This is a genomic window from Streptomyces sp. NPDC059455 (assembly GCF_042750115.1).
GTDB classification, from domain to species: domain Bacteria; phylum Actinomycetota; class Actinomycetes; order Streptomycetales; family Streptomycetaceae; genus Streptomyces; species Streptomyces endocoffeicus.
Window position 1 is genome coordinate 1 of the sequence record NZ_JBHYVB010000075.1, and the last position, 48,590, is coordinate 48,590.

Annotated in this window: 33 protein-coding genes; 12 read left to right on the forward strand and 21 right to left on the reverse strand. The window is 71.5% G+C overall.

Annotated features, from left to right (window positions below; all coding sequences use genetic code 11):
- Positions 1–108: 108 nt before the first annotated feature.
- Positions 109–2,373, reverse strand: coding sequence for a hypothetical protein (locus tag ACFXB5_RS25195; RefSeq protein ID WP_385211717.1), 2,265 nt, complete (start codon positions 2,371–2,373; stop codon positions 109–111).
- 405 nt (positions 2,374–2,778) lie between these two features.
- On the opposite strand from ACFXB5_RS25195, the gene ACFXB5_RS25200 reads away from it, so the two are divergent.
- Genes ACFXB5_RS25200 through ACFXB5_RS25210 form a run of 3 tightly spaced genes read left to right on the forward strand, consistent with a single transcriptional unit; the run spans position 2,779 to position 6,312 of the window.
- Positions 2,779–3,930 (forward strand): hypothetical protein, encoded by a 1,152-nt coding sequence (locus ACFXB5_RS25200; protein WP_385211719.1) that lies wholly within the window; start codon positions 2,779–2,781, stop codon positions 3,928–3,930.
- Positions 3,927–5,534 (forward strand): substrate-binding domain-containing protein, encoded by a 1,608-nt coding sequence (locus tag ACFXB5_RS25205; protein ID WP_385211721.1) that lies wholly within the window; start codon positions 3,927–3,929, stop codon positions 5,532–5,534. Before ACFXB5_RS25200 ends, ACFXB5_RS25205 begins: the two co-directional genes overlap by 4 nt.
- On the forward strand, positions 5,524–6,312 hold the full coding sequence (locus ACFXB5_RS25210; RefSeq protein ID WP_385211723.1) for a hypothetical protein: 789 nt from the start codon (positions 5,524–5,526) through the stop codon (positions 6,310–6,312). Before ACFXB5_RS25205 ends, ACFXB5_RS25210 begins: the two co-directional genes overlap by 11 nt.
- 30 nt (positions 6,313–6,342) lie before the next feature.
- On the opposite strand, the gene ACFXB5_RS25215 is transcribed toward ACFXB5_RS25210, so the two are convergent.
- The gene (locus ACFXB5_RS25215; RefSeq protein ID WP_385211724.1) at positions 6,343–7,203 is read right to left on the reverse strand and encodes a helix-turn-helix transcriptional regulator; all 861 of its coding nucleotides are present in this window, start codon (positions 7,201–7,203) and stop codon (positions 6,343–6,345) included.
- A 146-nt stretch (positions 7,204–7,349) separates the two neighbouring features.
- On the opposite strand from ACFXB5_RS25215, the gene ACFXB5_RS25220 reads away from it, so the two are divergent.
- From ACFXB5_RS25220 to ACFXB5_RS25230, 3 genes are all read left to right on the forward strand, one after another.
- Positions 7,350–8,225, forward strand: coding sequence for an SDR family NAD(P)-dependent oxidoreductase (locus ACFXB5_RS25220; RefSeq protein ID WP_385211726.1), 876 nt, complete (start codon positions 7,350–7,352; stop codon positions 8,223–8,225).
- A 320-nt stretch (positions 8,226–8,545) separates the two neighbouring features.
- Positions 8,546–9,334 (forward strand): VC0807 family protein, encoded by a 789-nt coding sequence (locus tag ACFXB5_RS25225; RefSeq protein WP_385211728.1) that lies wholly within the window; start codon positions 8,546–8,548, stop codon positions 9,332–9,334.
- Between the two features lie 127 nt (positions 9,335–9,461).
- On the forward strand, positions 9,462–10,259 hold the full coding sequence (locus ACFXB5_RS25230; protein WP_385211730.1) for an SAM-dependent methyltransferase: 798 nt from the start codon (positions 9,462–9,464) through the stop codon (positions 10,257–10,259).
- 55 nt (positions 10,260–10,314) lie between these two features.
- Here the strand turns inward: ACFXB5_RS25230 and ACFXB5_RS25235 are convergent, their stop codons facing one another.
- The 3 genes from ACFXB5_RS25235 to ACFXB5_RS25245 all read right to left on the reverse strand — a co-directional run bounded on the left by ACFXB5_RS25235 (position 10,315) and on the right by ACFXB5_RS25245 (position 17,372).
- Positions 10,315–11,904 (reverse strand): ABC transporter substrate-binding protein, encoded by a 1,590-nt coding sequence (locus tag ACFXB5_RS25235; protein WP_385211732.1) that lies wholly within the window; start codon positions 11,902–11,904, stop codon positions 10,315–10,317.
- 6 nt (positions 11,905–11,910) lie between these two features.
- Positions 11,911–13,971 (reverse strand): ATP-binding protein, encoded by a 2,061-nt coding sequence (locus tag ACFXB5_RS25240; protein ID WP_385211734.1) that lies wholly within the window; start codon positions 13,969–13,971, stop codon positions 11,911–11,913.
- Positions 13,972–14,153: 182 nt separating this feature from the next.
- Positions 14,154–17,372, reverse strand: a complete 3,219-nt coding sequence (locus ACFXB5_RS25245; RefSeq protein ID WP_385211735.1) for an NACHT domain-containing protein — start codon at positions 17,370–17,372, stop codon at positions 14,154–14,156.
- 158 nt (positions 17,373–17,530) lie between these two features.
- On the opposite strand from ACFXB5_RS25245, the gene ACFXB5_RS25250 reads away from it, so the two are divergent.
- From ACFXB5_RS25250 to ACFXB5_RS25265, 4 genes are all read left to right on the forward strand, one after another.
- Positions 17,531–18,259 (forward strand): WHG domain-containing protein, encoded by a 729-nt coding sequence (locus ACFXB5_RS25250; protein WP_385211737.1) that lies wholly within the window; start codon positions 17,531–17,533, stop codon positions 18,257–18,259.
- A 40-nt stretch (positions 18,260–18,299) separates the two neighbouring features.
- The gene (locus ACFXB5_RS25255) at positions 18,300–19,454 is read left to right on the forward strand and encodes an MAB_1171c family putative transporter (protein WP_385211739.1); all 1,155 of its coding nucleotides are present in this window, start codon (positions 18,300–18,302) and stop codon (positions 19,452–19,454) included.
- A gap of 379 nt (positions 19,455–19,833) precedes the next feature.
- Positions 19,834–20,274 carry a helix-turn-helix domain-containing protein gene (locus ACFXB5_RS25260; protein ID WP_385211741.1) on the forward strand — a complete coding sequence of 147 codons (441 nt, stop codon included), beginning with the start codon at positions 19,834–19,836 and terminating at the stop codon, positions 20,272–20,274.
- A 13-nt stretch (positions 20,275–20,287) separates the two neighbouring features.
- Positions 20,288–20,857 (forward strand): toxin, encoded by a 570-nt coding sequence (locus ACFXB5_RS25265; RefSeq protein WP_385211743.1) that lies wholly within the window; start codon positions 20,288–20,290, stop codon positions 20,855–20,857.
- A gap of 22 nt (positions 20,858–20,879) precedes the next feature.
- Here the strand turns inward: ACFXB5_RS25265 and ACFXB5_RS25270 are convergent, their stop codons facing one another.
- The 16 genes from ACFXB5_RS25270 to ACFXB5_RS25345 form a co-directional block, all read right to left on the reverse strand.
- Entirely contained in the window at positions 20,880–24,272 is a 3,393-nt protein-coding gene (locus ACFXB5_RS25270) for an aminotransferase class I/II-fold pyridoxal phosphate-dependent enzyme (RefSeq protein ID WP_385211774.1), read from the reverse strand.
- Between the two features lie 71 nt (positions 24,273–24,343).
- A complete protein-coding gene (locus ACFXB5_RS25275; protein ID WP_385211744.1) occupies positions 24,344–25,285 on the reverse strand; it encodes an NAD-dependent epimerase/dehydratase family protein in 942 nt (313 codons plus the stop codon).
- Positions 25,286–25,342: 57 nt separating this feature from the next.
- Positions 25,343–26,938: an amidase family protein gene (locus ACFXB5_RS25280; RefSeq protein WP_385211746.1), complete on the reverse strand. Its 1,596-nt coding sequence runs from the start codon at positions 26,936–26,938 to the stop codon at positions 25,343–25,345.
- Positions 26,939–27,729: 791 nt separating this feature from the next.
- The gene (locus tag ACFXB5_RS25285; protein ID WP_385211748.1) at positions 27,730–29,115 is read right to left on the reverse strand and encodes a cytochrome P450; all 1,386 of its coding nucleotides are present in this window, start codon (positions 29,113–29,115) and stop codon (positions 27,730–27,732) included.
- A gap of 188 nt (positions 29,116–29,303) precedes the next feature.
- On the reverse strand, positions 29,304–30,458 hold the full coding sequence (locus tag ACFXB5_RS25290; RefSeq protein ID WP_385211750.1) for an ABC transporter substrate-binding protein: 1,155 nt from the start codon (positions 30,456–30,458) through the stop codon (positions 29,304–29,306).
- A gap of 44 nt (positions 30,459–30,502) precedes the next feature.
- Positions 30,503–31,429, reverse strand: coding sequence for an ABC transporter permease (locus ACFXB5_RS25295; RefSeq protein WP_385211752.1), 927 nt, complete (start codon positions 31,427–31,429; stop codon positions 30,503–30,505).
- Entirely contained in the window at positions 31,426–32,253 is an 828-nt protein-coding gene (locus tag ACFXB5_RS25300; protein WP_385211776.1) for an ABC transporter ATP-binding protein, read from the reverse strand. Before ACFXB5_RS25300 ends, ACFXB5_RS25295 begins: the two co-directional genes overlap by 4 nt.
- Positions 32,254–32,434: 181 nt before the next feature.
- Positions 32,435–34,372, reverse strand: coding sequence for a glycoside hydrolase family 5 protein (locus ACFXB5_RS25305; protein WP_385211753.1), 1,938 nt, complete (start codon positions 34,370–34,372; stop codon positions 32,435–32,437).
- A 109-nt stretch (positions 34,373–34,481) separates the two neighbouring features.
- Positions 34,482–36,980: a glycoside hydrolase family 3 N-terminal domain-containing protein gene (locus ACFXB5_RS25310; RefSeq protein ID WP_385211755.1), complete on the reverse strand. Its 2,499-nt coding sequence runs from the start codon at positions 36,978–36,980 to the stop codon at positions 34,482–34,484.
- On the reverse strand, positions 36,977–38,911 hold the full coding sequence (locus ACFXB5_RS25315) for a cellulase family glycosylhydrolase (RefSeq protein WP_385211757.1): 1,935 nt from the start codon (positions 38,909–38,911) through the stop codon (positions 36,977–36,979). Before ACFXB5_RS25315 ends, ACFXB5_RS25310 begins: the two co-directional genes overlap by 4 nt.
- Before the next feature lie 80 nt (positions 38,912–38,991).
- Entirely contained in the window at positions 38,992–40,035 is a 1,044-nt protein-coding gene (locus tag ACFXB5_RS25320; protein ID WP_385211759.1) for a LacI family DNA-binding transcriptional regulator, read from the reverse strand.
- Positions 40,032–40,859, reverse strand: a complete 828-nt coding sequence (locus ACFXB5_RS25325; protein ID WP_385211760.1) for a carbohydrate ABC transporter permease — start codon at positions 40,857–40,859, stop codon at positions 40,032–40,034. Before ACFXB5_RS25325 ends, ACFXB5_RS25320 begins: the two co-directional genes overlap by 4 nt.
- A 17-nt stretch (positions 40,860–40,876) precedes the next feature.
- Positions 40,877–41,815, reverse strand: coding sequence for a carbohydrate ABC transporter permease (locus ACFXB5_RS25330; protein WP_385211762.1), 939 nt, complete (start codon positions 41,813–41,815; stop codon positions 40,877–40,879).
- Between the two features lie 52 nt (positions 41,816–41,867).
- The gene (locus ACFXB5_RS25335) at positions 41,868–43,157 is read right to left on the reverse strand and encodes an ABC transporter substrate-binding protein (RefSeq protein ID WP_385211764.1); all 1,290 of its coding nucleotides are present in this window, start codon (positions 43,155–43,157) and stop codon (positions 41,868–41,870) included.
- A 276-nt stretch (positions 43,158–43,433) separates the two neighbouring features.
- Positions 43,434–44,930, reverse strand: a complete 1,497-nt coding sequence (locus tag ACFXB5_RS25340; protein ID WP_385211766.1) for a carboxylesterase/lipase family protein — start codon at positions 44,928–44,930, stop codon at positions 43,434–43,436.
- A gap of 40 nt (positions 44,931–44,970) precedes the next feature.
- Positions 44,971–45,873, reverse strand: coding sequence for an MBL fold metallo-hydrolase (locus ACFXB5_RS25345; protein ID WP_385211768.1), 903 nt, complete (start codon positions 45,871–45,873; stop codon positions 44,971–44,973).
- Between the two features lie 365 nt (positions 45,874–46,238).
- Between ACFXB5_RS25345 and ACFXB5_RS25350 the strand changes: the two genes are divergently transcribed.
- Both ACFXB5_RS25350 and ACFXB5_RS25355 read left to right on the forward strand, forming a co-directional pair.
- Entirely contained in the window at positions 46,239–47,633 is a 1,395-nt protein-coding gene (locus tag ACFXB5_RS25350) for an endo-1,4-beta-xylanase (RefSeq protein ID WP_385211770.1), read from the forward strand.
- 40 nt (positions 47,634–47,673) lie between these two features.
- On the forward strand, positions 47,674–48,435 hold the full coding sequence (locus ACFXB5_RS25355; protein ID WP_385211772.1) for a polysaccharide deacetylase family protein: 762 nt from the start codon (positions 47,674–47,676) through the stop codon (positions 48,433–48,435).
- The last annotated feature ends 155 nt before the right edge of the window (positions 48,436–48,590 follow it).

Consider the following 48,590-nt stretch of genomic DNA (forward strand, 5'->3'; position numbering starts at 1 on the left):
GCCCCCACCCCCCGTCCGGGACCCCCACTCACCCCCCCCTGGGGGGTGGTGGGGGGTTCCCCCTGTTTTGGGACGGGGCGGGGAGGGGAACGGCCCGCCGCAGGCGTCCTAACCGCGGGCCGCGGCCACCGTGAACGCGCTCTTCACCGTCTGCGTCACGCTGTTGCCGTCCGCGTCGGCCCCGGTGACGCGCAGCGACGCGTCCCGGCCCACCGCCGCGTCCGGTGTGGTCCAGTCCGCGCGGAACCGGCCCTTGCCGAGCGCCGTGACGGCCGCCGCCGTCCACCGCTCGCCGCCGTCGAAGGACACCTCGACCCTCGCCTCGGTGACCGCGGGCGCGGGCGCGGCCGCCCCGCCCGGTACGTGCCCGAAGCCGACGACGAGATGGTCGTCACCGGCCGGGCTGGTGCCGTCCGGCGCGGCGTCCAGCCGGTAGTGCGGGACGACGACCGGCAGCGCCGAGCACTCGGCGGGCCCGTCGTACTCGCCCGCCTCCGACACGCACGTCCAGTTGTCCGGCACGGTCTGGGCGCCCGAGTGGCCCGAGGCGAAGGTCCACTCGGTGTGCGTGGTCAGCGACTGGTGGAACTCGCCGTTCGTCCTGGTCTGGTCGTACACCACCGTGTACGGGGCCGTGCGCGGCGGCACGGCCAGGACGCCACCGGAGACGCCGTCGCCCTCGTACAGGGTCGTGTTGCCCGAGACCACCGCGAAGTGCGAGGAGGTGATGTCGGACGGGACCGCGAGGGCGTGGTGACCGGCGGAGTCCATGACCGTGCTCAGGGAGAAGGTGAGGGCGTCGCCCTTGCGGCACGCCGCGCAGTACCACGTCTCGTCCGCGGCGGCGCCCGGCGCGGGCTCGGTGAAGCCCGGGGCCAGCGGGCCGCGCAGCCAGTCGACCGTGGTGGTCCGGCCGGGCCGGAGGGTCTGCTTCTCGGACACGAAGCGCCGCTCCCCCGCCTTGAGCCAGCCTTGGTAGGAGGCGCCGGGTGAGCCGCCCACGTACTCGATCCGCCGCGCCGGTGTCTTGAACGGCTCGGACAGCGCCTCGCCGCTCGATTCGTACGGCAGATACATCAGGCGTGCGACCTCTTGGGCACGGCCCGGCGTATCGCTGTGGTAGTTGGTCCGCACGGTGGTCAGTTGGCGCCCGGTGACCTTGTAGTGCTGGTTCTTCGCGATCACACCGGCGGGGTTGGCCAGCTTGAGGTCGTAGGAGTAGGGCGTGGCCGCGTCCGCGGGCGCCTTGCGGTGGGTGTAGACGTTGAAGCGCAGATCGCCGGTGGTGACGGGGCGGTTGGAGGGCTGTACGTAGACGGGCGCGCCGCTGGACACGCCGACGCCGCCGTTGACCGCCACCTCTCCCTTGGTGTCATCGCGCAGGTAGTGGAGGATCAGCTGGTGTTCCTCGGCCGGCCGCGGGGTCGAGAAGGTGACCCGCTCGGTGGCCTTGCGCAGGTCGAGCACGACATCGGTCCCGGTGGCGACGTCGGGGACGGTGAACTCGGCGGTGGCCATGCGGATGCCGGTCGACTCGCCCGCGCTGTCGAAGGCCGGGGCGGAGACCATGGCGCTGTAGCGGCCCGCGGGCACCTCGGCCTTCGCCTCGCCGTCGACGGCCTGGAGGGACGGCTCCCGGTAGAGGGCGGCGTCGTCGACGTTGGCCAGGGCGAACGGGGTGGTGCCCGGGAGGGGCTTGCCGTCCGTACCGAGCACGGTGACCTTCACCGGGTGGTCCGCCCGCGTGTGGCCCGCCCGCGCGGGCGGGCGCGAGGGGGCCTGCCCACCGGCCGTGGCGACCGCCGGTACGACGGAGGTGACGCCGCCGAACAGCGGGCCGTCGCCGACGGAGCCCTCCGCCGCCTCGGCGCCGGCCTGCTTCGCCAGCGCCGCGCCGAAGGCGGGACCCGAACGCGGCGCCGTGGCGCCTCCCTTGGCCTCGACCCGTACCGGGGTGGTGGTCACCCCGGCCTCGGCGAGGGCGGAGACATTGAACAGCGCGGGGTCCAGGGTGCGCCCCAGATACGGCAGCGCGGTCAGCGGAATGACGAAGACATCGTTGTCCAAGCGGCGGGTGACATAGTCCGCCTCGGCTCCCGGCCGCGGCGCCACGACGACGCTCCCGTCCGCGCCGAGCGTCACGCGCTCACCGGTGACCAAGGTGACGGTGTGGGCCGTGGCGTCAGGAGCCGGGGAGGCCACGGCCGTTGGGGTGCGCTCCGTGGGGGCGGCCAGGGCGCCGGGAGCGGGGCCCGCCGTCAGCCCGAGGGCGGCGAGGACGCATCCGGCCGCGAGGGCGCGGGCGCCGCGCGCTCCGACTCCGTGCGCTCCGGCTCCGTGCGCTCCGGTCCGTCTGATCCGTCGGTACCACATGAGGCAGATCCTTCCGTGACGGGGGATCAAGGACGTTGACGCCCACAGGTTCGTCTCCGGAAGAGATCACTTACAGGTACGGACCAAAGCTGGCCGAGAAGTGCCGCTCTGCGGCGTTAACCGAGCGCCCGTCACCGCCCGGCGCCCATCACCGCCCGCCACCTCCGCCCCTCGCGCCACCTCCGGCCACCTCGCGCCACCACCTCCCTGGAGCGGCCACGGTGAATTCGGCCCTCATCCCTATGGAATTCACGCATCCGCCAAGGCCAAAGGAAAGGATCTTTCCCCTTTCCCAGGCAGGAGGAGCCGGTGACCGCCGAAAGATCCAACGCGGAGGAGCCACGTTTAAGCATCCGTGGCCCTTCGCGACGCCTCCCCCTGCGGGGCCGCGCCCTCCGTTCGCTGGTGACCGCGCTCGCCTTCCCCGTGGCCGGGCTGCTGGCGCTCACCGCGGGAGGGCATCTGCTGCTCCCCTTCGACGGGGTCATCACCCTCGAAGGCAAGATCGCCTCCAAGTCGGAGTTCTTCGAGGACGAGAAGGTCCAGCGCATCCTGATGAAACACGGCATGCGGGTGCACATCACCCGTATGGGTTCCCGGGACATCGCCACCACCGGCTTCGACGGCTACGACTTCGCCTTTCCGTCCGGCCAGCCCGCGGCGGACATGATCAAGAATGACCGCAAGCGCGAGAACGCCTACGCCAAGGGGCACTCGGCCTTCGTCAGCCCCATCGTCCTCGCCACCTACCGCGAATACGCGGAAACCCTGCGGGACAACGGTCTCGCCAGACCACGGCAGGGCATGGCCGCGGACGAGAAGAGCCCGCTCTACTACACCCTCAATATGAAGAGGTTCATCGGGCTGAGCGCGGGCGGGAAGAAATGGAGCGATATCGGCATCGAGAAGCACCGGACCACGAACGGCAACCGGATCCTGGCCCAGACCTCGAACATCTGCGAGGCCAACCACGCCGGGACGTATCTGGGTCTGGTCGCCTTCGTCGAGAACGGGAACTCCGTTCCGACGGACAACGCGGCGGCGGACCGTGTGGCCCGGATGATCAAGCCGACCCTGGTGTCCCAGGGGCTTCCCTCGGAGCAGATGTTCAAGACGTACGAGGTGCCCGAGGGAAAGGGCCTCGCCCCGATCGTGGTGGTGTACGAGCACCAGTACTTCGCCTATCAGATACGGCAGCGGCAGCAGACCGGAAAGCCCGACTCGCAGCGGGTGCTGCTCTATCCCTCGACCCAGTTCCTGACCGAGCCCGAGTACATCGCGCTCACCCCCAAGGGCGACCGGCTCGGGGAACTGCTCGCCAGTGATGAGCAACTCCAGCGCCGGGCGATGGAGTTGGGCTTCCGGGTCCTGGACTCCAGCGGCAAGGCGACCAGCACCGAGCTGTACCGGTTCCTGGAGGACCAGGGCATTCCGGCGCCCGCCTCGGCGGCCGACGACACCAAGGCGACACTGCCGAGCCTGCCGCTGCTGGAACGGATGATCACGTCCGTCGGCGACTGCCCGCCGCCGAACCAGACCCCGGAGACGGCCTCATGAGGCGGCGTCCGCACCGCCGGGGTCCTCGCCGCCGGGCTCCTCGCCGCCGGGTGGTCCTCGCGCTCTGTCTGGCCCTGCTCGGCACGGCCACCGCCTGTGGTTCCGGTGACGAGGAGTCCACCACCCTGCATGTGCTGGCGAGTTCGGAGCTGCGGGACATGGAGCCGCTGCTGGACGACCTGCGCCGGGACACGGGGGTGGACCTGGACATGGAGTACAAGGCCACCGTGGACGCCGGGGACGGGCTGAGGCCGGGTGCGTACCACCACGACCTGGCCTGGCTCTCCTCCGACCGGTACTTCCAGCTCAGGCTCAAGGAGTCCAGGAGCACCGCGAAACCGCTCTCCACCACGACCATGCTCTCCCCCGTGGTCGTCGGCGTGAAGCCGGAGACGGCGAGGGCCCTGCGGGCGAGGGCGAAGGGCGGACAGGTGTCCTGGGCGGACATCGCCGACGCCGCCGCCGCGGGCTCGGTGCGCTTCGGCATGGCCGACCCCAAACGCACCAACAGCGGCCTCTCCGCGCTCGTCGGCGTCGCCACCGCCGCGGCCGGGACCGGCAGCGCGCTCCGCGCCGAGGACATCTCCTGCGACCGGCTGCGCGGCTTCCGCACCGGCCAGAAGCTCACCGCGGACAGCAGCGCCGACCTGCGCGAGCAGTACATCGCCCACCAGGACCGGCTGGACGCCCTGATCACCTACGAATCGGAGCTGCTCTCGCTCAACGCCGGCGGCAAGCTCCACGAGAAGCTGGAGATCATCTATCCGAAGGACGGCATGGTGCTGTCCGACTATCCGCTGCTCCTCCTCGACCCGGCCAAGCACGAGGCGTACGACAAGGTGGTGAACTGGCTCAAGAGCGCCTCGACACAGAAGAAGATCATGGAGCGCACACTGCGCCGGCCGCTCGGCGCGGACGTGCGCAGGGACCCGAGGCTGCGGGCGGATATCGGCAACGCGCTGTACTTCCCGGACCAGCGGGCGGTGGTGGACCAACTGGTCGAGGACTACGGCGATCCCCGGCTGCCCACCGCCCGCCACGTGATCTTCCTCCTCGACTTCTCCACCTCGATGCGGGGCGCGCGAGTGGCCTCGCTGCGCGCGGCGTTCGCCGGACTCAGCGGTGCCGACACCTCCGCCACGGGGAAGTTCGTGCGGTTCTACCAGGGTGAGCGGGTCACCGTGATGCGCTTCGGGGGCCGTGTGCTCGCCGAGCGCGATATCACCGTCGACGGGCGGCGGGACCTGGACTCCGTGAAGTCCTTCGTCGCGGCGGACGACTTCGACAACTCCACCGCCATCTGGTCCGCGCTGGACCATGCCTACGGAAAGGCGTCCGGCATCGCCCGCGACCACCCCGGACAGCCCATCTCCATCGTCCTCATGACGGATGGGGAGAACACCTCCGGCATCACCCGCCAGGAGTTCGAGCGCCGGTACGCGGCACGGGCGGAGACGGTCCGCGGCGTCCCCACCTTCCCGCTGCGGTTCGGCGAGGCGGACACCGCGGAGCTGACCCGGGCGGCGCGTACGACGGGCGGGCGCATGGTGGACGCGGGCGCCCGCTCCCTTCCCGAGGCCTTCAAGGAGATCCGTGGCTGTTGACAGCGGAATGTGGTGGAGCGTCTGGTGGCCCTGGATGCTCGTGTGGCTGGTGACCGCGGTGAGCCTGATCGCCGTCGTGGCCTGGCTGGCGGTCCGGGTGCACCGGTACCGCAAACGGCTCAGATCGAGCCCGGAGAAGCCCACGGAGGGCATCTGTCTCTACCTCCACGACCGGGCCATCATGAACCTCTACGAGATGGGCCGTTACGAGAAGGCGCTGGAGCGGGAGGTCCAGCACCGGATCACCCGCACCGCGGACGGCTCGCTGCGGGCCCGGCTCTTCGGCGTGGGCGTCAGCGGCGGCCGGAACGTCAGCCGCGAGGAAATCAGCATGTACATCGAGAGCGCCAAGCCCATCACGGCGATCGGCCTCATCGTGGACACCCTCGAACGGACCGACGCCATCGTCCACGGCGACCTCAGGACCGGCACCATCACCCGGAACCACGCCCTGGAACGAGCCCTGGACACGATCGACCGCCCGGGCCCGGGGACCGCGGAGAGCGTCCGGCTGCGCGACATCGAGGACTTCGTCTCCATCAGGGGCCGGTTCCGCAAGGCCGGCCAGACCTCCTCGCGCACCGTCTTCCTCGCCCCGTACGGCGACCCGGAGGACCCGGCCGAGGGGCCCCAGGTGCGCGTGGTCTGCGCCACGGACGGGCTGCGCAACGACGACAGCCATGAGGGCACGTTCCCGGCGCGCTGCCTGGGCAAGGTGCGGGACTGGAACCCGGGGACCGGTGAGCTGACCATCGAGGCCATCGCGATCTTCAGCTAGAGCTGCCGGTGGCCGGCCCCGCGGGCGGCCTCACTCGGTGTGGGCGGTGAATTGGTCGGTGCCCAGCACGGTGAGCAGGTCGAGCTTCTCGTGGCTTTCCGTACCCGGCGTGGCGGTGAAGATGAGAAGCGACTGGCCCTGGTCCGGCTCGAGCAGGAGTTGGCAGTAGAGGTCCAGCCGCCCCACCTGGGGATGGACGAATCGTTTGGTTTCGCTCCACCGCAGGCCCACCTCGTGGCGCTGCCACAGCTGGGCGAACTCGTCGCTGGTGCTCAGCAGGATGTCCACCAGCTCGGCCGCGGGGGAGCCGGGCCCGTCGCGGCTGGCGGCCGCGCGCAACAGCGCGGCGTTGGTCCGGCTGTTGTGGTCGTGCTCCTCGGGGTGGTACCGCTCACGGGCGGCCGGATCGGTGAACCATCGGTAGGTCGCGCTGCGGGCGTTGCCGGTGTACTGGGTCTGGTCACCGAGCAGTGCCACCGCGGACGGCGTCTGCAGCAATGTCTCGCCCAACGGGCCCATGACCTGGGCAGTGGTGCCGGCCAAGCCGTCCATGACCCGCATCAACCCGGGGCTCACATGCTGAAGCCGCAGGTCACGGCGGGCGGTGCGATAGCCGGCGAGCAGGAAGAGATGATCGCGTTCATCCGGGGTCAACCGCAGGCCGCGGGCGATGGCCGCGATCATCTGCTCCGAAGGTTGCGGCCCGTCGCCGCGTTCCAGCCGGGCGAAGTAGTCGGCGGACATGGTGCACAGCTCCGCCACCTCCTCGCGGCGCAGGCCCGGGGCGCGCCGGCGTTGCCCACGGAGCAGTCCGACGTCCTCCGGCTGCAGCGCCGCACGCCGGGTACGCAGGAAGGCGCCCAGGGACGAGCGGTCAAACGTATGGTCCATGGCCCCATCGTTGACCATTCGGCGCGGCTCAGCCACGACCTGCCATTCAGTGGTTCCGCATGTCCTTCCGGCGCCTGCCGTGCCGCGAGTTCACTGTCGTTGCGATCACCGGTCGCCCCGAACCGCGAACCACGGAGCCAGGACCCATGACCAGTTGCACGACGACCAGTTGGACGGCGAACGACCTCCCGGAGATGACCGGCCGTACGGTGGTGATCACCGGCGCCGGCCGTGGCCTCGGCCTGATCACGGCACGTGAGCTCGCCCGTGCCGGTGCCCGCGTCGTGCTGGGGGTGCGCGACCCCGACAAGGCCCGCCGGGCCGTCGCCGACCTGCCCGGCACCTTCGACATCCGGCCGCTCGACGTATCGGATCTGACCTCGGTGCGCGCCTTCGCCGACTCCTGGTCCGGCGACCTCGACATCCTGATCAACAACGCCGGTGTGATGGACATCCCCGCCGCGCGCACCGCCGACGGCCTCGATCTGCAGACCACCACCAACCACACCGGTCCCTTCCTGCTGACCACCCTGCTGCTCGAGCACATCACCGACCGCGTGGTGCACGTCACCAGCGAGCTGCACAAGCAGGGCCGGATCGACCTGGCCGACCTCGACTGGCGGACGCGCAAGCACAACGGGATGCAGGCCTACCAGGCGTCGAAGCTCGCCGTCGTCCTGTTCTCGCTGGAGCTCCAGCGCCGGCTGACCGCCTCCGGAAGCCCGGTCCGCTCGGTGCTCGCCAGCCCGGGGATCGCCCGCACCACGCTGGCGTCCCACTCCCGGTCGAACGTCATCAACCGGCTCACCTTCCTCACCAACGCCCCGGAGCGCGGAGCGCTGTCGCTGCTCTACGCCGCCACCCAGGACGTCCCCGGCAACTCCTACATCGGGCCGGACGGTCCGGGCGGTTTCCGGGGCTCCCCGACCGTCCGCCGGCCGGGCAAGGCCGGCCTCGACCCGGCCATGGCCGGCCGGCTGTGGGACGCGACCGCCGAGCTCGTCGGGCCGCTCCCGCAATGACCCGCTATCAGGGGGCGCGGCCGGATTTTCCGGCGTACCGTACACACCAGAAACTCCCGTTAACCGGACGGTGTTCACAAAAAGCTTTTCTCAGGGCCACTCAGCGCAATGGACTGTGACTTCTCAAAACACCCGAGAGGGCGACGGAATGCCGTTCCGAGCGACCACTTGACCGCTACACCCGACTTGAAACGGCCTTCCGTCGAGATTTTGGCGACATTTGGCGTCCCGGCACTGTCCTCTTACGACATGACTGCTTTAGGTTTCTCTTTTCTCGCACGACCACGCACAGCACCACCAGGCACACTTACAGGGGAACCGTGCTCACTCAGGACTCGACCAGTCAAGGCGCCTCGAGCGCATCGGAATCGGATACGCAGGCGCCACAGACCGGCGAGCGGCCCAAGGCGCCCGCCCGGTCCAAGAGGGCCGCCATTCTCGGCTGGGCCGTCACGCTCAGCCTCAATGTCGTCGCACCGATCATCACGTACAAGGCACTGCGCGACCACGGCTTCAGCGAATTCGCCGCGCTGCTGATCAGCAGCGCCTGGCCGGTGGTCGACGGCGCCGTCCACCTCGCCTGGCGTCGCCGCCTCGATGAACTCGCCATCGTCACCCTGGTGTTCATCGTGATCACGGCCGTAGTGTCGACCGTCGGCGCGCACTCGGCCCGCGCGCTGCTGATCAAGGACTCGTGCGTCACGGGGCTGTTCGGGGTGCTGTGTCTGGCGACGCTGCTGGCGCCGCGCCCCCTGATGTTCTACTTGGGGCGCAAATTCGCCACCGACGGCACCGAGGCGAGCACCGCCTGGTGGAACGGCCTGTGGCACGTCGATGGCTTCCGCAAGGCCATGATGACGATGACGACCGTCTGGGGCGTGGCCTACTGCATCGAGTCCGCGGTCCGGGTCGTGCTGTCGTACACCCTCAGAACCGACACCATGGTGGTGCTGAGCCCGGTCCTGATCTACGCCGTGCTGGGCTCCCTCGGCACCTGGACGGCCCTTTACGGCAAGCGGTCGCGCCGCAAGGGCCAGGCCCGCGCTGCCGCCGCGGCTGCGGCAGCGGCGGAAGCGAAGGCGGAGCCGACAGCGGCGGCCGAGGCCTGATCTGCCGCCTGACAACGGGAGGCCGGGCGTGGAGAACTCCGGCGTCCGGCACCGGGGTTGGTGTGGGAAGCTGTTCGCCAGTCGAACGCGGGCGGGGGCCGTGACGGTCGTCGAGAGGAACACTGCGTTGACGGAGAACGGCTTCCGCGCCGAGGAGATCGATACCTGCAGGCCGCATCCTGCCCGGATCTACGACTACCTCCTGGGCGGCAAGAACAACTACGAGGTGGACCGCGAGGCCGGTGACCGGCTCGCCGCCGCGGCACCCGAGGTGTGGAGCGGCGTACGGGCCAACCGCGACTTCCTGCGGCGCGCCGTGCGCCATGTGGTCGACAGCGGCATCCGGCAGATCCTCGACATCGGCACCGGGCTGCCCAGCTCCCCCAATGTGCACGAGATCGCCCGCGAGTTGGCGCCGGATGTGCGCGTCGCGTACGTCGACAACGACCCGATCGTCAACACCTACGCCAATGTGCTTCTGCGCGGCTCGGCCGCGACCAGCATCGCGCTCGCCGATCTGCGCGACCCGCGGGCCGTCCTGGACCACCCCGAGGTCCACCAGGTCATCGACTTCGACCGGCCGGTCGCGGTGCTCCTCGTGGCCATCGTCCACTTCCTCACCGACGCGGAGCGGCCCGAGCGGGTCGTCGCCACCCTGCGCGACGCGCTGCCGGCCGGGAGCTTCCTGGTGCTCTCCCACGCCACGGACGACTTCGCCGACCGCAGCGCGGCCTCGGCCGTCTACGACGAGGCCACCGCCACCTTGAGCCTGCGGTCCCGCGACCGGATCGAGCGGTTCTTCGACGGCTTCACCCTGGTCGAGCCCGGTCTGGCCGAGGTCCCGTTCTGGCGCCCGGACGCCCCGCCGCCGACCGGGCCCGGGGAGGTCGGCTACTACGGCGGGGTGGCGCGCAAGTCCGGCTGAACCACCGCGCGCGGTCCGCGGTTGGCGTCAGGTCGTCAGCGAACGTCAGGGCACGTCAGGAGGGGCAGGCGTTCTTGGTGCCGTTCCGGTAGGTGCGGTAGAGGCCGGGCGCGCCCGGATCGCCGGAGCGGACGCTCGACGGGAACTCGACCACGGGCACGGGTTTGCACACGGCCCACTGGTCGTTCTTGCCCGGCCCCTCGAACCCGTAGGTCCCTCCGGCGCCGACCAGGCAGGAGCTGCACCCGTCACCGGCGATGCTCGGGATGATGAGGGTGTTGTACACATCGTCCTTCGTCGGGATGCTCAACGCCTCCGGCGCCTTCTTGCCGCCCTCGTTGATCTCGGCGAAGGTGCGGTCCACGGCGCCCGCGAGCAGCGTGAAGGCGTCGTGGTACATCACGGCGTAGCCGTCGTCGAGCGGCTTGTCCCCCAGCTTGTGCTGCTTTTGGATCTCCTCGAAGCGGTCCAGGAAGCGGCCGAGCGCCTTCTTGGGCTTGGACTTCCCCGCCCACCAGGCGGGGTCGACGGCGGAGGCGTCGACGATCGTGGCGCGTGCCTCGTCCAGCCAGCGGGCGGGCGCGTCCCCGGTGAGCGTGGGCTCCAGGCCGATGCCGACCTTCAGGATGCGCAGCGTCGTGGTGCGCCCGCAGCTGCCCTCCTGCGCCATGCGCTCCATGAAGGCGGGGAGGTCCTGGTCGCGGCCCGCGAAGAAGACGGTGTCGGACTTCTCGTTGCAGATCTTCTGGACGGCGTCGGTGAACCGCTGGGGGATGCCCTTGTCGGTTCCGGAGGTGCCGGTGAAGTTCGAGTTGTGGTTGGTCAGGTCGTACGCGTCGCCGAAGTGCCGTTCGAAGACGCTGCGCAGGTTCTGGGAGTAGACGTCCTCGCTGCGGTTGTCCCAGACCAGGAAGCCTCTGTGCCGGGCCGGCTTTCTGTCCAGGTAGAGCTTGAGGGCGCGGGCGAACTGGTCGTTGTTGGGCGACGTCTTGAAGAAGTACGGGGAGTTCATGTTGGCCGCGGTGATGACCGGGCCGACGGTGGGGATGCTGTGCTTGCTGAGCGCGGCGATCGCCTTACGGGTCTCCGGGGTACTGCTGGGGATGCCGGTCACGCCGACCAGTGGCGCCCGGGTGTCCTTGGTCAGCTCGGCGAGACGGTCGACGACGGGCTCCCATTGGTCGAGGTTGCGGCCGTCGGGGGCGAGCAGCAGCTGGTAGTGCGGTCCGCCGAAGCGGTTGGCCTGCCGCTGGGCGGCCAGGGCACCCGCGATGCCACGGCGGATCATGTCCGCCGTCATGGCGCTGTGGTCGTCCGCGGTGAAGGGCATCATCAGCGCGATCCGCACATACGGGATCCTGGGCCCGCTCGGCGGGTCCTGCCAGTCCCGCTTCACCCGGGCGTTCTCGTCCGCCACCGCACCGATGAGGCTCTCGATGCCCGGGTCCGCCTCGAAGGCCTCCTCGGTGACGCCCACGCAGTCCCCGTCGATGTCCCGCAGGTCGTCACCGCACCTGCCGGGGCCCTGCGCCACATTGACGGCGACGGTGATCGCGGCGGCTATCAGGGCGCCGATTCCGACGACGGCCAGCCATTCGAGCGGCCCCCACTCGCGAGGATGACGGCGGAACAGACGGAGCAGCATGCTTCCTCACTGACCGGAGATAGGGAAGGGGCGCTTCTTCCGTGCCGCCGCGGGCCAGTTGCGGGCCGCCTGGCCCAGGACGGCGTGCCAGGACGGATGGCGCGGTGAGAGATAGGCCAGCTCCTCGCCGACCGCCTTGCACATATCGGGGTCCGGCTCGGCGTGCGGCTCGGAGACATGCCACAGAGCGTGCAGCAGCCGGTTGACGCAGCGCTCGATCTCGTGCAGTTCGGCGTACCGGCCGTCGTGCGCGCCGAGGGCGATCTGCATCCGTTCGTCGGTCCACTCCTCGGCCGGTGGGGTGGGCGCGGTGGCGGCGTACTGGAGGCACAGCAGCCAGTGGGCGGCGGCGTTGGCGTCCTTCTCCGACTGGAACTCCTCCGTCAGCATGGCCACCACCGTCTCCGCGTTCCCGGCCGCGAGGGTGTGCCGCAGGGCGTCGGCCTCGCCGCTCTCACCGCGCTGGGCGTGGTGCATCCGCAGGAAGCGGTGGATGTCCTGCCAGCTGCGGCCGTCCTCGGCCCGCGAGGAGGTGCGGCGCGCCTCGTGCACCAGCAGGGTGCGCAGCAGCGCGTCGGTGACCAACGGCTGGTCGGGCGGGGTGAGTTGCTGCCACTGCTGCTCTTCGAGGTAGTCGGTGGCGGAGTTGGCGGGCAGCTGGTCCGGGCCCTGCAGCCGCAGATGCTCGGCCAGCGCCTCGGCCGCGGTGCTGTCGCGGGCGAGCGAGAGCAGGGTCAGCCGGTCGCGCTGGCGCCGGTCCGGGAGCAGTTGCTCCAGGAGCGCCTCGGTGACCGGGCGGCCGTCCTTCGCGTTCAGTTCGAGGAGGTCCCGCGGGTCCACGGGGCGGCCCCGCTTGGTGGCGTCCAGGACCGCGGCGCACAGCACGGTGGTCACCGCGGGGTGCCCGCCGGTCAGGGAGTGCACGGCGGAGGCCAGATAGGGGTGGAGCGGCCGGGCGGGCCAGCCGGGCACCAGGAGGGGCAGGATGTCGTCCCGGCTCAGCGGGGTGAGCGGGACGGCGAGCAGCCCGGCGGACGGGGCCAGGCCTCTGCGCTGCCAGCCGGAGGACTTCACCAGGTCGGGCAGGTCGCGGCGGACCGCGTCGGACGCTTCCTCTGGTAAACCGCCGAGGCGGGTGGCCACGACGACGAGTTCCTCGTGGTCGGGGCGCTCGGGCAGGGCGCGGTGTTCGAGGAGCAGGTCGAGGAAGTCCTGGCCGGGCGGGCAGTGGGCGTCGTCGAGCAGGATGAGCGGCCACGGTTCGCGGTTCCACCGCTGGAGCCTGCCGTAGGAGGAGGCGACATCGTGGAGGAAGGCGGCCATCAGGCTCTGCTCGGCCGCGTGCCGGTAGTCGCCGCCCCGCTGGAACCACTCCCCCAGCAGCACCAGCGGATCCTGGCCGTCCGCGCCCCGCGGAAAGCGCCCCCGGTACCACTCCTGTGCCGCGGCCGGCTGGTGCCGTTCGGTGTACTCGGCCACCACGGCGGCGGTGACCGCGTCCCGGCCCCACTCCGCGTCGGCCTCCGCGTCGATGGTCTCCAGACGGCCCTCGACGGCGGTGGCCCAGGCGTGTCTCAGCGCGTTCTCGTCGCCGCTGGTGAGGCGGCAGGCGAGCAGCAGCCGGGCGAACCACAGACACGCGGCGTCCCGCTGCTCGCCGTTGCCGTGGTACCAGCCGGAGACGGCGAACAGGCCGGGCAGCAGGACGGGGAAGCGACGGCGCAGCGCGGGGGCGAGCCCGCACACCAGCTCCGCGAGGATCTCCACCAGGGTGGCGGCGGTGGGGGCGCCGCCGTCGGCCGGGGCGGGCGGGAAGGGGGCGGATTCGGTGGCCACGGCCCGGACGTGGGCCAGCGGCAGCCGGTCCCGATAGCGCGCCGCCAGCTCCTCGAGGACGGCGCTGCGCCCCATGCCGTGGTACCCCGTCAGCAGCACCACGGGCAGATCTCCCTGGTGCTCCCGGCCGGTCCGGGACCGCTCGTCGTAGGCCAGGCCGGTCAGCCGGGGAACGAGCGAGCGCAGCACCGGGTCCCGGCCATAGAGCGGTGACCCTTCCGATACGCCCATCCCGTTGCGACCCGCCTCAGTCGTCCTCTGCTGCCCGGCAGCCCTGACCTCGGAGACGGGCGGCACCGCTCCCCCGAGACATCAGCCGCTGACATCCGTACCCACTACGCCTACAATCCTGAATTTACCCCTTGGGTAAACATCCCACCAGGTGAACGATGCACCGTCGGAGATAGTGCCGGTCAGGGGTGCGGATAAATGTCGAGGTCGACGCTTTCGGGGAGCGAGTCCGCGCCGCGGATCTCGCCCGGGTAGACCAGCCGCACCCGGCGCAGCCGCCGCAGCCCGGCCAGGGAGGCAAGGTCGAGCTCCGCCACCTGCGACAGATGGATCTCCTCAAGTCCCGGAAGCCGTCGGGCGATCCGCCGCAGCGGAACCGCGACACCGGCCCTGGCCCACACATCCAGATGGGTGACCTGGGGTATCTCGGTGCGGGGCGCGAACAGCAGCATGCTCAGCTGCTGCGGGGAGAGCGTCAGCTTGCGCAGCTGGGGCAACTCGGCGATGAGGGAGCCCCATTCGTCCGGCGTCAGCCGCTCGCTGGCGTCCTGGAGTCGCAGCTCCTCCAGCTCCCGGCACTCCACGATCCCCGCGAGCTGCGCCGCCGACGACGGCAGTGAGAGCAGCCGCAGCTCGGCGGGGCGGGGCAGGTCGGACAGGCCGCGCCAGGGCACCTCCGGCCCGATGAGGAGCCCTTCGAGACGGGGACAGTCGGCCAGCTTCAGCAGCGGCTCGAACTGGGGCAGGTCCCGCAGCTCCAGCCGCCGCAGCCGGGGCAGCCGGGCCAGCGGCGCGGGGTCCTTCACGTTCCGGCAGCCCTGGAGGGCGAGGGTCTCCAGCTCGGGGTAGGCGGAGAGCAGATCGAGGTCCTCCAGCTGGAGGGTGTTGCGCAGCCGCAGCTCGCGCAGCTGCCGCGGGTCGAGCGCGGCGCGGATCGCCTCGGGGGCGAAGTCACCGTGCAGGCCGACGCGTTGATAGCCGGACATGGTGCGCAGGGCCTCCAGCTCGGCGTGCGAGCGCACCGTGACGATCTCCTCGGGCGCGGTGTCGAGGAGCGGCCGTACGATCTCCTCCGCGTACACCTTGGTCTCGAACCGGTCCCAGTGGGCGAGCAGTTGAGCGCGCACCGCGGGCTGGCCGGTGCCCAGGAACTCCCGGAGCCTGGGGATGGCGGCGTCCCCGCCGATCTGGCAGATCGCGTGGACCGTGGCCAGTTCCTCGTCGCCCTCCAGGTCCTTGGCGTCGGGCAGCAGGCCCAGCAGCAGCGGGCCGGTCTGCGCCAGTGACCTGGCCTCCCGGAGACTGCGCGGCGGAAGCAGCCGCGCGGCCCGGTCCTCGATGGCCTCGCGGACCGTGGGCTCCAGGCGGGTGGCCTGTTCGAGGGAGGCGAGCGCGAGGAGCCGTAACCGCGCCTGGATCGTCGCGTCCTGCTCCCGGTCGCCCCGCTCGCGCAGCCGGGTCAGCAGGTCGGCACGCTCTTGGTGTCGAGCCTGTGCGACGGCCATCTGCACCACGTCCTCCCACTGGTCCAGGTGTGCGTTGTTCACCAGCATGCCCATATCGCGCTCTTCCAGCACGGCCCTGGCGCCCAGGAAGTCCTGGAAGGTGCGGTGGATGAAGTTGACCGCGCCCGGGGCGGGTTCGCGCAGCAGACCGGAGCGCTCCAGCAGGTGCTGCAGGGTCTCCTCCGCCGTTCCGACTTCGGCGAGGCGGGGCACGGAGGGCTGCAGCCGCCGCACCACGTTCACCGCGTCCGGGCGGTCCAGCTGGGTCCGCTCGTTGCGGATCAGCCAGTACGCGAGCCTCTGGAGCGGCTCCGTGGCCGACTTCTGGTCCAGGACGGGCTTACGGCTGCGCCCGTAGACCTCGCGCTCCAGATCGCGCCGCTCCAGGAGCATGGACAGGGCCGCCTCGTACAGGGAGGCGCGGCCCTGGGGCAGAAAGCCGCGCCGCTCCCGGTGCAGGGCGCAGATCAGGCCGCACATCAGCGGATTGGTCGCCAGGCGGCTCAGCTCGGGGCTGCTGCGCAGCGACTGGGTGAGCGAGTCGCCGAGCTCCTGCGAGGCCCCGGCCGCCGTGTGCCAGCGCCGGATGAACTGCTTCATGTCGGCGGGCCGCATCGCGGCGAGCGCGAACTCCTGGAAGCCCTCGCGGGCCAGCCAGCCCCGCTCGAGGGCGGCGGGGCGGGAGGTGAGCAGCCACAGATTGCCGGGGAAGACGGCGAGCAGCTTCTTCAGCCAGGCCCGCACCCGGGTGCGGTCGTCCTTCGGGATCTCATCGGCCCCGTCGATCAGGAGCACTCCGCGCCCGTGCCGCAGCACCCGCGCGGCCCAGCCGTCGGGCTCGGTGCCCACCAGCGGGCAGCCGATCCAGCGCAGGAAGTCGTCGGGCATCGGCAGCTCGGAGTCCTTGCGCGCCAGGGTGCGCAGCGGCAGCACGAAGGGGACCCGCCCGAACAGCTGGGACAGCCCGCCCGGCACCCGCTCCTGCTGCGCCGTGGAGAGGGCCAGCCACTGGACGAGGGTGGTCTTGCCGGTGCCGGCGACCCCGCGCAGCAGTACGCGCTCTTGGGTGGCGAAGACCGCCTCGGCCGGGCCCGGCGCCCGGTCGGTCTCGGTGTCCCGGTCGGCGCCGGGCTCGCCGTTCACCACCGGCACCCGGTCGGTGCCATCCCGGTACGGCCTGGCCTGGAGGCTCAGATACGCGGTCTCCAGCGGCCAGTCCTGGCCGTCCGGTTCGCGCAGGTCCACGCCGTAGATGGTGAGCCGGCCGTGACACTCGACGACGTAGCGCGCGTACTCCTCCTCGAACTGTTCGTCCTGGCGGCTGATGTCGGGCAGCCGCCGCAGGATGGCGTCCAATTTCTCGCTCTGCTCCCGGATCTCGCGGCTCTGCTCGATCTGGGCTCGGGCCGCGAACCCGGGCCGCTGGCTGAAGAAGCGCATGAGGTGGACGCAGGCCGTCTCCAGGAGCCGGTCGTGGAAGCGGGCGGCGTCGTCGCTGAGGAGCCTGCGGGTGTCGGGGCCCGCGCGCCGGGACAGCTCGGCGGCCAGCCGCTCCGGGCCGAGCGCGAAGGCGTGCACATCGTCCATGTCGAGATCGCCGAGCGCGTGCAGGGTGCGGGTCAGCGCCTGCCCCACGGAGTCGTGCTCATCGGCGCCGATCGGCGGATCGTGCGGCCCGGCGGCCCGCACGGCGCGGCGGACCAGCTCGCGGGCGAGCTTGTGCAGATCGTCCTCGGTGAGGGTGCGGTGCTCCTTGGCGAAGGAGACGAGCCGGCGGATCGGCACGGGCCGTTCGCCGTACTCCGCGCCGGGCGCGCTCGCGGGCGGCAGCAGCAGTCGTTTGATCACCGGCACGACCACTGCCGACGCGATCCGCAGCCCCACCCCGCCGTCCACAGCAGCCCCTCCCTCGCGGCGTCGGCGCGCGTCCCCCGCCGAGCCCGTGCAACCGCCTCACATCCCGCTCACCATAACCGCGAAGACCCCTCCGGGGTCAGGGTTCAAGTCAGGGTCCGCGGGGCGCGAAGTGCCGTGGCACCGGTACGGTTTGGCCCATGGATGTTTCCGGGACACGTTCCGCCGATGACAACTCCGGGGCTCGGGCGGCCATCACGACCACCGCGCGCCAACTGCTGGTGAAACTGGGCGCCGGAGGGCTGTCCCCGGCCGCCGTCGCCCAGGAGAGCGGTCTTTCCGTCAGCGAGGTGGAAGCCGTCTTCCCGCACCGGGACGATCTGCTGACCGCGCTGCTCATCGACGCCTACAACGGCTCCGGCGCCGCGATGGAGGAGGCCGACCGGGACGCCCGGGACGCGGGCGCGTCGGCGGGCGCGCGAATGCTCGCGGTCACGCGGGCGCTGCGCCGGTGGTCCTTCGCCAACCCCGGCGAGTTCACGCTGGTCTACGGCTCGCCCGTGCCGGACTACCACGCCCCGCAGGAGACCGTCCCGCCCGCCTCGCGCACCCCCGCGGTGCTGGCCGGCATCGTGCGGTCGGCGTTGGAGGCCGGTGAACTCACCGCGCCCCGGCGGCAGGTGCCGGGGCCGCCGCTGCTGCTGCCGGAGGCGGTGCACCTCTTCGGCGGCACGCCCGAGGCCCCGTTCTCGGACGTCATCGAGCGCGGCATCGTGCTGTGGAGCAGTCTGATCGGGCTCCTGGTGTTCCAGGTCTTCAGCCGCACCCATGACAGCGTCCGGGACGAGGCCGCGTTCTTCGACTATGCCGTCGCCGTCGCGGCCGAAGGGATCGGACTCGTGGTTCCCTTGGGCGAGAACACCGACTGAACCGTTCGCCGCGTGCGCGGCACCTGTGGGGGAAAGGGCCGTGAACACCATCAAGACTCTCTGCTTCGTCATCGCGGCGCTGTCGTCGTACGCGGCGCTCGTCTACCGGCTGTTCCAGGTCAGACGCGGCTGGCGGGACAGCGCCTACCGCACGCTGTTAGTCACCCTGCTGCTGCAGTGCCTCACCTTCACGATGGGTGCCGTCGCCATGGGGAGCGAGCGCTTCCTGGGCGTCGGCAACCTCGCGATCCTGGTGATGCACCTGTCGGCGGTCGCCTTCTGCGTCAGCGCCCAGATCATCCTGCTGCGCTGGGCGACCGGCGCCGAGGAGTCGGGGCGCAAGGCCCGCTACTGGCTGATCACCGGAATCGCCCTCAACGCGCTTCTTACGGCGCTCTTCTTCATCGCCGACGGCCCGGGCCGACCGGCCGAGGACTTCAACACCGGCAGCGGCCAGCCGCTGGTCCTCACCTACCTCCTGGTCTTCATGGTCTCCCAGGCGGTTCCGTGCGTCACGATCCTGCGCCAGTGCGGTCCCTACGCCCGTATGACGAGCAAGACCTCGCTGCGGCAGGCCCTGCGGCTGCTCTCCGTCGCCGCGGTGATCCTCTTCCTGTACTGCCTGGCCCGGGTGGTCAACGTCGTCACGGCCGCGTGCGGGCTCGACATCGGCGCCTGGACCCTGGCCGCCTCCGTCTTCAGCGCGCTGGGCATCCTCACCCTCTCGCTCGCCCTGACGATCTCCTCCTGGGGGTCGTCGGCCACCAAGCTGCTGGAGTGGGCGCGCGGCTACCGGTCCTACCGGGCCCTGTATCCGCTGTGGCGGGATCTGTACGAGTCCTCGCCGGACATCGTCCTGGAGCCGCCCGGGGCCGCGGTCTCCGACCTCAACTACCGGCTGCACCGGAGGGTGATCGAAATACGGGACGGATGGCGGGAGTTGCGCCCCTACATCGACCGCACCACGAACGGCGACGCCGGGGCGGGCCCCAGGGGGAGCGAGGAGGCCCGGCAGGCGTTCGCCGAGGCGGCTCAGATCAGGCGGGCCCTGCACGCCAAGCGCACCGGCACCATTCCCGACGACAACGCGGACACCGGCGACTTCGGGGACCGCGACACGGACAACTTCACCGCCGAGGTCGTCTGGCTCACCAAGGTGGCCTCCGCCTACCGGCGGCTCGGCAAGGCGCGCTGAACGGCCGCGCAGCGCGCTGAGGGACCGTAGGCGCGCTCGCGCTGAGGGCGCTGAGGACTGAGAGAGGATCCCGCCCGGTCTGCCCCCGTCAGGCCGAGCGGGACTTCCCCCGTGATTCCCCCGTGTGCCCCCGTTTCCTTCTTCCGAGCCGAGTGGGTGGCCCCACTCGGTCCGGCCCGGACCCGGCCCCGGAAGGCCGGGCCGGACCAGGCCGATGGAGCTGGTAACCAACTCGGCCACCCCCGTGAGCGGAGTTAGCTATCAGCTATCGGCGAGGTCCACGGTGGCGGAGTTGCGCCCGATTGTCAACTGACCGCTAATCTGCGAAACTGACGATTAGCCGGGGGCAAAGCCGAGGAGGTGAGGGAGGGAGATTCGCATGTCCGAGACTGACGACCGGCCCATGCTGGCAGTGCGTCTGGACAACCTCTTCAAGACGGTTCGTCCCAAGGGCAAGCACTGGACCAACGCCGAGGTGGCGGAGGAGCTCAAGCGGGCCAACCCCGAATTGAAGGTCGGGGGTGTGTATCTGTCGCAGTTGCGGACGGGCAAGCGCTCCAATCCCTCACCGGACCTGCTGGCCGCCCTGGCACGCTTCTTCGGCGTGTCGGTGGCCTACTTCTTCGACGACCAGGTCGCCGAGTCGGTGCTCAGCGAGATCGCCGCCATCGAGGCGCTGCGCCAGGCCGGGGTCCGCGCCGTGGCGATGCGCGCGGCGGGGATGAAGAAGGAGAACCTCGCGGCCATCACGACCATCATGGATCAGTACCGGCAGCTCCAGGGTCTTCCGCCGGTCACCGACGCCTCGGATGCGGAATGAGGGGTGCGGCTGGGTGAGGGGCGCCAACAGGGGACGGTCGGCCGATCACGACCGCCGCAGTCAGCTCAAGAAGCTCCGGAAGGCCGGTGCGCGGCGGATCGCCGACCTCGGCCTGCCGGAGGTGGCCGATGTGGACGAGCTCTGCCGCCATCTCGGCGAGGTCCGCGGCCGCCCGATCACGCTGGTCCCGATGCCGATGCCGGCGACGCACCCCTGCGGCATGTGGGTCGCCGCCCGCGACGAGGACCTCATTTTCTATGACGCCAACACGACCAGCGCGCATCAGGAGCACATCATCTTGCACGAGCTGGGCCACATCATCTGCTGCCATCGCGGGGCGGGTTGGCTGGACGAGGCGAGCGCCCGCCTCCTCTTCCCCAACCTCGACCCCGACCTCGTGCGTGACATGCTCCTGCGCGCGACCTACGACGACGTCCAGGAGCAGGAAGCGGAGATCATCGCCTATCTGCTCTCCCAACGGGTGGGCGGCACCGCGGAGCGGCATGGCGCCTCCACGGCAGGGGACGCCGGGGCGACCGGGAGGGACGCCATGCTCAGCCGGATCGAACGCACCCTGATCTGAGGTTGATCCGACGGTGCCTCACTCATCCCCCGGTGGCCGCCACCTCCTCGGCCAGGATCGCCACGGTGCGCCGGATGTCGTCCTCGCGGTGCTCGCTGGTGACGAAGAACCGCAGCCTGGCGAGCCCCTCCTCCACGGCGGGGTGGAAGATCGGATCGGCGATCACACCGCGGTCGAACAGCCGGTCCGCGATGTGCAGGGTTCTCGCCGAGTCGCCGAGGAGACACGGCACGATCGGGGTGTGGGCGCTGGTGCCCGTCGCCAGACCGGCCGCGCCGGCCAGGCCGAGGAAGAGCTCCGCGTTGCGCCGCAGCGCGCGCACCCGGTGGGGCTCGGCGACGATCAGCTCGGTGGCGGCCAGCGCCGCGGCCGCGTTGGCCGGGGTCAGGCCGACGCTGTAGACGAAGCCCGGCAGCGTGTGCCGCAGCCACCGCACCATCCGGGCCGAGCCGCCGAGATAGCCCCCGCAGCTGGCGAACGTCTTGGACAGGGTGCCCATCCACAGGTCCACATCGGTCCGGTCGACACCGAAGAACTCGCCGACGCCACCGCCGCGTTGGCCCACGGTGCCGATGCTGTGCGCCTCGTCGACCATCAGCAGGGCGCCGTAGCGCCGCTTCAGCTCGATCACGGCGGGCAGGTCCACCAGGTCGCCGTCCATGCTGTAGGCGCCCTCGACGACGATCAGCACTCGTCGGAACCGGGACCGGTTGCGCCGCAGCGTGTCCTCCAGCGCGCCGATGTCGTTGTGGGCGAACGGGCGCCGTGCCGCCCCGGACAGCGCGCAGCCCTGGAGGATGCTGTCGTGGGCGAGCGCGTCGTGCACCACCAGGTCCCGCGCCCCGACGAGGTGCCCGATCGCGGTGACGTTGGTGGCATGGCCGCTCACCAGCGCCAGGCAGTCCGCGGTGCCGAGGAAGTCGGCCAGCGCTCGCTCCAGCCGTACGGTCAGGTCCCGTTCGCCGGAGAGCACCCGGCTCGCCGAGACCGAGGTCCCGTACCGGTCCACCGCCTGGTGCACGGCCTCGTTGACCGCCGGATGGCCGGAGAGCCCCAGGTAGTTGTAGCTGCCGAAGGACAGATACGGCCGTTCGTCGATCATGGTCGTATCGCGGATGGTGCCCTGGTGGACGCGGAAGTACGGGAAGTCCGCGCCGCTGCCCGTGATCGTGCTCAGGCGCTCCTCGAACTGCCGCACCTCGGGGAAGTCATCGGCGCACGCGGTCGCCGCGTCCCAGTCCCCCCGTGTCTCCCGGGGCGGTGGCTCACCGAGGACGGGCTCCCCGGTGAGATGCGGATCGACCAGCCCGACCAGCCGTTCCACGGTGAGGTCGGGCGAGAAGATCTCCTCGGTGCGGAATCCCGGTATCCGTTTGCCGATGTTGACCTCGAGCTCCTGGAGCATCAGGGAGTCGAAGCCGAGGTCGGTCACCAGCTCCATCCGCTCGGCCAGATCGGCGAGCGGGAAGACACCGGTCCGCGACAGCTCTTCGAGCACGATGGTCGCGGCGGACCCTCCCCCGGCCCGCGCGTCCACCGGCCCGGTCCGGCCCTCCCCCACTGCCGCGAGGGTGGGCGGGGCCTCCTCGGGGGCGCGCGCCGACTCGTCCACCGCCCAGTGGTGGCGCGGGGCGAGCGGGCTCGGTGGCAGGGTGCAGGGCGGTATGTGCTCCATCACGGGGCGGAGCCCCGCGCCGGTGACCGCCCGCTCGGCGAGCCGGGCCAGCGCGGCCGAGCGTTCCTCGGCGGGCAGCGAGCCCGGCGTGGGCACGGCGACCTCCGGCTGCTCACCGGGTGGCACCGTGCCGGCCATCTGCCCCGGCCCGAGCTGCCCGGCGCGGCCGGCCGCCACGGCCTCGGCGGCGGTGGTCAGCTTGGTGATGGCGTCGGCGGTGTCCTCGGCCACCAGAGCGAGGCGTTCGGCGAGCGGAGCCCGTCGGGCCAGGGTGTCCGCCACCCCGGCCAGCGGCGGCCGGTCCTCGGCGAGGGTGTCGGCCAGCTCCCGGGCGTAACGGACCAGCCCGGCCCGGTCGCGGGCGCTGAGCACCAGCAGCCTCGGCCCCTCGTCCGGCGCCGGACGGGCCGGGGCGGTGGCGCACTCCTCGACCACCAGATGGACACCGGTGCCGCCGAAGCCGAAGGCGCTCACCCCGGCCCGGCGCGGCTGCCCGGACTCCGGCCATACGGTCGGCTTCGTCGGAATGGTCAGCCGCGCGGCGTCGAGCCCGGAGCGGTCGGCGAGGTCGAACTCCGGCTGTGGCGGTATCACTCCCCGGTGCACGGCCAGCACGGTCTTGACGAGCCCGGCCATCCCGGCGGCGTTGAGCGCGTGTCCGACCACCGCCTTCACCGCGCCGAGGAAGGCGGGCGCACCCCGCTCGCCCCGCAGTTCGCCCAGGACGCCAACCTCGACCGGATCGCCGACGGTGGTCCCGGTGCCGTGCGCCTCGAGGTAGCCCACCGCGTCCGGGGTCAGATCGGCGTCGCGGTAGGCCCGGCGCAGGGCCCTGAGCTGACCGGCCGCCTGGGGGTGCATTCCGCCCTGTACGGTCCCGTCGTTGGCCGTGCCCACGCCCCGTATCACCGCGTAGACCCGGTCGCCCGCGGCCAGCGCGTCGGCCAGGGGGCGCAGCGCCAGGACCCCGGCGCCCTCCCCCAGGACGAAGCCATCGGCCTCCGCGCCGAACGGCAGGCATCTGCCGCTGCGCGAGATGGCGCCGATCCGGCACAGCCCCACCAGCAGATCGGGGGCGAGGATCAGCTGGGCGCCGCCCGCGAGGGCGATGCGGCAGCGGCCCGCGCGCAGTGCGAACACGGCGTTGGCCACGGCCATGAGGCCACCGGAGCACGCCGAGTCCAGCGCATAGCTCTCGCCGTGCAGATCGAAGACCGAACTGACGGTGTTCGGCCCCATGTTGAGCAGGAGCCCGGCCACGGACGAGCCGTGCAGCCCGTCCACCGCGCGGACCGTCTCCGGCCACTGGGGATCGGTGGCCCGCGCCCCGAACTCACCGCCGGTCAGCTGGCGCATCCGGATGCGCATGGTGGTGATCTCGCGATAGCCGCTCTCGGTGAGCGCCGTGATCACCGAGGTCTCCTCGCGGTCGAAGTCCTCGGCCTCCCATCCGGCGTCCTGGATGGCCTCACGGGTCAGGTCGATCAGCAGCCGCCCTTGCGGGTCCATCGATCTGGCCCGGCGTGGCGGGATGCCGTAGTGCGCCGCGTCGAAGTGGCCCACGTCCGGCAGCAGCGCCATAGTGTCCGTATAGGTCGAGGATGTGTCGCGTAAGTTGTCGCTGAGGAAGGTGGCGGTGCGCCATCTCGAGTCCGGGACGGTGGCGAACTGCGCCCTCGGTTCGTTGAGCAGCCGCCAGTACTGGTTGACGTTCCGCGCCCCCGGGAACCGGCAGGCCATTCCCACGATCGCGACGTCATCGCGCCGCGTTCCGCTTGCGCCCACTGTGGATTCCTTCGCTCTCACGGCCGTCACCCGGCGGTGGCCAGTCGCTCGCGCCACCACTCCACCGTCGCCTTGACCTGCTCGTCGACCGGGGTGGCGCGCACCGCGAACTCGGCTTCGTAGGCGCTCGCGTCCATGATGAAGGGCCGGTCGAACTGGTACCGGACCTCCTTCAGCTCGCGGAGCAGCGGGGAGACCAGCGACGCGAGTGCCAGCACGGCCGACGGCAGCCTGCGCACCGCGACCGGCCCGGCCTCCGCCTGCGTGGCGAGGCGGCCCACCATCTCCCGGGTGGACAGCGCGGGCGCCGTCGGCACGTGCCAGGCCCTCCCCCAGGCCCGCTCCTCGCCCGCCACCTCGGCCAGGGCGGCGGCCACGTCGGGGATATAGCTCCAGCTGTGCGGGGTGTCCGGGTCCCCGAGCGAGGAGACCGGCTTGCCGCGCAGCACACGTGGCATGACCCGCGCGGCCAGGTGCCCACCGTCGGTCACCCCGGGCCCGAAGAAGTCCGACGCCCGCATCTCGACCGCCTTGATACGGCCCCGCTCATGGAGGTCTCGCGCCTGCTCCCACGCGGCCGCGCGCACCCGTCCCTTGGTGCCGGTGGCGGCGAGCGGCAGCTCCTCGGTCATGGGGCCGTCCACCGGGCCGTACCCGTAGAGGTTGCCCAGCATGACCAGGACCGCCCCGGTGGCCTCGGCGGTCGCGCAGAGCGACGAGACCAGGGGCGGCCATTCACTCGCCCAGCGGTGGTAGGGCGGTGCGCCGCAGCCGTAGAGGGCGGCCGCGCCCCGCACGGCCTCGGTCAGTCGCTCGCTGTCCGTCGCGTCCAGCGCGACGTGCTCGATACCCGGTTCCGGGCTCCGGCCCGACCTGGTGATGACACGTACCGTATGGCCCCTTTCGGCGAGCAGCCGAGCAGTGGCCGCCCCCGCGGGCCCGAATCCTATGACGACATGAAGGTTCACTCGCGCACACTAGCGCGAGTATCCGTGGCTTTTGCGGCAGACGTTCCGATGGGCCGCTCACCGGGAGGCGCCGGCTCCCGCTGACGGCAGGTAGCGCGGCGCTCGCCAGGCGTGCAGCCGGCGCTCCACCGCGGCGCCCAGCGACAACAGCTCGGTGTCCTCGTGGTCACCGGCCATCAGGAGCACGCCCACGGGAAGCTCGTCCACGAACCCGGCGGGCACCGACAGGGACGGGTATCCGGCCACGGCCGCGGGGGTCGAGGACGGGATCACATCGTTGTCGCCGCGCGCGCAGTCGGTGGTCCAGGCGGGCGGGTTCGTCGGCGAGGCGATGGCGTCCAGGTGATGGGTGGCCATGGTCTCGTCGAGGGAACGCCGCGAGAGATCCTTCAACTCGGCGCGCACCGCCCGGTATTCGGGATCGGTGGTGGGAGGTGCGGCAAGCGCCCGCTCGAACAGCTCCTGGCCTGCGAAGCAGGTCTGCTCCGCAGGGTGTGCGCGGTTGAATTCGATCAGCTCGGCGAGGTCGCGCGGCCCCTTGCGGGTGGCGAGGTAGGCATCGACGTCCCGGTGGAACTCGCTCAGCAGCGCCGGGAATTCCAGCTCGGCCAGCCGGTCCTGGTACGGCGGTGTCACCTCGACGACCTCGGCTCCCGCCGTGCGCAGTCGCTGCGCGGTACGGGTCATCACGGCGTCCACCTCGGGCCCGAGCGAGGGCAGCCGCCACAGGCCGATGCGCTTGCCGCGCAGACCGGGCGTCTTCGGGAGGGCGGCGGGATCGCCGGGAAGTGCGGTGCCGCTGAGCACCGAGAAGGTGAGCGCGGTGTCGATCACATTGCGCGCCATCGGCCCCGCGGTGTCCTGCTCGGCGGAGATCGGGACCACGCCGGACTGGCTGACGAAACCGAGGCTGGGCTTGTGGCCGACCACCCCGTTCATCCCGGCCGGGCACACGATGGAGCCGTCGGTCTCGGTGCCGATCGCCACCTGCGCCAGCGACGCGGCGAGCGCGGCGCCCGAACCGGCGGACGAGCCGCAGGGATTGCGGTCCAGCACGTAGGGGTTGTTGGTCTGCCCGCCGACGGCGGACCACCCCGAAGTCGGCTTCGCGGCACGGAAGTTGGCCCACTCGGACAGGTTGGTCTTGCCGAGGATCACCGCCCCCGCGTGGCGCAGCCGTGTCACCAGGGCGGCGTCCGTGTCCGGCGGGCTTCCGGCCAGCGCCAGCGACCCGGCGGTCGTGGGCAGGTCGCGGGTGTTCACATTGTCCTTGAGGAGGACGGGGATGCCGTCGAGCGGGCCAAGGGTGTGGCCGCGCCGATGCCTGCCGTCGCTGGCGGCCGCCTGCCGCAGGGCGGTGGGGTCGGTGCGCAGCACCGCGTGGATCGTGGGGTCGATGGCCCTGATCCGCCGCAGATAGGTGGTGGTCAGGACCGAAGAGGTCAGCGAACCGTTCGCCATCCGCGCCTGGAGTTCCGGGATCGTCACCGTGTCGAGATCGACGCCGAGTTCGGCGGGGGAAGCGGCCGCCGATACTGGCGACGGAATGCCGTCGCCGGCATCGGCGGCCTCGGCCCGCGGTTGCGGTGCGCCCGCGCAGAGGGAGCCCACCACCAGGGCGGCGACCAGCATGGCAAGGCTCGGCTTCCTCATGACCCTCATGCTCCTCATGAGGGTCAGCGCACTACAGGCTGGCAGCCCGGCGCAAGGGCGTTACACGCCGAGCTTCGGGCGCGGACGCCGACGGGTGTCCGGCGGTTCTATCCCCTCCCCGCCCCTTCCCGCTACCAAGGGCTTCGCCCCTGGACCCCGGGGCCTGGGGCCCAGCCCCGGGTCCGGGGCCTGGGGCGCAGCCCCGGGTCCGAGGTCTGGGGCGCAGCCCCGGGTCCGGGCCCTGGGGGCGGAACCCCAGTCCGGGCCCCGGAGCACAGCCCCAGGTCCGGGCTCTGGAGCGCAGCCCCCGGGTCCGGGGTCCAGGGGCGAAGCCCCAGCTTCGGGGTCTGGAGCACAGCCCCAGTCCGGGCCCTGAGGGCGGAGCCCCGATCCGGGGTCTGGGGCGCAGCCCCGAGGTCCGGGCCCTGAGGGCGGAGCCCCGGGTCCGAGATCCAGGGACGAAGCCCCACCTTCGAGCCCTAGAGCACAGCCCCAGTCCAAGCCCTGGAGGCGGAACCCCAATCCGGGCCCCGGAGCACAACCCCGGGCCCGAGCCCTGGGGGCAGAGCCCCGGGTCCGAGATCCAGGGACGAAGCCCCACCTTCGAGCCCTGGAACACAACCCCGGGCCCGAGCCCTGGGGGCGGCCCCCAATCCGGGCTCCGGAGCACATCCCCGGGTCCGGGGTCCAGGGGTGGAGCCCCTGTTTCGGGGGCTGGGGCGGAGTCTCGGTTTCGGGAAGGGGCGGGGAGGGGAGCAGCTCGCCGCAGGCGTCAAGACTCGCCGGGCCCCCTATCCTCGGCGCAGGCTCGCGAGGAAGCGCCAGAGCGCGGAGCGGGGCCGTTCCGGCTCGGTGGGGGCGGGCGCCGTGGGCTCCGGTGGCGGGGCGGGCGCCGCGGCTCCGGCGGCCGGGGGCATCGGGGCCTGCCGGGTCCGCATCCGGTACCGGACCGGGAAGGACTTCAGGCCGCGTACGTGCGTGGACGAGCGCCACGGCAACTGGTCGACGGGCAGCCCCAGTTCGAAGTCACACCGTTCGAACAGCTTGCCCACCGCCGTGGTGACGACCATGTCGGCCAGCCCCCGGCCCGGGCACTGGTGCGCCCCCGCGCCCCACGCCAGATGGGCGCGCGAACTCACCGACGCGTCCTGGCTGCCGGGCGTGGCGAACATCGGGTCGCCGTGCGCGGCGGCGATCGAGGGCACCACCACATCGCCCGCGGCGAGCCGGAAGTCCCCCAGGTCGGTGTCGACCGCGGGGAAGCGGAAGGTGAGGTTGACCCACGGCGGCGAGGCGATGTGCACGCGGTTGACCAGCTCCTCGACCGGCCCCGCCATCAGTCCGGCCCGCGTCCCGGCCTCCCCGGCCAGCACCTCCAGCACGCTGTTGGTGATGGCGTGGCTGACCAGCTCCGACATGATGACGATGATCGCGTAGAGCTCCAGGCCGATCTGCTCCACCGTCAGCGGGGGCTCGATGGCGAGCAGCCGGGTGGTCAGGTCGTCACCGGGGTTCTGCCTCTTGTACGCCGCGAGTTCGGTCGTCGCGGCCACCAGCCGGCCCACGGCCGCGGCGGCGTCCGGGCCGCCGTCCACCATGCGCCAGGAGTCCATGAACACGTCGTCGCCCTGGTCGACCGGGAAGCCGAACAGCCGGTTGACGGCCATCAGCGGCAGCGCCCGCGCGAACTGCGCGCCCAGGTCCACCCATCCGCTGTCGCTGCCGTCCGCGAAGAAGGTGATCAGCTCGTCGGCGTGGCGGGAGACGGCGTTCGCCAGCTCCCAGGACTGGGGCGCTTCGGTGTCCTGGAAGGGGGCGAGTGCCTCCTCCACGGCGGCGCGTGTCGCCTTGTGCCGCTGGTCGTCCTGGACCAGCAGATGGCTGACCTGGTAGCCGGGCAGATGCGGCCAGTCGGCCGGCACCCGGCCCTCGCGCAGCCACCGCCAGTGCTGGACGTCCTTCTTCCATGCGCTCTCGTCGCGCAGCACCTCCCACACCTCGCGGTAGCCGAGCACCAGCCAGACCGGCACCCCGTGCAGATCGACGGGTGCCACCGGCCCGTACCGGGCCCGCAGGCGGGCGTAGACCGCGGCGGGCCGGGTCTCGAAGTCCCGTGTCATCAGCGGCTCGACCGCCAGGGACTCCAGCTCGGACGGCGCGGAGGCAGGCAAGTGCATTTCGATGTCCTTAGTGCGACAGCTGGGCCATTCCGGCCGGGCCGCGGGGTCCGTGTGGGGGGAAGCCACACGGCATGTGACGCGCGGCACGGAGCGAGAGTCGGCCCGCTACGGCGCAGGCCACACTAGCGGCCGTTCGGCGGGCTGAACAGCGTGGCCGTTCTCCGTGGTCCAGCGGATGGCGCGCGTCAGGGCTTGTGGCCGACCGCCTCCGCGTAGAACGATCGGTCCACGACCTTGTCCTCGGGCAGGGGGTCGCCCTCGACCACCCCGGCGGTGGCGTACGCCTTCTGCAGGCGGTCCACGGTGCCCGCGCGAATCTCCCAGTCCATGCGCAGCGACGGCACGGCGGCCAGGGTGTCCTGCTCGGTCTTGAGCGCGTCGCCGAGGTCGTCGAGGAATGCCTTGTCCTTCTTGTAGTCCCCGGCGAAGTAGGTGTTGACGGTGCGGATGTAGGCGCGCAGGAACGCCACCCCCGCGTCCGGGTCCCCGGTCAGCAGATCGGGTCCGAACAGCAGCCCGCCGAGCGGTTCGCCCCGCGGCTGACCGCCGAGGAAGGCGTAGCCCGCGTCGCCGTCCACCTGGCGCCACACCGGGTCGAGCAGCCAGGCCGCGTCCACTCCGCCGTTCTTCAGCGAGGCGAGGACCTCGGCCGGGCCGAGCTGCTGGAAGCGGACGCTGTCCACATCGGCCTTGTGTGCGGAGAGCACCTTCTCCATCGGGTACGTGATGACCGAGCCCTTGCCGATGAGGGTGCCGACCGTACGGTCCTTCAGGCTGACCCCGCCCGCCGTCTCCCCCGGCCGCAGCCTGGCCCAGAATCCGCTCCTGGAGCCGGGCGCGGGCGTGAAGTTGCCGGCGACCCAGCGAATGTCGAACCCCTGCCGGATGCCGTTGAGCACGGCGGCCTCCGGCGCCGCGTACTGGACGTCGATATCGCCCTTGGCGAGCAGCGGAAGCGCGTCCGGGGTGGGCAGCAGCTTCACTTCGACGTCGAGCTTCTCCTTGCTGAATTCGCCCTTCGCCACGCCGATCCGCAGGGGCGCCAGATACTCGGCGGTCAGCGTGGAGGCGGAGACGACGACCTTCGTCTTCTTCTTCAGCGGCTTCGGCGCGGGCGCGCCGGGTACGCACCGGGCGGGCCCGCGGGTGGCGGACATGTCGGAGGGGTCGGTCCAGCCCTTGGCGCAACCCGCGACGGGGGTGATCGGGCGGGGCTTGCCCCGCGTGTCCGGGCCCGCCGAGTCCGAGGTCTGTGCGTCGCAGGCGGCGAGGGAGCCGAGGACTCCCAACAGGGTCACGCCCGTGAGCAGGGCGCGGGCGAGGGAGGGTGTCCGTGCCATGGGTGCCGCCTTCCGGGGGCCGGGGGTCGGAGCCGAGGTGGGGGTCAGGACTGGGGCCGGCCGCGGTCCCGCGGCGCCCAGGGGGTGAGCCGACGGCCGATGAACCGGACGAGTTCGGAGAAGACCACGCCGAGCACGGCCACGCAGACGATGCCGACGAACATCACGTCGTTCTGGAACAGCGTCCGCGAGTCGAAGATCAGGTGGCCGAGGCCGTCGTTCGCGGCGATCTGCTCGGAGGCGACGATGACCAGGACCGCCACTCCGGCCGCGACCCGCATGCCGACGAGGACCTGCGGCAGCGAGGCGGGCAGCAGGACATGGCGGAACATCTGCCAGGGACCGGCGCCGAATACCTGTCCGGCCTCCCGGTGGCCCTCGGCGACGCCCATCACGGCGGCCATCGTGGAGATCCACACGAAGAAGAAGACGGTGGTCGCGACGAGCGCGATCTGGGGTCCCTCGCCAAGGCCGAACATATTGAGGAACACGGGGAGCAGCGCGAGCTTGGGCACGACGTACAGGGCGTCGAGCAACGGTTCCAGCGCCGCGCGGACCATCCGCAGCGCGCCCATCAGCAGCCCGAAGAGATAGCCCGCGGCGGTGCCGAGCGCGTAACCGGCGATCACCCGCTTGAGCGTGGCCCATACGTCCGGCCACAGCTTGCCGTCGGCGGCGCGCTGCCAGCCGTCCGCCGCGATCGTGGACGGCGCGGGGTAGATACGCGAGTCGATCCAGCGCTGATCCGCGGCGAGCTGCCACAGCAGGATCAGCGCGGCGGGCACGGCGAGGGCGAGGGAGAGCTCGATGGCGCGGCGGCGCCGGTGGGCACGGACCGGATCGCGCTCCCCCGGTCCGGGGCGCCGCACCAGCAGCGTCGTCTCGGCGGACCCGCCGCCCTGTTCACCTTCACCGGGGTGTTCACCGGGCCCCGCGGTCCGGGCCGAGGCTGCCGTGTTCTCGCTCGTCATGAGGGCTTCCCCACCGGGTCCGCCGGAGCGGTGGCACCGGCCCCGCCCCGCTGGACCTCGTCGCGCAGGAGTTCCCACAGCTCGGACCGCAACGCGGCGAACTGCGGGGCGTGGCGCAGCGCCCCGGTGCGCGGGCGTTCGAACGGCGGGTGCCGTTCGGCGATCACCCTGCCGGGTCTGGCCGACATCACGACCACCCGGTCCCCGAGCACGATCGCCTCCTCCAGGCTGTGGGTGACGAACAGTGCGGTGGTGCGGGTCGCCTGGCACACCGCGAGCAGCTCGTCCTGGAGGATGGTGCGCAACTGGGCGTCGAGCGCGGCGAACGGTTCGTCCAGGAGCAGCACCTCCGGCTCCACCGCGAGCGCGCGGGCGATCGCCACCCGCTGCCGCATCCCGCCCGACAGGGTGGCCGGGTAGGCGTCGGCGAAGTCGGAGAGGCCGAGCCGGGCCAGCCAGTCCCTGGCCCGCGCGTCGGCGGCCTTGCGTGGCACCCGCCGCACATCGAGTCCGAAGCGGACGTTGGCCAGCACGGTCTTCCAGTCGTAGATGCCGTAGTCCTGCGGGATCATCGCGGCCGGGTGCCGGCGACGCGCGCGAATCTCGACCTCGCCACCGCTGGGGCGGACGAGTCCGGCGACGATGCGCAGGAACGTGGACTTGCCGCATCCGGACGGGCCGACGATGCAGCAGAACTCCCCGTGTCGAATGTCCATATCGAGTGGTCCGAGGGCGTGCACCTGCCGGGCTCCGTGCCCGAAGGTGCGGGTCACCGCGCGGGCATGTACTTTCGGCGCGGCCCCGGGTGTGGTGTGCGGCTCCACCCCGTAACTCCTGATCCGGTTGAGCGGGTGTCGTGCGACAACGGCTGCGCGCACCGCTTTACGATATGACGATCCGTCAGATTCGGGCAAGGGTGGCGGACCGACTGGCAGCTCAGGGGCAGGCGACGGCTCAGGACGGACAACAGGTCAGGACAGGCGGCGGCACAGGACGGAGGACGGCTCAGGACAGGCGGCGGCACAGCAGCGCGTCCGGGCTGCCGGAGCTGCCCACCCGCGTGGTGAAGGCGATACCGGCGGCGTACTCGCCGTCCGCGCACTGGCCCTTGTAGGCGCCGCGGGCGAAGTCGCCACCGGCGGCGTCCGCGGGCCGGTTGTCGGAGCGGTCGAACCAGACCGTACGTCCCGTGGCGCCCAACGGGGTCCGGGCCGGGGCGCACAGCGCGGCGGACACCCGGCTGCCGCGGCGGCTGTAGCCGATGAGGAACTGGTCCGAGGGGCACTGGAACTTGGTGTAGCCGGAGGCCCAGTCGCCACCGGCGGGCACGTACCGTTCATCCGTGACGACCGTATGGGCGGTGCCGGGGGCGCGCGGGTCGTCGGCGCCGGTGTCGGTGCACAGCCCGCGCCCGGCGGTGTGGCTGAGGCCGATCAGCCGCAGCCCATCGGGGCAGGCGGCCTTGTAGGCGCCCGGATCCCAGTCGCCCCGGCCCCGCTCGATCAGCGACTGCACATGGTCGCCGTGGTCGGTGACGAGCATGCGCCAGGACGGGACGCGGTCGACGGGACCGGTGTGTTCGGGCGCGGTCATCAGCCGCTGCCACGCCGTACCGCGCCAGTCGCCCTGGTCGAGGATTCCGTATCTGCGGCCCGTGGCGTCGTAGCGCAGCAGCGACCAGTCGTCGTGGCCTTCCCATCCCACGAGTGGCCAGTAGGCGAAGTCGGCGTCACGGTCGGCGAAGTAGTCGGTGATGTTGGTGAACCAGGCGCGCGGGGCGGTGCCCGTCTCGGCCGATCCGATGCCGAACTCGCTGATCCACACGGGTGCCGTGTAGTGCCGCCCGCTGTCCTCGGCGACGAAGAACGCCTGGTCGGTGAGGACTCGGTACAGCTCATCGCGGCTGAGGTCCTGGTACCGGGGGTCGTGTGTCTCGCCGATGCCGGTGGCGCCGCTGTGGCGGGGGCCGGTGTATCCGTAGAAGTGGGCCGAGTACACCAGCTTGTGGGTGTTGACGAGGGTGTGCGAGAGGGTGCGTACGGGGGCCAGGGTGGGGCGCTCATGGGGCAGCCCGTCCACCGGTATCCCGGTCCAGTTGATGCCCTCGATCACGATGAGGAGGTCGGGGTCGGCCTCGGTGAGGATGCGGTCGGCGGCGCGCTGCGCGGCGGTGTACCAGTCGTGCTCGTCGCCGAGACCCCAGTTGGGGTCGTCCAGGACATCGCGGCGCACCTCGTTGTAGAGGTCGGCGCCCACTACGCGTGGCACGTCGGCGTAACGGCGGGCCATGAAGACCCAGTCGTCGATCCACCGCTCGGTGGACTGGCCGCTGTTCCACCGCTCGTTGCCGTCGATGCCGCAGCACCACCGGGTGGTGTTGGTGTGGTTGTTGAGGATGACGGCGAAGCCGTCCCGGCTGAGAGCGGACACCACGGCGTCGAAGATCTGCAGGGGTGTCTTTCCGCGCAGTTGGGTGTTGGCGGCCACGGCGCTGTCCGGGACGGTCGCCGTGGCGTGGATCACCTCGTTGGAGAACGGCAGCCGGACACTGTTGATGCCGAGCCGATGGAAGTCGGCGAGCAGCGTCGGCAAGGGGACCCGGTCCAGGCCGAGGGGGATGCCGGAGGAGTTCTGCCCGGAGTGGTGGTTGGCGGGGTCCTCGACACTGCCGCTCCCCGTCCACGACCCTTGAGCGCCATCCCAGTTGGCCGACTTGAGCCGGAAGCGGTCACCCTTGGCGTCCACGATGTACCGGCCGCGGGTCGACAGCGGCGGCTGCCAGCTGTCGACCGCGGGAGCGGTGACGGAGGTGGCCGGGGCGGCGGCGCGGGCTTCCCGCGTGGCGGGCTGCTGGGCGGTGGCGACCGGTCCCGGCGCCGTGGCCAGCAGCGCGAGGATCGACGCGATTCCCGTCAGGTACCTGAGTGTTCTCCTGGTCGGCATGCGGCCTTCCCGTGGGTGAGCGATGGTGCCCGAACGCGGCTCCGCCGGACCCGGCGCGCCCGGCCACCATACTGACGGTCCCTCACATAACCGTCCAGACAGCGTGCGATCAGCCAGGCGGCTCGATCACCAGCCGTACCCCCTGCGTTTCGCCGGACGAGGGCCCGGTCTCCAGCAGGAGTTCTCCGGGTTCGACGGCGAGACCCAGGTCCCGGGTGACGGAGGCGAGGGTGTCGGCGTCGATCGCGAACACGGCGTCGGCCTCGTCCCCCGGCCGCAGATCGAGGCGGGCGAAGCCGCGGAGCTCGCGTATGCGGGGCCACGAGTGGCCGCCCGACAGCCGGCGCACATAGAGCTGGACCGTCTCGCGCACCGGCCGCTCACCCGTGTTGCGCACGGTGACCCGGCAGATGAGCGTCGGGTCGTCCGGTGTCACACGGGCGCGCGAGAGCCGTGGCGGCGCGTAGCCGACCGTGGTGTACGACAGTCCGTGGCCGAAGGCGTAGCGGGCGGTGGCGGGCTGGTCCACATAGCCGCGGTACCGGTGGTCCTTGGCGTTGTAGAACACCGGCAGCTGCGCGGCCGACCTGGGGATGGACACCGGCAGCCGCCCCTCGGGCTCGGCCGCGCCGAACAGTACGTCGGCGACGGCCCGTCCACCCCACGGACCCGGGTACCAGGCGCTCAGCACCGCCGCGGCCGTGCCGGAGAGGTCGGGCAGGGCGTGCGGACGGCCCTGGACGAGAACCACGACGACCGGAACACCCGTGGCCGCCACCGCGTCCTGGAGCGCCAACTGCCCGTCCGGCAGGCGTAGTTCGGCCAGGTCGACACCCTCGCCGCAGGTCATACCGGCGGGGTTGGCGGAGCTCACGACGGCCGCGCCATTGCTGTCGAAGGTGGTGTCACCGGACCGGGCGCTGGACCCGCCCAGGACGAGCACCGCGATGTCCGCCGCTGCCGCCAGCGCGACCGCCTCGGGGACACCGGAGAGGTCGCCGCCGACCAGCTCGCACCCGGGCGCGTAGGTGACCTCGGTGTCCGGCGGGGCGGCCGACCGGATGCCGTCCAGGACCGTGACGTGGCGGGAGCCGGGGCGCTGTGGCGCGGTGTAGTCGCCGATCTGCTGGGCGATGGAGTCGGCGTTCGGGCCGAGGACGGCGATCCGGCGGGTCGAGGGCGTCAGCGGCAGGACTCCCCCGTCGTGGGCGAGCAGTGTGATGGACGCGCGGGCTACGCGTTCGCTCAGAGCCTGTGTCATATCCCCGGCCGGATCAGCGTGCGGCGTCAGGGGGGCACCTCCCAGCGGTAGCTGGGGGAGCGTGCGATCGCAAGGCGCCGGAGCGCCCTCGTGGCGGAGCCACATGGGCGTTTCGGCAACGCCGCGAGAGGGGGCACCTCCCAGCGGTAGCTGGGGGAGCGTGCCAGGCGTCGCACGTCCGGCCGGGGATATGACACAGGCTCTCAGCTCGCCGGCGTCGGAGCGCTGTTCGCCAGGCGCTTCAGCATGCGAGAAGGACTGCTCGAAGAGGCCCAGGCGGAACTTCAGCGCCAGCACCCGGGCCACGGCGGTGTCCAGGGTCCGCTCCGCGACGAGCCCCTGGGCCACCGCCTCGGCCAGCCGTGGAAAGCAGGCGTCCCAGAGGCTGAGGTCGCATCCGGCGTTGAGGGCCAGGGCGCCCGCTGCCACCGGGTCGCCCGTGAGCCGGACCAGGCGGTCGATGGCACCGCCGTCCGCCATGACGACGCCGTCGAACTCCAGCCGCTCCCGGAGGAGTTCGGTCAGCAGCGGCCGGCTGGCGACGCAGGGCAGGCCGTCGAATTCGTTGTAGGCCGCCATCACCCCGGCCGCACCGGCGCGTATCCCCGCTCGGGCCGCCGCCAGATGGATCTCGTGCAGTTCGCGGGCGCCCAGTTCGGTGGCCGCGCTGTTGCGTCCGCCGACGGTGGCCCCCTGCCCGGCGAAGTGCTTGAGCACCACGGCCACGTCGGCCGTGCGCATCCCCCGCACCAGCGCCTCGGTGAGCCGGGCCGCCAGATACGGGTCCTCGCCGAAGCACTCCTCCGCGCGGCCCCAGCGCGGGTCGCGCACCAGGTCGAGAGCGGAGACCAGCGCGACGTGGCCACCGCGTGCCCGCATTTCCGCGCCGACCGCGGCCGCCGCGGCCTCGTAGAGCGCGGGGTCCCAGGTGGCGCCCACGGCGAGGTTGACCGGCAGCACGGTGCCGTCCAGTGCCTGGTGGCCGTGCGGAACCTCCTCCGCGAACAGCACGGGTATGCCCAGCCGGGTGTTCTCCACGACGTGCCGCTGTACGGAGTCGGCGACCCGCGCCCCGTCCGCCGCGGTGATGCCGTCGGCGAAGCCGACGCCGGACCAGGCGTCGGCCCGCTGGAGCCCGTACAGGGCTCCCATCCCGCCGTACGCGGCGACCTCGGCGCGGAAGGCGTCGGTGAGCCGGTGGCCGCTGTCGGTGCGCTCATAGGCGTGCCAGCCGTACATCCGCTGGTTGACCTGACCGACCTTCTCGGTGAGCGTCATGCGCCCCAGCAGATCGCGGACCCGCTCCGCCACGGGCGCGGTGGGGTCGCGGTAGAGCCGGCCGGTCATGTCAGCTCCAGGACGCGCACACCGTACGGGCCGAGTGTCACATCCGCCGTCGCCGCGCCGGACACCAGGTCGTGCAGCGTTCCCTCGGCGGCGGGGCGGACGGTGACCTCCTCGGCGCTCTGGCTGACCAGCCATACGAAGCGGCGCCCGTCGTCGTGGACGAGGAGGTCCGCGCCGACGTGGGGGCTGTCGACCGTCACCGGGCGGTGGACCCCGGCCACGTCGGCGAGCGCCGCGTACAGCCGGTGGGTCTCCTCGGGGTTGGCGCGGGCGGTGCGCGCGGCCATGTGCTCCAGGGGGTAGGTGGCCAGGACGGTGCGGCCGCGCCCGGTGTCGCGCACCAGCAGGGCGGGCCGCCCGTGGGCGTCGACGGCCACCACCCGGGCGTCACGCGGAACCACCGGCAGATACGCCCGGCTGTCCTCGTTGCCCGCGACCGGGAAGCGCAGCGAGGTCCCGGCCGCCAGCCCGCCGAAGTCCTCGGTGAACGTCATCTCCAGGACGTCGTCCTCGATGGGCTCGGCCACGCCGTAGGAGAGCTGCAGTTCGACGCCGAACAGCCCGTCCAGGTCGTCGAACCACGGGCCGCGGGTCCCGGGGTGCTCGCCGGAGCAGAACGAGAGGTAGACGGTGGCGCCCTCGTGGGCGCGGCGTTCGAGCTCACGCCGGGTGCGCGTGGTGAGCTGGCGGGTGGCGGGGAGCAGATACAGGGCCGCGTCGCCGGGCAGCCCGTCGGCTTCCCGGGTGAAGCCCACCGGCAGGTCGGCGGCGCGCGCGGCCACATAGCCCTGGTGCAGCGATGTGAAGATCAGCGGCCGGTCGGCGGGCCTGCTGTAGGGGTAGCCGCGCTCCAGGAAGGCGGGCACGACCAGCGCCGCGTCCGCGTCGGCGCGTCGGCAGTGTGCGAAGTCCACGGCCTTCAACACCTCGGCGAACGCGGCGAGTTCGAGCAGCGGGGCCTTGGGAGCGCCGGTGTGGTCGGTGATGCCGAAGTGCATCTCGAAGGGGTGGTGGTCGTACGGCGAGCGGTCCCACAGGTCGTCGTAGTCGGTGTTGTTCCAGGCGATCCAGCCCGTGGCCCCGCCGAGCAGCGAGTTGTGCAAGGTCTGCCGGTAGTAGACCGCCGCGTTGCGATCGGACACGGTGTCCGTGGAGAGCCCGAACTCCTCCAGGACGACGGGCTGTCCGGTGACCGACGCCAGTTCGCATTCGAAGGCGGCGCGCAGGTGCTGACGTGGCCGGTCGGTGTCCGAGCGGTAGACGTGCGGGCCCACGAAGTCCACGTACTCGGCGGTCTCGCGCAGCGAGAAGCCGTTGTCGCGGCCGGTGACCTCGATGCCCCACGCGCCGTCGCCGAGGGAGACGGGCTGGGTGCCGCCGGCCGCCCGTACGGCGTTGCACATGGCCTGCGCCCAGGCGGTCACCACCTCGGAGGAGGGCGGATCCACCTGGTAGACGCGGCCGTAGCCGGGCATCTCATTGGTGATGAGCCAGCCGGTGACCGCCGGGTGGTCCTTGAAGCGGCGGGTCATCTGGGACACGAACCAGGCCTGGCGGCCGACCATCCACACGTCCTCGTAGAGGTCGCGGCCGCCGCGCCAGGCGGGGTCCCAGTTCTCGCCCGACATATGGCCGACGATGAAGGTGGGCACCGTGCCCATGCCCGTCTCGGTGTGGGCGTCGAGGAAGTCGCGGAAGTGTGCGCACAGCGTCTCGTCGACGCGGTGGGGCTCCGGATGGAAGTCGGGCCAGTAGAAGAACGACCGGGTCATCGTCAGGCCGTGCTCGCGCAGCACCCGCAGCTCCGCGCGGACCGTCTTCGGGTCGTAGTCGCGCCACATCAGGGGCCCGCCGGTGCGGGACCAGAAGTTGGCGCCGAGCCAGGGCAGGACGGCGGGGTGGTGGGTGAGCTGGGCGCTGTGGCGTCGCATGGTCCTTCTCGGATGTCGGTGGTACGGGGTGGGGGGTGGTCCGGCACGGGGCCGGGGTTTCGCGCGTCGGCGGGAGGGCGTCAGCCAGGGGCGGGTCCGGTGGACTCGCGGACGACCAGCCGCGGCCGGTCGTCGAGCGCCGCCTCCTCGACGTCCTCGCCGCAGCGGGCGAGGAGCAGCCGGGCGGCGGCCGCGCCGACCCGCCGCACCTGCTGGTCGACCGTGGTCAGCCGGGGGTGCAGCCAGCGGCCGAGCGTCAGGTTGTCGTAGCCGACGACCGACAGATCGTCGGGGACGCGCAGCCCGGCGCGCTGGGCGGCGCCGATGCCGCACATCGCCATGGAGTCGTTGGCGTAGACGATCGCGGTGGCGCGGTCGGCGGCGTCCAGCAGGGCCTGGGTGGCGGCGACGGCGGACACCTCGGTGAAATCGGTGTGCAGGACCGCGTAGGGCCGCAGGCCCGCCTGCCGGAGGGCGGTCTCGAAGACACCGCCGCGCAGCCGGGTGTGCTTCAGGTCGGCCGGGCCCGCCACATAGGCGATCCGCCGGTGTCCGAGCCCGAGCAGATGGCGGACGACCTCCTCGACGGCGGCGGCCTGGTGGCCGAGGCCGACGCGTGGCACGGTGGCGGCCCGGTCGGGGGGACCGAGCAGCACGGCGGGCAGGCCGAGGCGGGCCAGCAGGGCGGGGCGCGGATCGTCGGCGCGGGCGTCGGTCAGGACGGCGCCGTCGACGCGGCCCTCGGCCGCGAGCCGTTTGTAGAGGGCGTTCTCCTCCTGGGCCCCGGCCACCAGGTGCAGCAGCAGACCGTAGCCGCGGGGCGCCAGTTCGCCCTCGATACCGGTGATCAGCTCGCTGAAGTGCGGGTCCGCGCCGAGCACATCGGTGGGGCGCCGGACCACGAGGGCGAGGGTGCGGGTGCGGGCGCTGCGCAGGGCGGCGGCGGACGCGCTCGGCGACCAGCCGAGCTCCATCGCGGTGTCCAGGATGCGCTGCCGGGTGGCCTCCGACAGCCGCCCCTTGTCGTTGAACGCCTGGGACACGGCCGCGGTGGACACCCCGGCGGCGGCCGCCACCTGTTTGATGGTGGGGCGCCGTCCGGGTTTCGCGGCGGTCGTGCTCACGCCTTGACCGCCCCGTTGATGAGCGCCTGCTGCATACGCTTCTGGAGCACCGTGTAGACGACCCATACGGGGATCAGGGTCAGGACGGTTCCGGCGGTGAGGACACCGTAGTCGGTGCCGGTGATGGCCTTGAGGGTGGGCAGGGCCACCTGCACGGTGCGCTGCTCGGGGTCGGGGCCGATGATGATCAGCGAATACAGGTACTCGTTCCAGAAGGTGAGGAAGTTCAGCAGGAGCACGGTGGCGATGCCGGGCAGGCACATCGGTATGTAGATGTGGCGCAGCACCGCGTAAGTGGACGCCCCGTCCATCCGGGCGGCCTCCTCCATCTCCCTGGGGATGGTCCGCATGAACTGCACCAGGATCACCACCGACAGTGGCATCGCCGTCGCGGGCAGGAAGAAGACCATGAACAGCCGGGTGTGGAACAGCCCGGTGGCGGCGGCGAGCAGGAAGGTGGGGAAGAGCGCCGCGAACGTGGGGATCAGGAAGCCCAGCGAGAAGATCTTCTCCATCGCCGAGGCGAGCCGTCCCGTCGAGCGGGCGAGCGCGAACGCCGCGGGCAGCGCCAGCAGCAGGGTCAGCGCCAGGGCGAGGACCGTCACCAGGGCGGAGTTGACGACGGCCGTGCCCAGGTCGGCGCTGTCGTAGGCGGTGCGGAAGTTGCCGAAGCCGAACGACTCGGGCAGTGCGAAGGGATGGGCGAAGATCTCCTCGTTGCTTTTGAACGCGGAGGCGAGGAAGTAGTAGAGCGGCACGATCAGCAGTACCGCGTAGGTCCACACCAGGATGTGTGCGGGCAGCCAGCGTTTGCCGAGTTTCATGGTGAGCCGCCTTACGATCAGTAGTTCTGGCGGAACGCGCGGCGGATGGCGAGCAGCCCGACGAGTCCGGCCAGGAAGAGGATGACGCCGACGGTCTGGCTGTAGCCCAGGTCGGCCGCGATGAACGCCTTCTGGTAGACGAGGAACGACAGCGTCGTGGACGAACTGCCGGGGCCGCCCTGGGTGAGCAGCAGCACGTGCTGCGCCGAACCGAAGAGGGTCCACAGGAACTGCAGCATGATGACGACGCCGACGTAGTCGCGGATCACGGGGAAGTGGATGCGCCACATGGTCCGCCAGTGCCCGGCCCCGTCCAGCTGCGCCGCCTCGCCGAGGTCGTCGGGGACACCGTCGAGCCGGGCGGCGAACAGGACGGCGGTGAAGCCGATCCCGCTCCACACGTCCAGGGCGATGAGACAGGCCAGGGCCGTCGACGGCGAGGCGAGCCAGGCGTCGGTGAGCGAACCGAGCCCCACCGACTGGAGCGCGCCGTTGGCCAGCCCGTCCGGGGACAGCGCCGCGTAGAACACCATGGCCTTGGCGGGGGTGGAGATCAGGCCGGGGATGAACAGCAGATAGCGGATCACCCGGTGTCCGGGCGGCTTCTGGGCCACGTAGTAGCCCAGCATGTAGGCGCACACGATCATGATCGGCAGTGCCACCGCCAGCTGGACGGCGGTGTTGCGCACCGCGTCCCAGAAGACGGGGTCGTCCAGGACCGTACGGACGTTGCCGAGCCCGGCGAACGACACCGGCTGGAGCATGCCCGGCCAGTGCAGGGCGGCGATCACGAAGATGGCGATCACCGGGCCGATCATGAAGACCGCGTACCAGACCAGCGCCGGGATGGCGAGGATCGTGCCGCCCTGCCGGGGTGTGCCGGTACGGCCTCTGGTGGCGGGCGGTGCGGGGTGGCGGATCGCGGCCCCGCCCGGGGGTGACGTCAGCGTCGTCATGAGGTGGCTCCCGTGGAGTCGGGCTCGGGATATGAGCGAACGGGCGGGCGGTTCACGCGGAGCGGTACGCGGTCTCGAGCGCGGCGCGGACCTTCGCGGCGCTGGTGCCGCGGGTGAAGGAGGTGCTGGTCGCGGTGATCAGCGGCTGGGCGGCGGCGGGCGGGACATACATATCGGGCAGCAGCGCCTGGCTCACCGTGGAGCCAAGCCGCTGGGCCGCGGCGACCAGCGGGAAATCGGTGCTGACGGTGTCGGAGCGCAGCGCCATGTCGCGGCCGCTCTCCTTGATGAACCGGGCGACGGTGTCGGGCCGGTACATGAAGCGCAGGAACTTCTCGACGGTGTCGATCTTCTTGGTGCCGTTCGGGCTGATCCAGAACCCGATCAGCGTGTAGGTGCGCAGGATGGTGGGCTTGTCGTGGGCGGCGCCGTCGGCCAGCGGCCACCCGCCGACCTCGGTGTGCCGGGCCACCTTCGGCGGCACCTTGGCCAGCGCCGAGGACATCGCCGACTCGATCGCCGCGGCCTGCGTGTTGAACTGCGTCATCATCGTGTCCGAGATGAGGCCCTGGGCCTTGTCGGCGAAGACACCCGCGTCGCGCAGTGTCACGAAGTACTCGATGCCCTCCCGGGCTCCCCTGCTGCCGAAGTCCCCCGTGGAGTAGGCGTGCCGGGCCTCGTCCTCGGTGAGGAAGGTCTGGATGATCTGGGCGAGCAGCTTCTGCCCGGTCCAGTCGTTGCCGCCGACGGTCACGGGCGCGATTTTCTTGGCGCGCAGCTTGCGGGCCGCGGCGATCAGTTCATCGCCCGTGGTGGGTATCGCGTCGACGCCCGCCCGGGCCAGCAGGGCCCGGTTGTAGGCGATCGGCCAGTTGGTGGCGAAGTAGGGGAAGGCCCGCACCCTGCCCTTGGCGTCGGTCCACTCGGCGAGCGCCCGAGGGAGCACCCGCTGACGCAGCCCCCAGTCGTCCAGGTAACCCTTGACGTCGACCGTGGCGCCGACGTCCGTCCACGCCAGCGTCTTGTCGTAGAGGTTGACCATGACGACGTCCGGCTCCTTGCGGGCCAGCCGCGAGGTCTCATAGACCTGCGCGAGGTCGTCGCCGTTGATGAGGTTCTTGACCTTGAGTCCCGGGTTCTCCTTGCGGAACCGGTCGAGGGCCGCGAGGTAGGTGGGCGATCCCGGGGCGGTGGTGCCCAGCTGGCTGTGCACGACGAGCGTATCGGGATCGGAGTCCGCGCCGGTGAGCGCGGAGCAGGCGGAAAGGCCAGGCAGGACGGTCGCGGCGGCGAGGCCGGAACCGGCGGCGAGGAAGCCGCGCCGTGTCAGCGGTGAGTGCACTGCGGGGGTCTCCAACCAGGCGGTTAACGAGTGGTTAATCGATCTACCTCGAGGGTGTGAGGAATGTAGGAGCCACTTCGTCTCCGGTCAAGCCCTTGCCAGGGCCCAAAAAAACACACCGCACCACGCGCGGCACCCCATCCGCCGCGAAGAGCGGATGGGGTGCGGGTCGTCCGTGATGCGCTTGGGTGCGGGTCGCGCGTGACGGGGCCGGGTGCGGGTCGCGGGTGGTGCGGATGGGTGCGGGTCGCCCGCGACGGAGCGCCCGTGGCGGCGCTATTCCCAGGCCAGGCGTATCTGGGCGCGGGGGTCCGCCACCTGTGTCCATGTCTCGGCGATGCGCATGGTCGTCCTGCGCACGCTGTCGTACGGCGGCCAGCCGGGATCACCCGTCCTCGCGAACCGGATCCAGGTGGCGTGGACCCGGGAGGCGAGGTCGGCGGGCGGCTCGGCCGGGCCGAGGATCGCCTCGGGACCGTGCAGCCGCGCCGGCTCGGTGCGGTCGAACACGAACGGCAGCTCCATGACGTGCGAGGCGCCGAGCCGACCGTCCAGCGCCCGCGACCGCCAGGCGAACTCGTAGACGTGGGTACGCGACGAGGGGTGCTGGGCGTGGGCGGTCGCGAGCCGCCGGGTGCCCGCGCCGAACAGGGCGTCCGTCATGATGGCGGCCCGCAGCTCGCCCGGGGACGCCCCGGGCCGCTCGCGGCGGTAGACCTCCACCAGCTTCTCGGGGGCGGGATGGGAGCGTACCGCCGTGGCGTGGACGTCCTCCTCGGTCGACGACGTGAGGTGGCCCGACGGGGCCAGATAGAGGTTGCCCTCCTCGGCGGTCGTGCCGAGCAGCAGATCGACGCCCGCGCCACGTCCGGCGGCCACCGCCTCGGCCGGTTGCTGGTCCAGGACGAGACTGAACGTGCTCAGGCCGATCAGCGGGTCGAAGCGCCCGTCGACCGTGAGATCGATCCCGGCGAGGTGGGGCATGGCCTCGACGAAGCGCTCGTCGGGGACCGACGCCAGCGCCTCCGCGGTCGCGGCTGTCCCCAGGACGCGGGCGAGGGCCTGGGTGACCCGGCTCGCCTGGGCGCGGCTGAACGCCCCCAGGCCGCTGCCGCTCTGGATGATCGCCCGCTGGAAGAGCCCCTCGGCCCGTGGGTCTGCCACCATCGCGCCCACGATGGTGGCACCCGCCGACTGGCCGAAGAGCGTCACCCGGGACGGGTCGCCCCCGAAGGCCGCGATGTTCTCCCCGACCCAGCGCAGCGCGGCGATCACATCCAGCAGGCCGCGGTTGTCGGGGGCGTCGGGGAGGTGCAGAAAGCCGGGTATCCCGAGCCGGTAGTTGAGGGTGACCAGGACGACGCCGTCCCGGGCGAAGGCGGTGCCGTCGTAGAGCTCGGACCGGGTGGACCCGGCCACGAATCCGCCGCCGTGCACGAACACCATCACGGGCAGGTCCTCGCGCGTGGTGTCGGGCGTCCAGACGTTCACCGCGAGGTAGTCCTCGCCCGGGACCCAGCCCTGTCCGAAGTACGGGGACATGTCGAGGTGGCCGAACGCGTCGCGCCTCGGCTGCGGTGCCGTGGGGCCCGCGGCGGTGGCATCCCGGACACCGTCCCACGGCGGATGCGGCGTCGGCGGGGCGAACCGGGCGGCGCCGCGTGGCGGGGCGGCGTAGGGGACGTGCCGGAAGACGGTGGCGTGCTCCTCCTGGCGGCCGCGGACGGCGCCGTGGGAGGTCACGACGACGGGGGCGGTGGTGTGGTTCGTCATGCGTGGTGTGTCTCTTCCTCGGTATCGCTCCGGCCGCCGGTCACAGGCGGGCGAAGGCGGCCCATTCCTTGACGGCGAACGTGCCGCCCTCGCGCCGCACCTCGGCGGCGCCGTGGCCGCCCAGGTGGGCGGGGAAGACCAGGGCGTGTCGATCGGCCGCCCGGCCGAGCACCCGGCGGCGGGTGGCGCGGGATTCGGCCGGGTCCTCGCAGAAGCAGCTGTTGGTGTCGGGATCCGCGATCTGCACCGGGCTGTGCAGCAGGTCTCCCACGAACAGCGCGCGATCGCCTCGGGAATCGAGAGCGAGCACGGAGGAGCCGGGTGTGTGTCCGGGGGCGAGCTCCAGACGCAGATTGGCGTCGATATCGAGGCCGCCGTCCCACAGCAGCGCCTTGCCCGCTTCCCGGATGGGGGCGACGGAATCCTCGAAGACGTTCTGATTGCCCCTGCCGAGCAGCGGCTTGTGCTCATTCTCCGGATTCCAGAACTCGAAGTCGCGCTCCGGGATGAGATACGTGGCGTTCGGGAAGGTCGGCACCCACTGCCGACCGTCTAGACGGGTGTTCCAGCCCACGTGGTCGACGTGCAGATGGGTGTTGACCACGATGTCGACGTCCTCCGGCCGGACCCCGGCCCTGGCGAGATTCCCCAGGAAGTCGGTGTTCAGATAGCTCCACACCGGTGCGTAGGGCCGATGCTTGTGGTTGCCCACTCCGGTGTCGATGAGAATGGTCTTGCCCTCACTGCGCAGGACCCAGGTCTGAATCGCGGACCGCACATTATCGGTGCCGGGGTCGTAGAAGTCCGGGACCAGCCAGGAGGCGTTGTCCTCCCAGACCTCCTCTGGGCTTTCCGGGAAGAAGGTCCGGGGCGTCAGGTCGACGGATCCGAAGTATTCCTCGACGCGTGTGACGGTGACGTCGCCCAGGGTTATCTGCTGCATGGATATTCGCCTTGTTCGTGAGACGCCGATTCGCGGCAGAATCCTCGTCGGGATGGGTCACGCGCGGTATCCGTCACCTGACTGCAGTCGCTGACGGAGGCGGGCAGCACGACCGATAACACGTCATCGCGACACCGAAAACTTTTCGGATACTGGTGGGGCGAGATCCTTTGCACTGTCGATGACCACGCGCACACAGTGAAGAGCCGCAGATCAGAGCCGAAGCGCCATCAGCACCGGCGGGAGTTTCTACCGGAATCATTCCGGAAGAAGCGTTGACGTCACGTCAGCCCCGCAGCATACTCCGCATCGATCGTTGCCCATCGGCACACCACTGCCACCCGCACCCCGAAGAAGGGACAGCAATGGTCATCGATTCCCGTCAGGCCCGTCAGGAGCGCGGAGATCGCCGTCCTCGGTTACGCGTCCGAAGGACGTTCAGCCTCGGCGTCGTCGGCCTCCTCACCGCGGCCGGTGTCCTGGCCCTGTCCGGTCCCGCCAGCGCCGCGAGCACCCTCGGCGGCGCGGCGGCGGCCAAGGGCCGCTACTTCGGCGCCGCCGTGGCCGCCAACCACCTCGGCGAATCCCCGTACGCCAGCACGCTGGACACCGAGTTCAACGCCGTCACACCCGAGAACGAGATGAAGTGGGACGCCGTCGAAAGCTCCCGGAACTCGTTCAACTTCGGCAGCGCCGACCAGATCGTCGGCCACGCCCAGGGCAAGGGCATGAAGATCCGCGGCCACACCCTGGTCTGGCACTCCCAACTCCCCGGCTGGGTGGGCGGTTTGAGCGCCAACGAGCTGCGCTCGGCGATGAACAACCACATCACCAAGGTGATGCAGCACTACCAGGGCAAGATCTACGCCTGGGACGTGGTCAACGAGGCCTTCCAGGACGGCAACAGCGGTGCGCGGCGCAGTTCGCCGTTCCAGGACAAGCTCGGCGACGGCTTCATCGAGGAGGCGTTCCGCACCGCGCGTGCGGCCGACCCCGGCGCCAAGCTCTGCTACAACGACTACAACACCGACGGCCAGAACGCGAAGAGCAACGCCGTCTACAACATGGTGAAGGACTTCAAGGCGCGCGGTGTGCCGATCGACTGCGTCGGCTTCCAGTCGCACTTCAACAGCCAGTCCCCGGTCCCCGGTGACTACCAGCAGAACCTCCAGCGCTTCGCCGACCTCGGCGTCGATGTGCAGATCACCGAGCTGGACATCGAGGGCTCCGGCACGGCCCAGGCCGACAGCTACCGCCGTGTCACCCAGGCGTGTCTGGCCGTGTCCCGCTGCACCGGCATCACCGTATGGGGTGTCACCGACAAGTACTCATGGCGCGCCAGCGGCACCCCGCTGCTGTTCGACAACAACTACGCCAAGAAGCCCGCTTACACCGCGGTGCTCACCGCGCTGGGCGGCACCAGCGGTGGTGGCGGAGGCGGCGGCGGTGGCGGCAAGTCGTGCACCGCGTCGTACTCCGAGACCCAGCGGTGGGGCGACCGTTTCAACGGCACGGTGACGGTGACGGCCGGATCCTCCGCCATCAGCGACTGGACGGTGACGGTGACCGTACGTTCCGCGCAGAGCGTCTCCACTACCTGGAACGGCAGCCCCAGCTGGGACAGCAGCGGCAAGGTCATGACGATGAGGCCCAACGGCAACGGCGACCTGGGTGCCGGAGCGGCCACCAGCTTCGGCTTCACGGTCATGGCGAACGGGGACTGGTCGGCCCCCACCATCGGCTCGTGCACCGCCTCCTAGCCGACCGGCAGGGGACCACGCCCGCACTTCAGGAGGGACCATGACCGGACGCGGAAAGGCCGCGGCGAGACGCGTAGGCACAAGAAGCACCGGGAAAGCGCGGCGGTTCGCACTCGTCGCCGCGGCCACGGCCGCCCTGGCGGGGTTCTCCGCCGCCCCGTCGCCCGCGGCCACGCACGGCGCGGCGCACACCGAGCGGGCCTGGGCCAGTTGCCCCAATGGATACGTGGGTCTGACGTACGACGACGGGCCGAATCCGGGGTCGACCCAGGCGCTGCTCAACGCGCTACGGGCGGGTGGCGCGAAGGCCACCTTCTTCATCTGGGGGCAGCACGCCGACCAGTATCCGGACCTGCTCAGGGCCGAGCAGGCGGCGGGTATGTGGATCGCCAATCACACCACCTCGCACCCCCATCTCACCCAGATCGGCGAACCGGCGGCGTACAACGAGATCGCGGGCGCCCAGAACACCGTCCGGCGCATCACCGGACAGACACCCACCCTGTTCCGGCCGCCCTACGGGGAGACCAACGCGCAGGTCAGGGCCGATGAGGCCCGTCTCGGGCTGACCGAGGTGCTGTGGAGCGTGGACTCCCAGGACTGGAACGGGGCCGGCACTCAGCAGATCGTCCAGGCCGCCGCCACCATGCGGGCGGGCAGCATCATCCTCATGCACGACGGCGGTTACCAGACCACAGTCGCCGCCGTGCCGCAGATCCTCAGCGGACTCGCGGCACGGGGGCTGTGCCCCGGCAGGATCACGGCCGGGGCGGGTGGCGGCGCGGTCGTCACGGCTCCCTGAGCGCCGTATCCGGCTGGCCGCTTCCGGCCGCGTCGCGCGGCAGCGGCCGCGGTGCGTGCCCCCCCGGCCCCCCGCCCCCCGCGGGCCCCCGGGGGGCCCCCCCGGCGGGGGGGGGGGGCGGGGGGGGGCGGGCCCCGCCGCGGCCCGCGCGGGCG

What these genes read in the sequence shown, in the direction of transcription:
- ACFXB5_RS25340 (WP_385211766.1), bottom strand. Translation starts at nt 44,930, where the DNA reads ATGACGAACCACACCACCGCCCCCGTCGTCGTGACCTCCCACGGCGCC.
- ACFXB5_RS25195 (WP_385211717.1), bottom strand. Translation starts at nt 2,373, where the DNA reads ATGTGGTACCGACGGATCAGACGGACCGGAGCGCACGGAGCCGGAGCG.
- ACFXB5_RS25240 (WP_385211734.1), bottom strand. Translation starts at nt 13,971, where the DNA reads ATGGGCGTATCGGAAGGGTCACCGCTCTATGGCCGGGACCCGGTGCTG.
- ACFXB5_RS25325 (WP_385211760.1), bottom strand. Translation starts at nt 40,859, where the DNA reads ATGAAACTCGGCAAACGCTGGCTGCCCGCACACATCCTGGTGTGGACC.
- ACFXB5_RS25290 (WP_385211750.1), bottom strand. Translation starts at nt 30,458, where the DNA reads ATGGCACGGACACCCTCCCTCGCCCGCGCCCTGCTCACGGGCGTGACC.
- ACFXB5_RS25330 (WP_385211762.1), bottom strand. Translation starts at nt 41,815, where the DNA reads ATGACGACGCTGACGTCACCCCCGGGCGGGGCCGCGATCCGCCACCCC.
- ACFXB5_RS25295 (WP_385211752.1), bottom strand. Translation starts at nt 31,429, where the DNA reads ATGACGAGCGAGAACACGGCAGCCTCGGCCCGGACCGCGGGGCCCGGT.
- ACFXB5_RS25270 (WP_385211774.1), bottom strand. Translation starts at nt 24,272, where the DNA reads ATGGCCTGCCGGTTCCCGGGGGCGCGGAACGTCAACCAGTACTGGCGG.
- ACFXB5_RS25280 (WP_385211746.1), bottom strand. Translation starts at nt 26,938, where the DNA reads ATGAGGAAGCCGAGCCTTGCCATGCTGGTCGCCGCCCTGGTGGTGGGC.
- ACFXB5_RS25235 (WP_385211732.1), bottom strand. Translation starts at nt 11,904, where the DNA reads ATGCTGCTCCGTCTGTTCCGCCGTCATCCTCGCGAGTGGGGGCCGCTC.
- ACFXB5_RS25285 (WP_385211748.1), bottom strand. Translation starts at nt 29,115, where the DNA reads ATGCACTTGCCTGCCTCCGCGCCGTCCGAGCTGGAGTCCCTGGCGGTC.
- ACFXB5_RS25260 (WP_385211741.1), top strand. Translation starts at nt 19,834, where the DNA reads ATGTCCGAGACTGACGACCGGCCCATGCTGGCAGTGCGTCTGGACAAC.
- ACFXB5_RS25205 (WP_385211721.1), top strand. Translation starts at nt 3,927, where the DNA reads ATGAGGCGGCGTCCGCACCGCCGGGGTCCTCGCCGCCGGGCTCCTCGC.
- ACFXB5_RS25345 (WP_385211768.1), bottom strand. Translation starts at nt 45,873, where the DNA reads ATGCAGCAGATAACCCTGGGCGACGTCACCGTCACACGCGTCGAGGAA.
- ACFXB5_RS25355 (WP_385211772.1), top strand. Translation starts at nt 47,674, where the DNA reads ATGACCGGACGCGGAAAGGCCGCGGCGAGACGCGTAGGCACAAGAAGC.
- ACFXB5_RS25305 (WP_385211753.1), bottom strand. Translation starts at nt 34,372, where the DNA reads ATGCCGACCAGGAGAACACTCAGGTACCTGACGGGAATCGCGTCGATC.
- ACFXB5_RS25220 (WP_385211726.1), top strand. Translation starts at nt 7,350, where the DNA reads ATGACCAGTTGCACGACGACCAGTTGGACGGCGAACGACCTCCCGGAG.
- ACFXB5_RS25350 (WP_385211770.1), top strand. Translation starts at nt 46,239, where the DNA reads ATGGTCATCGATTCCCGTCAGGCCCGTCAGGAGCGCGGAGATCGCCGT.
- ACFXB5_RS25315 (WP_385211757.1), bottom strand. Translation starts at nt 38,911, where the DNA reads ATGCGACGCCACAGCGCCCAGCTCACCCACCACCCCGCCGTCCTGCCC.
- ACFXB5_RS25250 (WP_385211737.1), top strand. Translation starts at nt 17,531, where the DNA reads ATGGATGTTTCCGGGACACGTTCCGCCGATGACAACTCCGGGGCTCGG.
- ACFXB5_RS25310 (WP_385211755.1), bottom strand. Translation starts at nt 36,980, where the DNA reads ATGACCGGCCGGCTCTACCGCGACCCCACCGCGCCCGTGGCGGAGCGG.
- ACFXB5_RS25215 (WP_385211724.1), bottom strand. Translation starts at nt 7,203, where the DNA reads ATGGACCATACGTTTGACCGCTCGTCCCTGGGCGCCTTCCTGCGTACC.